Below are 41142 nucleotides of genomic sequence, written 5' to 3' on the forward strand. Positions count from 1 at the left end.
AGATGACGCATAACGTGCCGCGGGTCAACGATGCGCCCGTGCGCGGCCTGCAGCATAAATATGCGCAGACGGTGCTGTTTTTTCCCAGCGCGGGCCAGACCTGCCATGCGTATTGCACTTTCTGTTTTCGCTGGCCCCAGTTCGTCGGCATGGACGACATGAAGTTCGATGCGCGCGAGTCGAACGAGCTGGCCGCCTACCTGAAACTGCATCCGGAAGTGACGGATGTGCTGATCACGGGCGGCGACCCGATGATCATGAACACGCGGCAACTGGCGGCCTACCTGGAGCCGTTGCTGGCGCCGGGCCTGGAACACATCCAGAACATCCGCATCGGCACCAAGGCGGTGGCGTATTGGCCGCAGCGCTTTGTCTCGGACCGCGATGCGGATGATTTGCTGCGCCTGTTCGAGCGCATCGTGAAGGCGGGCAAGAACCTGGCCGTGATGGGCCATTACAGTCATGCCGTCGAGTTGCGCCAGGATATCGCGCAGCAAGCCGTCAAACGCATCGTGTCCACGGGGGCCACCTTGCGTATGCAGGGGCCGCTGATCCGCCACATCAACGAAGACCCGGCGAGCTGGGCCGAGCTGTGGCAGACGGGGACGCGCCTGGGGGCGATTCCGTATTACATGTTTGTGGAGCGGGACACGGGTCCGCGCGGCTATTTCGAGTTGCCGCTGGCGAAGGCGCACGAAATTTTCCAGGCCGCCTACCAGATGGTGTCGGGTCTGTCGCGCACGGTGCGGGGGCCGTCCATGAGCGCCTTTCCCGGCAAGATCGTCATCGACGGCATCGTCACTATTAATGGGGAAAAACTATTTGTCCTGCAATTCTTGCAGGCACGCAACCCGGACTGGGTGCGCCGGCCGTTCTTTGCGAAATTCGACGCGGAAGCGACGTGGATGGACGATTTGAAACCCGCGTTCGGCCACGATAAATTCTTCTTCGAGACGGATGAACCTGTGCCGCAGCTGCCGCATAAAATCATCCGCCTGGCACAGGCTGCCTGAGCATGCACGCGGCCGGTGCGCCCGCCCGCTCCGGCGTGGCCGTGTTTTGCCTGGTGTTCCTGCCATTCGCGCTCGGGCATTACCTGTCGTGCCTGCTGCGCGGCGTCAATGCCGTGCTGACGGCGGAATTGCTGGGCGCCATTGCGCTGACGCCAGCGCAGCTGGGCCTGCTGACCAGCGCCTTTTTTCTCGCTTTTGCGCTGGTGCAATTACCAGTCGGCATGGCGCTGGACCGCTACGGCCCCCGCACGGTGCAACTGTGGCTGCTGGCGCTGGCGGCCCTGGGCGTGTGGCTGTTCAGCCGGGGCCACAGCTTTGCCGATCTTGTGTGGGCGCGCGCCCTGATGGGGGCGGGGCTGGGCGGCTGTTTCATGGCTGCCGTGAAAGCGATCTCGTGCGCCATCGCGCCGTCGCGCCTGCCTTCCGTGCATGGCTATCTGATCGCCGTGGGCGGCCTGGGCGCGGCCACGGCCACCATGCCCGTCAAGCTGGCCCTGCACTACACGGATTGGCGCGGCGTCTTCCTGGGCCTGGCGCTGGCGGCGCTGGCCGTCGGCTTGCTGATCCGCTTGCTGTCGCCGGCCATGCCCGCGCCTGCCGCAGGCATGAACAAGGTGAGCAAGGTCGGCGTCTGGAGCGTGTACCGCGATCCCGGCTTTCGCCGTACCATCGCACTGATCCTGTTGCCGCACACGGTGTTCTTTGGCGTGCAGGGATTGTGGGTGGGGCGCTGGCTGGCCGACGTGGGCGGCTTGTCCGATGACAGCGTGGCGTATTTGCTGTACCTCGGCATGGCGGCCGTCATCTTCGGCGCCATCGGCATGGGCATGCTGACGGAATGGGCTGGGCGGCGCGGCATTGCCCCTATGCAAGTGGCGGCCGCCGGCATCGTCCTGTTTGTTTGCGTGCAAGTGGCGATGGCGTGCAATGTGGTGCCCAGCCTGCCGTTGCTGTCCGTGCTGTTTACCTTGCTGGGCACGGTGACGGGCCTCGACTATGCGATCGTCGCGCAAAGCATGCCCGCCAGCCTGACGGGCAGGGCGGCCACCTGTTTGAATTTGCTTATTTTCACGGGCGCCTTCCTGGTGCAGGCGGGCTTTGGCCTGATCCTCGGCTGCTGGCCCCTGAACAGCCAGCAGCAGTACCCGCCGCAGGCGTACCAGGCGGCGTTTGGCGTGCTGGCGGCCTTGCAACTGCCGGGACTTGCGATGTTTTTCATCAACCGCTACAGGCGTGCCGGGCCATCCGGTAAAATGGCAGCCTGCACAGCGGCAATGATCAACTCCAAGGAAGACTATGAAACTCGTTCGTTATGGACGTCCAGGCAAGGAAAAACCGGGCCTGATCGATGAAGAAGGCAAACTGCGCGACCTGTCCGGCGTGATTGCCGATATTGACGGCGCACAACTGTCCGACAAGGCCTTGCGCAAGCTGGCCAAGCTCGACGAAAAGACCTTGCCCCTGGTGCGCGGCAACCCACGTTTCGGCGTGCCGCTGGCGAAAGTTGGCAAGTTCATCGGCATCGGCCTGAACTACGCGGATCACGCGGCCGAATCGGGCATGCCGATCCCGGCCGAACCTATCGTCTTCATGAAGGCGATCACTTGCCTGAACGGCCCGGACGACAATGTCGTGCTGCCGAAAGGCTCGAAAAAGACGGACTGGGAAGTGGAGCTGGGCGTCGTCATCGGCACGCGCGCGCAGTACGTGAGCGAAGAGGATGCCCTGAAATACGTGGCCGGCTATTGCGTCGTCAACGATATTTCCGAGCGCGCGTTCCAGCTGGAGCGGGGCGGCCAGTGGGATAAAGGCAAGGGCTGCGACACCTTCGGCCCCGTCGGCCCGTGGCTGGTGACGCGCGATGAAGTTATCGACGAGCAAGACCTGGACCTGTACCTGGAAGTCAACGGCAAGCGCATGCAGACTGGCAATACGCAAACCATGATCTTCACGGTGGCGCAGATCGTCAGCTACCTCTCGCAATTCATGACCCTGGAACCGGGCGACATCATCGCCACTGGCACGCCGCCGGGCGTAGGCCAGGGCCGCAAGCCGCAGCGCTTCCTCAAAAAAGGCGACAGCCTGCGCCTGGGCATCGCCGGCCTGGGCGAGCAGCAGCAGGACGTCGTCGCCTGGACTGCCTGATGGCCGGTAGCGATATCGACCGCTTGCCCGCGCTGCCGCTGGACCGGCTCGACCCGCAGCAGCGCGCCGCCGCGCAAGCCATCATCGATGGTCCGCGCGGTGCCCTGTACGGCCCCTTCGTGCCGCTGATCCGCAGCCCCGAGCTGATGGAAACGGCGCAGCGCATGGGCGAGTATTTGCGCTACCGCAGCGCCATCGGCACGCGGCTGTCGGAGCTGGCGATCCTGGTGACGGCGCGCCAGTGGGACCAGCAAGTCGAGTGGGCCATCCACGCGCCGCTGGCCGTGCAGAACGGCATCGCGCAAGCAGCCGTGGACGCCATCGCCGCACGCCGCGCGCCGCCGGCCCTGAAGGAAGATGAGCAAGCCGTGCACGACTTTTGTATCGAGCTGCAGCAGAACAAGCGCGTCAGCGATGCCACGTATGCGCAGGCGCTGGCGCTGTTTGGCGAGCACGGCGTGGTCGACTTGATGGGCATCAATGGCTATTACACCTTCCTGGCCATGGTGATGAATGGCGCGCAGACGGCGGTGCCGGCCTTGGGCGTGCCGCCCATGCCCGCCTGATTAGAGGAGTTCTTCGGGCAAAGATGGACAAAGTGTAATGAAGTTGCAATTATTCAATATATAATTTTGCTTCCCTTCCATTGCCAATTAGCTCAATGAAAACTCGTCCGTGCTTCACCCTGATGGGCCGCGCCTTCCTGGCGCTGGCCCTTTCTTTTTCCCCCTTGATGTCGCTGCGCGCGCTGGCCGCCGAGACCGCCGCTACGGCTGGCGCCAGCGCTTCCGCGCTGGAAAATTCCGTCGTCAAGGTGTTTTCCACCTTGCGCGGGCCGGACCCGTATAAACCCTGGAGCAAGGCCGCGCCGCAAGAGGTGACGGGTTCCGGCGTCGTCATCGAGGGCCGCCGCATCCTCACCAATGCGCACGTGGTCGGCTATGCCAGCCAGGTGCAGATCCAGGCCAATGGCGCGGGCGACAAGATACCGGCGACCGTGCTGGCCATTTCGCGCGGCATGGACCTGGCCTTGCTGAAGATCGACGACGACAGCTTTTTCGCCAGCCATAAGGCGGTGCCGCGCGCGAGCGTCTTGCCGGACGTGCGCGATGCCGTGCTGGCCTACGGCTATCCGACGGGCGGCACCTCGCTGTCGATCACCAAGGGCATCGTCTCGCGCATCGAGTTCGTGCGCTATAACTTCCCTGTTTCCGGCCTGCGCATCCAGATCGATGCGGCCATCAATCCGGGCAATAGCGGCGGCCCCGTGATTGCCGGCGACAAGATGATCGGCCTGGCCTTTGCCGGCATGCTCAATGCGCAAAACATCGGCTACATCATCCCCAACGAGGAAATCGAGCTGTTCCTGCGCGACCAGGAAAGTGGTGCGCCCAAGGGCAAGCCGGTCATGCGCGACGTCACGCAAACCCTGGAAAATCCCGCGTTGCGCACGTATTTGAAACTGGCCAAGGGCGTCGAGGGCGCCGTCGTGATGACGCCGGCCAGCAAGGATGCGGCCTACCCGCTCAAGGAGTGGGATGTCATCACGCATATCGGCGATTTTCCCATCGATAACCAGGGCATGGTCAAGCTGAATGCCAACAGCCGCGTGCGCTTTCAGTACCGGGTGCAGCAGCTGGCGAAAGACGGCGAATTGCCGTTGACGGTGGTGCGCCAGGGCGCGCCCCTGAAAATCAAGGTGCCTGTCTCGGCCGCGCACCCGATGCTCATTGCCAGCTTGCAGGGCAACTACCCATCCTATTTCATCTTCGGCCCGATGGTGTTTTCGCGCGCCACCACGGAATTCATGGCGGCGCCGAACAGCAATCCGGCGACGCTGTTGGGTATGAGTTTTGCCGGCAATCCGCTGATGACGCGGCGCGGCGACGCGCCCGATGCCGAGCGCGAGGAACTGGTGGTGATCGCCGCGCCGTTCTTCCCGCACAAGCTGATGAACGGCTACAGCACGCGTTTCTTCTCGGTCGTCGATTCCGTCAATGGCGTGCGCGTGCGCAGCCTGGCGCACCTGGTGGCCTTGCTGCGCGACCAGACCGATGAGTTGCTGACCTTCCGCTTCCAGCAGCGCGATGCGGAAATGCTCGTCGTGCCCCGCAAGGACATGCTGGCGGCGACGGAATCGGTGTTGACGGACAATGGCATCCGTTCGGAAGCGTCGCCCGACATGCTGAAGATCTGGAATGCAAAAACGCCGGCGAACTGAGCGTTCCCGGCGTTCCGTATGACCACAGGCGCGGCGCATACCGCGCCTGTCTTATTTTATGCCAGCACTTTTTTCAGCCACGCGCCAATGGCGTCGATCTCTTCCTGGCACAGCGAGTGCTGCATCATGTATTCGTGCCATTCCACCTTGTAGCCCATGCCGGTGAGCAAGTCGCGCGACTGCTGCGCGCGGCCGATCGGCACCACGGGGTCGGCCGTGCCGTGTGCCATGAAGATCGGCGTCTGCAGGCTCGCTGGCGTGCGCTCGGCCGCCGTCTTGTCGGCCAGCGGCAGATAGCCGGACAAACACATCAGGCCGGCCAGCGGTTCCGCGTGGCGCAAGCCCGTTTGCAGGGTCATGGCGCAGCCTTGCGAGAAGCCGGCCAGGATGATGCGGCTGGCAGGGATGCCGCGCGCCTTTTCGCGCGCGATCAGCGCTTCGATCTGTGCCTGCGAGGCGCGCAGGCCGCCCTCATCTTCGCGGCGCACGAGGTCGTTCACGAGGATGTCGTACCAGGCGCGCATCACATAGCCGTTGTTGATGGTGACGGGCATGGTGCCGGCGCTGGGGAAAATGAAGCGGATGGCGGGGCAGCCGCGCAGGTCGAGTTCCTTGACCAGGGGCACGAAGTCGTTGCCGTCGGCGCCCAGGCCGTGCATCCAGATGATGGAGACGGTGGGGTTCGGTGCACTGTCGAGTTCTATGGTTTCCAGCAAGGTGCTCATGTATTTTCCTCTGGTAGTGGTTGCGCCGGACGCAGCGCCGATTTGGGACGGAAGGCCTTGCAGATGGCCGGGTCGGTTTCCATATAGGGACCTTTGATCAGGTCGATGCAATATGGCACGGCGGCAAAGATGCCGTTCACCAGTTGCACGCCGTCGGCGTCTTTCAAGCCTTCCAGCGTTTCCTTGATGGCTTTCGGCTGGCCCGGCAAGTTCATGATCAGGCAAGCGCGCTCGGGCGTCTCGCGGATCACGGCCACCTGGCGCGACAGGATGGCCGTCGGCACGAATTGCAGGCTGATCTGGCGCATCTGTTCGCCGAAACCGGGCATTTCCTTGGTGCCCACGCTGAGCGTGGCGTCCGGCGTCACGTCGCGCCGCGCCGGACCCGTGCCGCCCGTCGTCAGGATCAGATGGCAGTGGTTGAGGTCGACCATGTCGATCAGGGTGTTTTCAATTTGCGAGCGCTCGTCCGGGATCAGGCGTTTTTCCAGGCGGAACGGCGTGCGGATGGCGGCGGAGAGCCAGCTTTCCAGGGCGGGGATGCCCAGGTCTTCATACACGCCGCCGCTGGCGCGGTCGGAGATCGACACGAGGCCGATAATCAATTCGTCTTCGAGAGTGGTGGACATCGGTCACCTATAAAGTCTGGAGTGGCATAAAAACAATAAAACCGGGATTGTCCCGGTTTTTTGTCCATCCTTATGTTTCGGACGGCGAATTACTCGTCGTCTTCCGCTTCTGCGCCATCTTCATCGGCATCTTTCTTGCCGCTGTTGTTCTTCTTGGCGATCTCTTTCAAGATCTGGAAGATTTCGCGGTAGGCTTTCGGCGGCTTGTTCTCGGCTTGCTCCTTGCGGGCATTGCGGATCAGGGTGCGCAGGTGCTGCACGTCCAGTTCCGGGTTTTCCGACAGCAAGACGGTCAATGCCTTGTCGTCCGTCAACAGCTTGTCGCGGCGGCGTTCCATCGCGTGCATATTGGCCGTGTCGGCTTTCGACAAGCCTTTCCAGCTATCGATGGTGCGTTGGATGGCGGCAACTTCTTCTTCATCCAGGGTACGCATCTTCTTGCCCACGTATTGCAGCTGGCGGCGGCGGCCTTCGTGATCCTTGATGTTCTGGCATTCGAGAATGGCGTCGCGCACGTCTTCCGGCATCGGGACGCGCTTGACGCGGTCGCGTGCTTCATTGACGAGTTCTTCGCCCAGCTTTTGCAGGACGGTCATCTGGCGCTTGAGTTCCGACTTCGACGGACGTTCATATTCCTGTTCGAATTCGGTGGATTGGAAGCCGCAAGCTCCCCGGTTTGGATTTGGCATGATAAGGCGGGATTGGCCGCGTAGGCCGCACCTGTAAACTGTAAACGACTGCTATGATAACCTTTTTAGCGGCTTTCCGAAGAAAACAGCGCATGAACGACTCCGTATTTACCCATAGTCAAGAGCAATTGCAGCAACTGGCCCGTGATGTGTTGTCTTTTGCGCGGGAAGCGGGCGGCACCGACGCTGCCGTCGAAGTCAGCGAAGGCGGCGGCCTGTCCGTTTCTGTACGAAAAGGCAAGATCGAGACGATCGAGCAAAACAAGGACAAGGGCATGGGCGTGACCGTGTTTGTCGGCAAGAAACGCGGCAATGCCAGCACTTCCGACTTTTCGCCGTCGGCCCTGCGCGCCACGGTCGATGCCGCCTACAACATCGCCCGCTTCACGGCCGAAGACGATTGCGCGGGCCTGGCCGACGCCGACATGCTGGAAATGTCCCCCCGCGATTTGCAACTGTTCTATCCCTGGCGCATTTCGACCGAGGAAGCCGTCGCACTGGCCCAGCGCGCCGAGGCGGCCGCGTTTGCCGTCGATCCGCGCATCACGAACAGCGAGGGCGCCAGCGTGCACGTGCAGCAATCGCACTTTGTGTCCGCCAATTCGCGCGGCTTCATCGGTGGCTACCCGTTTTCGCGCCATACGCTGTCCGTGGCACCCATCGCCGGCAAGGGCGCGAAGATGCAGCGCGACGACTGGTATTCGTCCGTGCGCGACGCCGCCAAGATGTCGAGCCCGGAAGCCATCGGCCGCTATGCCGCCGAGCGCGCGCTGTCGCGCCTGAACGCGCGCAAGCTGGGCACGCGCACCTGTCCCGTGCTGTTCGAGGCGCCGCTGGCGGCCGGTTTGCTCGGTACCTATGTGCAAGCGACCTCGGGTGGCGCCCTGTACCGCAAATCCACCTTCCTGAACGATTCCCTGGGCACGCAAGTGCTGCCGTCGCACGTGCAGATATTTGAAGATCCGCACGTGATCGGCGGCGTCGGTTCCGCGCCGTTCGACGAAGAGGGCGTCAAGACTGTCAGCCGCGACGTCGTCAAGGATGGCGTGGTGCAAGGCTATTTCCTGTCGACCTATACGGCCCGCAAGCTGGGCATGCAGACGACGGGCAACGCGGGCGGTTCGCACAATCTGTACCTGACCTCGAACCTGACGGCCGCCAACGATGATTTTGTTGCCATGCTGAAAAAGCTGGGCACGGGCTTGCTGGTGACGGAACTGATGGGACAAGGAACCAATTACGTGACGGGCGACTATTCGCGCGGCGCCTCCGGTTTCTGGGTGGAAAACGGCGTGATCCAGTATCCGGTGGAAGAAATCACCATCGCCGGCAACATGAAGGACATGCTGCGCAACATCGTCGCCGTGGGCGCCGACGTGCTGCGCCGCGGCACCAAAGAGACGGGTTCCATCCTCATCGAGAGCATGGTGGTGGCGGGCGGCTGAACGCTTGGTGGCTCGCCGCGGCAACGCCGCGCACGCGCCCCCCGCTTTACTGCTGGACTTGATAGCCGTCCGTCAGGGTGGCCAAAAACTTCACCATATCCTCGATCTCGCCCGCCGTCAGCGCCGGCGCCATGCCACGCTTGCGGTCGAATGGCGCTTCGCTGACGTTCACGTTGGCGCGGTACCTGGCAGGTAGGTCATTGAATTTCTGCACTTTCCCTCGTTGGTCGCGCGGATACCATTCTTGCGGATGCGTATCGCGCCGCACATAGAAACGCAGCGCATCCGTCAGGTTGTCGAACACGCCGTTATGGAAAAACACCTGGCGCGTGGCCACATTGCGCAGGCTGGGCACCTTGAAGGCGCCGCATAACTCCGCTTTTTTTGCCAGGTCCGTGCGGTCGGGGCCGCACAAGCCCAGATCGAAATAGGCGGGGTCGGCCGTGGCGGGAATGCGCGTATTGCGCGGCACGCCCAGATTGTCGAAACTGAAGTCCGTAAACAAGGGCGGCGCGCCATGTTCGCCCCGCACGCTGGGGTGGCAAGCGGCGCAATTGCCCTTGCGTTCATCGTTGAACAGGGCCAGGCCACGCAATTCCGCCAGCTCCAGCGGAACCTTGTTGGCCAGGTAGAGGTCATATTTGGAATCGTAGCGGTGGAAGTCCGGCTCTTCCTGCTGGAATTGCTGCAAGGCATAGGTAATGCGGCGAAATGCCTGTTGCGGTTGCGTAAAGATGGCAGCGCCAAAGACGTGCCGGAATGCTTCCGCGTAACTGCCGTTGCGCAGCCGTTCCACCACTTCATCCGTGCTGGCATTGGCCATTTCGTGCGGTGCAAGGAAGGGCCGTTCCGCCTGTTCCGCGAGGCTGGCGGCGCGGCCGTCCCAGTTGATGCCGCCGTTGGGCGCGCCTTCCCCATCAAAGCGGAAGGGCGGAGTGTGTTCCAGGTAGCGCAGCGATGGCGTGGCGCGGTAGCCGTGCGTCTGACCATCGGCGCCCCCCAGTTGCACGGCCAACTTGTTGGCTGGCGCGTAAGCATGGGCCGGGTCATGGCAACTGGCGCACGACTGCTTGCCCGAGGCGGACAGGCTGGCATCATGGAAGATGCGCCGCCCCAGCTGTGCTGCAGGGCTCAGTTCGGCCGCTGTGCCTGGCATGCTGTGAAAACCAAGCAACAAAAATATGCACACGTGTGCAAATCGGGTCGGTGAAAATCGCGCCTCAGCGCGTGGCTGGTCTTTGATGGTCATATGCGGGATGCTTATCGGCAAGGCGAGGGACGAACAATGTTGCACCCAGTATAGGCAGCAATGGACGGCGTGGCAACGATTTGCGATGCTGCGTTGCGCCATGGCTTAGTGCCTATTCCAGTAAGGAGCGTCTTCTGCAGGCAGTTCATCAGGAGCGCGGACAAGGCGTGAGGAGGACGCGTGACGAGCCACGCGACGACGATCAACGCAGTCCCCGCTTCTGAGGGGCGCCAGCAGGGAATGTATTCATTTACCGGGATAGGCTCTTAGTGCCGTTGCCGCCGCGCCAGAGGGCGGCAACGGCGGCTGGCTGCTGCCCGGCCAGATCAGTATTGTTCCCACTCGCCTTCCGCCACCATGGCCGGCGCGGCGCTCTTGCGGCTGGCGGGGGCGTTGGCGACGAGCCGGGGCTGGGCCGCCGTGGCGGCTGCGGGCCATGGTGCCGGCTTTGGCGCCGGCCGTGCTGCTGGCGCTGCTGGCGCCAGCGCCTGTGTGCCGTCGAGCTTGAACACGCTGACGGCTTCGGCCAGGATGCCCGCCTGATCCTGCAGCGCTTCGGATGCGGCGGCCGCCTCTTCCACGAGGGCTGCATTTTGCTGGGTCACGGCGTCCATCTCCGTGATGGCCTGGTTGATCTGTTCAATCCCCGCTTCCTGCTCGTTGCTGGCGGACGTGATCTCGGCCATGATGTCCGTGACGCGCCGCACGCTATTGACGATTTCCTCCATGGTGCTGCCCGCCTGGTTCACGAGGGTGCTGCCAAGACTGACCTGGTGTACGGAATCGTCGATGAGGATCTTGATTTCCTTGGCGGCGGAGGCGGAGCGGTGGGCCAGGTTGCGCACTTCCGTGGCGACCACGGCAAAGCCCCGTCCCTGTTCGCCTGCCCTGGCTGCTTCCACGGCCGCATTCAGCGCCAGGATATTGGTCTGGAAGGCAATCCCGTCGATAACGCTGATGATGTCGACGATTTTCTTCGACGAGGCATTGATGGAATCCATGGTCGTGATCACTTCCGCCACCACCTGACCGCCCTTGCTGGCCACGCTGGAGGCCGATTGCGCCATCTGGTTGGCCTGGCGCGCGTTTTCGCCATTCTGCTTGACGGTCGACGTCAGTTCTTCCATCGACGAGGCCGTTTCTTCCAGCGAGCTGGCTTGCTGTTCTGTGCGCGAAGACAGGTCCATATTGCCGGAGGCGATTTCACGCGAGCCGTGGGCGATGGCGTCCGTGCCATGGCGCACGCGGGCCACGATGCCTTGCAGATTGTCGTTCATCTCTTTCAAGGCGCGCAGCAACTGGCCCGTTTCATCGTTGCCGCGCGCGTCGATGCTGACCGACAAGTCGCCGGCCGCTACCCGTTGCGCCACCTTGACGGCTTCGGCGATGGGCCGGCTGATGGAGCGGCTGATCAGGATAGCCAGCGCGATGGCAATGGCCGCCGCCGCGATGGACAAGGACAGTGTCAGGATGATGGCCATACGCCCGTCGGCGGTGGCTTGCTTGCCTTCGCTTTCCATCAGCGATTCCTGGAAGCTGGCCATGGCCGCCAGTGCCGTCAGGAATTTTTCTTGGGGATAACGCAGCTGCGTCAGCAGGAAGATGCCCGCCGTTTCCGATTTGCCTTCTTGTAATAGCTTGATGTTCGCATCGCGCGTCTTGGCATAGCTTTCGCGGCTGCTCATCACGGCCTGCAGCAGCTCCTGGCCCTTGGGCGTGTTGATCATGGTTTTCAGGCGCGCCAGCAGCTCCGTGTTCTTTTTGATCGAGGTCTGAATCTTGGTCACGGAGCTGCTGACCTCGTCGGCGTCGTTGGCGCCGATGATGGCGATGCTCAGCAGGCGGGCCTGGATATTGACCTCGGACTGTATCGTATTCGACAACATGACCTTGACATAGCGGTCGTTGAGAATTTTTTCCGTCGAGGCATTGATGTTGCGGATGCGGCTGATGGAAACAAATGCCACCATGGCAAGCAGGACAATAATCAAGCCGAAACTGACGGACAGGCGGGTACTAATTTTAAGCTTAGACATAGGTCATTCATCCTCGGCGAAAAGCGGAAAGCGTGCGCTGGGAATCGTCCCGCGGACAGGCTGTGTCCATGCAAGACGATGCTGATGCGGTCAGTTTGCGTTACAGAAAGCTAATTCGGCAGGGACAGGGCCGTGGATGCGTATTGCCGGTGGCCGGGAAGTCGTGGCGACCCGCCCGGCGAGATATTCTTGCGGGGCAGCGCAGCGTGGCGCGGCCCGATTCTGTTGCTTAGTGTAGGACGATAATTTCTGACAGGCAAGATGTTAGGAAAAAAAACCGCTCGGCCAGCAACGCTTGTCGTGCGGTCAAAAAAAAGGCTATGTCACCATCAGATGTGGGAACACTCCCAGCGTTGCCTTCAATAATGTTTCCGGCGAACGGATACGCCCGGCGTCGAGTATCCAGCGCCAGCCCAGATAATTCGGCAGGTAGCGCGTCGCCACGCCGTGAAAGGGGCGTAGCCATGCCCGCAGGCGGCTCTGATATGCATTGACGTTCTGTACATGCGCGGCGCCCTGCACACGGATGCCTGCGCGCAAATTGACGGCCTGGTGGCTGATCCCCGTTTCCTTGGCAAAAGCGCGATAGGCGGCATGGCCATCGGTGACCAGCAAAATGTCCTTGTCGATGAAGCGTGGCAGGCAGGCATGCAGCTGCGCTGTCGTCAGCGCTCCTTTTCCCGTGATGAAATCGAGGGTCTGCCCCGTGCGGTCGCGCGCCACCAATATGCAGACCTGCTCATCGGAAATGCCGCGCTGGCGGGCATGGCCGCCCCGGCGGCGCGCCGGACGCGTCAGATGCCGCGCGCCCTTTTCCGATTCGAGCACATACAGTTCGTCCGCTTCGGCGATGCCATGCAGGCAATGCGGCCGGTCCGTTTTTGCCAACGATAAAAACCGGTGGCGCCAGCGAAAGGTGGTGTTGCGGTGCACGCCCAGCANGCTGCAGTCCATGCGCATGGCCATGCCGGTGCGCATGACTGCTATTGCAGGCAGGACAGTGCAATCGCTGCCGGGCCACGCTTTCGATCAGTGCCGCGGCAGCGCCCTGCGGTGCGCTTGCTCGCAGCAGAGCGATACCCGCCAGGCGTTGACGACGGTTCAGTGCGGCGAACTGGGCAATGAAAGTGTTCCATTGAGCTACCTGCATGAAAAGCTCCCGTTTGTCTGCGATGCACAGTCAGACAGCAGGGACACAGGAAGATTCCCGGATGTCCCCTACTTAGCGGGGACAGAGCCAAAAAAATGCCCCGGCGAGCGGGGCATGGGATCAAGCGGGCCGTGTCGGCCCAGGCGCTCAGGCGCGCAAGGTGGACAGGATAGGTTGCAGCACGGCCGCGCCCAGGGCGGCGCTGCGGGCGCCGCTCCAGCCCGTTTGCGGGTCGGGATCGTTGGCGTTGTCCTTGAACGGCAATTCCAGGGTCAGCGACAGGCAGCCGAAGGCGTGCGTGATGTGGGGCGAGCCCATGGTCAGCACTTCCGGCGTGAACGGGCCGTCTTCATAGCCGTGTTCATCCTGGAAGTCGGGGCTGGCCACCTTGAAGTCGGCGATGAAGCGCTCTTGCTCGGCTTTTTGTGCCGGCGTGAAATTTTCCAGCGCATCGCTGCCGGCCACGAACACGTACGGCAAGCCTTCGTCGCCATGCACGTCGAGGAACAGGTCGCAGCCGATTTCATGCATCTTCTGTTTCACCAGGAACACTTCCGGGCTGCGCTCCATCGTTGGCGTCATCCATTCGCGGTTCAGGTTGGCGCCGGCCGCGTTGGTGCGCAGGTTGCCGTGCACGGACCCGTCCGGGTTCATGTTCGGCACCACATAGAAGACGGCGTCCTGCAGGCACTGGCGCGCAAACGGGTTGGCCTGGTCCAGCAGTGCTTCGAGCATGCCTTCGACAAACCACTCGGCCATCGTTTCACCGGGATGCTGGCGCGCAATGACCCAGACTTTTTTCTCGGCATCGGCGTCGCCGACGACCAGCAGATTCATGTCGCGGCCTTCCACCGTGCTGCCCAGGTCGATCAAGCGCACGAGCGGCGACGCTTGCGCGCTGTCGATCAGGGCCAGGTGGCGGTCCCATGGATACGGCTCGAAATAGGCGTAATACACGCTTTCTTCTTCCGGCGTGTGCTCGATGGTCATCACCGTGCCGTCAAAGCTGGTCGGCACGCGGAACCAGGTTTCGCGGTCGTAGCTGGCCACGGCCTGATAATCTTTCCAGCCGTCCGGGTAGGCCGACTTGCCGGCATTCATGAAGCGGATCGTGCACGCCTCGCCCTGCGCGCCTTGCAGGCGGAAGTAAAACCACTGCGTGATGTCGGCGTGGGAATCCTTGCGGATGTTCAGCTCGATGGATTGGGCATCGTCGGCGCGCAGCACCTCGATCGCACCGGCGTCGAATTGCTGGCTGATTTTAATGGTCATGAGTGTTCCTGATAAAAACGTATGGGTTTTGCATCGTGTGCAATGGCGCGATGATACCCGTTTTAGGCGCGCCTTTGTGCTGGCGCAAACGAGGGCAGACGTGCTTTGCTAACGTGATAGCTCCGACAAAGGGAGACCACCATGGACACCAACGGCAACCACATACGCGAACTGGAAAAGAAAATCAGCGCCCTCAGCGACGCACTGGCGCACCTGGGCAAGGGCACGACCTTGCAGGAATTGCTGCGCATCATACGTTTCCCCGGCTATACGACGCCGGCCGAATTCACCTTCAACGTCGCCATCCTCGACACCATGCTGGTGCAGGCCAATGCGCTGGAAAAACTGGGGCAGGATTTGTTGGCGGGGGCCAAGCAAGTGGTGGTGAAACAGTGAGCCGGCAGTGACTGACAACACCTCACAAAACCGTAGCGAGCGGAAGGGAGTTGTGGTTGAGAAGCGCAACTGTACGAAGGTGCAGTGCGCATCGCAGGCCGCGACCACCGACGCGCAGTAAGTTTTGATAGCTGTTCTTATTTCTGAACGCCTGAAAAATGTTCAGGGCAAGGCGCAGGGCCGCAGGCAGTACGAATGTACGCCAGGCCCTGCAACGCCGCCATGGACGTTTTCTCAGGTGTTCAGGCCGCCGAAACGTTCAAAAAACCATGGCTCCACGTCCGGCGCGTGCTCATCCTCGCGCCGCAGGGTGGCCAGGATGTGCTCCTCGGCCGCCGCATACGTGATGCGGTACAGATCGCGTGCCAGCGCATAGGCTTGCGTGCCGGGCCACGGTTCGGGCAGCAGTTCGACGGGTAGTTGCGGGTCGTGCAGCTGCACGCGGCGGTAGGCGTGCGTCAGCAGCGAGCGGATGACGAACGCTTGCTCGGGATCGAAGGCGGGCGCCTCTTGCAGCAGGGTCAGCAGGGGCTGGAAGCTGGCGATGAATTTTTCGTAGCCAGCCATTACTTCCGACAAGTCCCAGCAGTCGCCCACCATGTCGCGCAGGGGACGCGTGCTGACGCCAGGCAGTTCCGTGGTGTGGCAGACATACAGCTTGCCCTGCACCTCGTTGCGCACGAGGATATCTTCCAGCGCCTCCGTATTGCTGGCCGGGTGGCCAAAGATACCAGGGGAGATCAAGCCGTAGCCCGCCCACAATAATTCCTTGCGCAGCGCGCCCCGTTCGGCGGCGCCGATGCTGCCGGCCGGCCCGATCACCAGGGTCCAGCTGCCATCCCAATGTACGACCAGCGGCGCATAGATGCGGCGGTAGGCACGCTCGAAACGGGCCATGGCGTCCGGACGTATCGTATAGGCGCTGCGGCGGCCATCCCTTTGCGAACTGAGCCAGCCTTCCTGCGCCAGGCGGAAGACGCTGGTGCGCAATAGCCTGTCGTTGACGCCAAACGGCGCGAGCAATTCGATCAGGCTGCCCAGCCAGATGGCGCCGCCGCGCGGCACGATGGCGTCGCCGAATATCGTTATCACCAGGGACTTCGAGCGCGGTGGGTCGCTTTCCAGGAAATCGGCTATCCATGCCGTGCAGCGGGTGTTCTTCATGTGGTTCCGGTCTGGCCGTGTTGCGGTCGGTTCAATAAAAGCAGCAGTTTACTTGGCTGCGCGGGTAGCGCGGCAATAATTTGCCGGGAGGCGGGTAGCATCCCCGATGCTGTTTTCTCATAAGCAATATCATACGCACAAAAAAACCGCACAAGATACGATTTTTTAAAATGATTCACATCAAGTGTATGCAAATCGTTTTTTGTATCGTATTATCTGTTCATCGCACCGCGTTGCTGCGCAAAATCAAAGACATGGGAGACACATCATGTACGCACAAATGGTTGAAACCGGCCTCAAGAACGTCCGCTCCATCGACGACATGGGCCAGGAAGAGCGCGCTTTCCAGGCGCGCATCGACGAAGGCATCAAGATCGAAGCCAAGGACTGGATGCCGGACGCTTACCGCAAGACCTTGATCCGCCAGATTTCGCAGCACGCGCACTCGGAAATCGTCGGCCAATTGCCCGAAGGTAACTGGGTCACGCGTGCCCCGACCCTGAAACGCAAATCGATCCTGCTGGCCAAGATCCAGGACGAAGCGGGCCACGGCCTGTACCTGTATAGCGCCGCGGAAACCCTGGGCGTGTCGCGCGACGACTTGCTCGCTGCCTTGCACTCGGGCAAAGCCAAATATTCGAGCATCTTTAACTATCCCACGCTGTCGTGGGCCGACATGGGCGCCATCGGCTGGCTGGTCGACGGCTCGGCCATCATCAACCAGATTCCCCTGTGCCGCTGCTCCTACGCTCCGTATGCGCGCGCCATGATCCGCGTGTGCAAGGAAGAATCGTTCCATGCGCGCCAGGGTTACGACATCATGATGTCGCTGTGCAAGGGTACGCCCGCACAGAAGGCCATGGCGCAAGATGCCTTGAACCGCTGGTGGTGGCCATCGCTGATGATGTTCGGCCCCTCCGACGCCGCCTCCGTCAACAGCGCCCAGTCGGCGCAATGGCGCATCAAGCTGTTCTCGAACGATGAATTGCGCCAGCGCATGGTCGACCAGACCGTGCCGCAAATCGAATACCTGGGCCTGACCGTGCCCGATCCCGACCTGAAGTTCAACGCGGAGACGGGCCATTATGAATTCGGCGAGATCGACTGGTCCGAGTTCAACAATGTTCTGAAGGGCAATGGCCCGTGCAACCGCGAGCGTTTGCAAACGCGCGTGAAAGCGTATGAAGACGGCGCATGGTTCCGCGATGCCTTGGTCGCCTATGCCGACAAGCAAGCCGCTAGCAAAGCAGCAGCGTAATTACATAAGACAGATAGGGGATAGCAACATGAGCAAAGAATGGCCTTTGTGGGAAGTTTTCATCCGCAGCCAGCACGGCCTGGCGCACAAGCATGTGGGCAGCCTGCACGCTTCCGACGCCGCCATGGCGGTCAACCATGCGCGCGACGTCTATACGCGTCGCAATGAAGGCGTGAGCATCTGGGTGGTGCGCGCGGCCGATATCGTCGCCAGCAGCCCCGGCGACAAGGGCGCCCTGTTCGAGCCGTCGAACAGCAAGGTGTACCGCCATCCCACCTTCTTCCCGATGCCGGAAGAAGTCAAGAACCTGTGATGGGAGCGCCTGTAATGGATGACAAGGTCAACTACCTTTTGCGCCTGGGCGACAATGCCCTGATCCTCAGCCAGCAGCTGTCGCAGCTGTGCGGCAAGGGGCCGGCGCTGGAAGAAGACATGGCGCTGACCAACGTGTCGCTCGACCTGCTGGGCCAGACGCGTTTGTGGTTCAGCTATGCGGCCGAACTGGAAAACGCTGGCCGCGACGAGGACGACATCGCCTTCCTGCGCGACGCCCACGATTTCAAGAATTGCCTGCTGGTGGAACAGCCGAACGGCAATTACGCCGACACCATGATGCGCCAGTTCTTCTTCGACAGCTGGCACTACTTCCAACTGCTGGAGCTGACGAAGTCCAGCGATGCGCGCATCGTCGATGTGGCGCAAAAGTCGATCAAGGAAGTGACGTACCACCTGCGCCGCAGCGGCGACCTGATCGTGCGCCTTGGCGATGGCACGGCGGAAAGCCACGCGAAAACGCAGGCCGCCGCCGACAAGCTGTGGATGTACACGGGAGAGATGTTCACGTACGACGCCGTCGACCAGGCCATGGTCGCCGCCGGCATCGCGCCGCCATCGGACGTGCTGCGCCAGGCCTTCCTCGAACACGTGGCCGAAATCTTCGCCGAAGCCACCTTGACCATGCCGGCGCCCGACGCCTGGATGCAAAAGGGCGGCAAGCAGGGCACGCACACGGAACACCTGGGTTTTATTCTGGCCGAGATGCAGTTCCTGCAGCGCGCCTACCCCGGGGCGGAGTGGTAATGAACACGGCCGGTGGCGCCGCGGCGCTGGACGCGGCCCAGGTCTGGGCCTGGCTGGGCGAGGTGCCGGACCCGGAAATCCCCGTCATTTCGGTGGTGGACCTGGGCATCGTGCGCGCCGTCGAAGTCACGGATGGCGACGCCTGCACCGTGACGATCACGCCCACGTACTCGGGCTGCCCGGCCATGCAGGTGATCGCCGATGCCGTCACCGATGCCTTGCGCAGCCATGGCGTGGCCAGGGTGACCCTGGTGAACCAGCTGGCGCCCGCGTGGACCACGGACTGGATGAGCGAGGAAGGCAAGGCCAAGCTGAAAGGCTACGGCATCGCCCCGCCGCAGCAGCAGGTGATCGACATCAGCGGCCTTGGCAGAGGAACAGCGGGTGGCGTGAAACGGCAACCGATGCCCAAGCTGGACGTCATTTGCCCGAACTGCGGTTCGACGCATACGCAGCTGACCAGCCAGTTCGGCTCCACGCCGTGCAAGGCCCTGTACAAATGCTTGGATTGCCGCGAACCGTTTGACTACTTCAAGTGCCACTAAAAAAATCAGGCACACGTTCCGAAGAAACTGGAGATGAAGCATGAGTAAATTTTATCCGCTGTCCGTGGCCAACGTGCGCAACGAAACGCGCGACACCATCGCCGTCACGTTCGACGTGCCCGCCGAACTGCAGCAGCAGTTCCGCTTCCAGCAGGGGCAGCACCTGACCCTGCGTGCCAATATCAACGCGGAAGACGTGCGCCGTTCGTACTCGATCTGTTCGGCGGTGCAGGACGGCACCCTGCGCGTGGCCATCAAGCGCACGCCCGGCGGCGCCTTCTCCACCTGGGCGAATGACACCCTGAAAGCCGGCGCCACCATCGAGGTGATGCCGCCCATGGGCCACTTCAACGTGCCGCTCGACTGCGTCAACCGCAAGCACTACCTGGCATTCGCGGCCGGCAGCGGCATCACGCCCATCCTCTCCATCATCAAGACGACCCTGCTGGCGGAACCTCTGAGCCGCTTCACCCTGTTCTACGGCAACCGCGCCTCGTCGTCTGTCATCTTCAAGGAAGAATTGACGGATTTGAAGGATGTGTACCTGGAACGTTTGAACCTCGTCTACGTGATGAGCCGCGAGCAGCAGGACATCGAATTGTTCAACGGCCGCATCACGCAGGAAAAATGCGAGCAATTCCTGCAGCACTGGATCAAGGTCGAAGACTACGACAACGCGTTTATTTGCGGCCCGGAAGACATGATGCTCGGCGTCTCCGCTGCCCTGCAGGCGGCCGGCATGCCCAAGCAGAATATCAAGATCGAACTGTTCGCCGCCAGCATTCCGAAAAACGCCCACAAGCCGCGCGCCCAGCTGGCCGCCGATGCCGTGCAGGAAACGCAAGTGACCGTCATCATGGATGGCAACCACACCACCTTCACGATGGACAAGGACAAGGAATCCATCCTCGACGCGGGCCTGCGCCAGGGTATCGACATGCGCTACTCGTGCAAGGGCGGCGTATGTTCGACCTGCCGCTGCAAGATCCTCGATGGCAAGGTCGAGATGGACGTCAACTACGCGCTGGAAGACTACGAAGTGGCGCGTGGCTTCGTGCTGAGCTGCCAGAGTTTTCCGCTGACCGACAAGGTGATTGTCGATTTCGATCAGGCAGAGTAAAAGCAGGGGGGCAGCTCCTGCGGAGTCGTCATTCCCCCCATTGGGGTGAATGACCCCGACGGGGCTGATCCCAGATTTCCGCTGCAGGCCAATAAATAAAAAAGCGAGACGCCATGACCTACCAAAACATCCTTTTCACCATCGAGCAGGGCATCGCCACCTTGACCCTGAACCGTCCCGACAAGCTCAATAGCTTTACGCAAGCCATGCACGAGGAAGTGCGCGACGCGATTGCGAAAGTGAATGCCGACAGCAGCGTGCGCGTCTTCGTGCTGACGGGCGCGGGCCGCGGCTTTTGCGCGGGCCAGGATTTGTCCGACCGCGCCGTGGAACCGGGTTCGAAAGGCGTGGACCTGGGCGAGTCGGTGGAAAAGAACTACGCGCCGCTGGTGCTGGCCTTGAAAGCCCTCGCTATGCCCGTGATCTGCGCCGTCAACGGCGTGGCCGCCGGCGCCGGCGCCAACCTGGCGCTGGCAGCCGACATCGTCATCGCCGGCAAGTCGGCCAGTTTCGTGGAGGTGTTCTGCAAACTGGGCCTGATCCCGGACACGGGCGGCACCTTCTTCCTGCCACGCCTGATCGGTTCGGCGCGCGCCATGGGCCTGGCCATGCTCGGCGAAAAACTGACGGCCGAAAAAGCCGAGGACTGGGGCCTGATCTGGAAATGCGTGGACGACGCGCAGCTGGCGGAAGAGACGCGCAAGCTGGCCGTGCACTTTTCCACGGCGCCGACCAAGGGCCTGGCCTACACCAAGCAGGCGCTGGCCGCCAGCGGTGCCAATACCCTGCCGCAGCAGCTTGCGCTGGAAGCGCGCATGATGAGCGATCTCGGACACAGCGACGATTACCGCGAAGGCGTGGCCGCCTTCATGGAAAAGCGCACACCGCAATTCAAGGGACATTGATATGGCAGCTTTGGACAACAACAGTATCGTCGCCGTCATCGGCAGCGGCGCCATGGGCGCCGGCATCGCGCAGGTAGCGGCAGCGGCCGGCTACAGGGTCAAACTGTACGACACGCGCTTTGACGCCGTGAGCAAGGCCTTGCTTGATATCGGCAAGATGTATGCGAAGCTGGCCGAAAAGGGCCGCATGACGTTTGACGAAGCCGCCGCCGCCACGGCGCGCCTGCAGGCGGCCGGCAGCCTGGCCGAGGTGAGTGACGCCGCATTGGTGGTGGAAGCCATCGTGGAAAACCTCGACGTCAAGCGTGGCCTGTTCGCCGAACTCGAAGCGCTGGTTGGCGACGACTGCATCCTGGCGACGAATACCTCGTCGATCTCCGTCACGGCGATTGCCGCCAAACTGCGCCGCCCGGAACGCCTGGTCGGCATGCATTTCTTTAATCCCGTGCCCCTGATGGCGCTGGTGGAAGTGATCAGTGGCCTGGCCACCAGCGAACAGGTCGCCGCCACCGTCTACGACACCTCTATCGCCTGGGGCAAGAACCCCGTGCATGCGAAATCGACGCCGGGCTTCATCGTCAACCGTGTCGCCCGTCCGTTTTACGCGGAAGGCTGGCGCCTGTTGAACGAGCAGGCGGGCGACCCCGCCACCATCGATGCCGTGCTGCGCGAAGCGGGCGGTTTCCGCATGGGGCCATTCGAGCTGATGGACCTGATCGGCCACGACGTGAATTTCTCCGTCACGCAATCCGTGTTCGGCGCCTACTTCAACGACCCGCGCTTCACGCCGTCCGTGCTGCAGCAGGAAATGGTCAACGCGGGATTCCTTGGCCGCAAATCGGGCCGCGGTTTTTACCTGTACGGCGAAGGCGCCGCTGCCCCTGTCGCGCAGGCGGAAGGCCCGCAGCCGAAGCCGGAATTCGTCGCCCTGTCGGCGGCCATCGGCGGCGATGGCCGTGGCCATAGCGGCATCATCCGCAGCCTGGTGCAGCGGCTCGAGCAGGCGGGCGTCACCGTCAGCCGCCGCGTGACGCAGGAAGGGCAGGCACACGATGAAGCTCCCGCCCTGCATTGCCATGGCGCCGCGATCTATCTGACCGATGGCCGCAGCGCCACCCAGCGCGCGCACGACAACCAGCATCCGGATACGGTGCTGTTCGACCTGGCGCTCGATTACGCCGGTGCCAAACGCATCGCCGTGGCCCGCGCCGACCAGTGCAGCGACGCCGCCTACGCGGCCGTCGTCGGCCTGTTCCAGGCGGCCGGTTTCATCGTCACGCGCCTCGATGACGTGCCTGGCCTGGCCGTCATGCGCACGGTCGCCATGCTGGCCAACGAAGCGGCCGACGCCGTCAACCAGGGCGTATGCACGGCGGCCGCCGTCGATATCGCCATGCAGAAGGGCGTCAATTACCCGCGCGGACCGCTGGCCTGGGCCGATGCCGTCGGCGTTCAACAGATCGTGACCGTATTGCAGCACCTGGCGCTGGGCTATGGCGAAGACCGCTACCGGGTCTCGCCGCTGCTGCGCCGCAAACTCGCCAATGGAGCACCGTTTCATGCCGAATGATATGTCACATAAGGAGCACAACATGACTGCGCAAGCGCTGGCCGAAGCGGCCGCCGCCTCCATGCTGTCGCGCGATAACGCCACTGCCGCCATGGGCATCGCCCTGGCCGACGTGGGCCCTGGCCATGCGCGCATGACGATGACGGTGCGCGCCGACATGCTCAACGGCCACCAGACCTGCCACGGCGGTTTCATCTTCGCCCTGGCCGACAGCGCCTTTGCCTTTGCCTGCAACAGCTACAACATGAACACCGTGGGCGCCGGCTGCACCATCGATTACCTGGCGCCGGGGCGCGAAGGCGACGTGCTGACGGCGCACGCCGTCGAGCAGGCGCTGGCCGGCAAGAGCGGCGTCTATGACGTCAAGGTCAGCAACCAGGAAGGCCGCGCCATCGCGCTCTTCCGAGGCAAGTCGATCCGCGTGGTGGGCGAAGTCATACAAGAGCAGGTTTGAACTGCCGGTACCGATTGAATAGTTAAGGAATTAAACAGGAGACAATGATGGTCCAACGCACCCCTTCCCCGAATGACCTTGAGCCGATCGAGCGCGCCAGCAAGGATGAACTGCAGGCGCTGCAGCTCGAACGCATGAAATGGACGCTCAAGCACGCGTATGACAACGTGCCCCATTACCGTGCCGCTTTTGACGAAGCGGGCGTGCATCCGGATGATCTCAAATCCTTGTCCGACCTGGCCAAATTCCCGTTCACCGATAAAAAAGTCTTGCGCGACAATTATCCGTTCGGCCTGTTCGCCGTGCCGCGCGAGCAGGTGGTGCGCATCCACGCGTCGAGCGGCACCACGGGCAAGGCCACGGTGGTCGGCTACACGCAGAACGACATCGATACCTGGGCCAATGTGGTGGCGCGCTCGATCCGCGCAGGGGGCGGGCGGGCGGGCGACATGGTGCATATCTCGTATGGCTACGGCCTGTTCACGGGCGGCCTGGGTGCGCACTACGGCGCCGAGCGCCTGGGCTGCACGGTCATCCCCATGTCCGGCGGGCAGACGGAAAAGCAGGTGCAGCTGATCCAGGATTTCAAGCCGTCCATCATCATGGTCACGCCATCGTACATGCTCAACATCATCGAGGAATTCACGCGCCAGGGCCTGGACCCGGCCGAATCGTCGCTGAAAGTGGGCATCTTCGGTGCCGAACCGTGGACGGACGCCATGCGTTCGGAAATCGAAGCGCGCGCCGGCATCGACGCCGTCGATATCTACGGCCTGTCCGAAGTGATGGGGCCTGGCGTGGCATCCGAATGCATCGAGAGCAAGGACGGTCCCGTCATCTGGGAAGACCATTTTTATCCCGAGATCATCGACCCGGAAACGGGCGAAGTGCTGCCGGACGGCGCAGAGGGAGAACTGGTGTTTACCTCGCTGTCGAAAGAGGCGCTGCCCATCATCCGCTACCGCACGCGCGACCTGACCCGTTTGCTGCCGCCGACCTCGCGCTCCATGCGCCGCATCGGCAAGATCACGGGCCGCTCCGACGACATGCTGATCATCCGCGGCGTGAACGTCTTCCCCACGCAGATCGAAGAGCTGATCCTCAAGATGCCGAAGCTGGCGCCGCAGTACCAGCTGGTCGTCACGCGCGACGGCCACCTCGACAAGCTCGAAGTCATCGCCGAGCTGCGCATCGATCTCACCGCTACCATCTCGGCCAGCGAAACGGACGCCCTGGCGCGCGAGCTGGAACACCGCATCAAGACGCACGTAGGCGTGAGCACGCGCGTGCGCCTGGTGGCCGCCGCCGGCATCGAACGCACCCTGACGGGCAAGGCCCGCCGCGTGGTCGACCAGCGCCCGAAGATTTTTTCCTGATAGCCCGCCCGAACAAGGAACCCAACATGAACGAAGCCTTTATCTGTGACGCCGTACGCACCCCGTTTGGCCGTTATGGCGGCGCGCTGTCCAGCGTGCGCGCGGACGATCTGGGCGCGCTGCCGATTGCCGCGCTGATCGCCCGCAACCCTTCCGTCGACTGGTCCGCCATCGACGACGTGTTCTACGGCTGCGCCAACCAGGCGGGCGAAGACAACCGCAACGTGGGCCGCATGGCCGCGCTGCTGGCCGGCTTGCCGGCGGCCGTACCGGGCAATACCATCAACCGCCTGTGCGGCTCCAGCCTGGACGCCGTGGGTCTCGCTGCCCGCTCGATCAAGGCGGGCGAGGCGGAACTGATCATCGCCGGCGGCGTGGAAAGCATGACGCGCGCACCGTTCGTGATGGGCAAGGCCGACAGCGCATTTTCGCGCGCGGCGAAAATCGAAGACACGACCCTGGGCTGGCGCTTCGTCAACGGCAAAATGAAGACGCAGTACGGCATTGACACCATGCCGGAAACGGCGGAAAACGTGGCCGTGGAATTTGGCATCAGCCGCGCCGACCAGGACGCGCTGGCCTTGCGCAGCCAGCAGCGCTGGGCCGCCGCCAACGCGGCCGGCGTGTTCGAGCGCGAAATCGTGCCCGTCGCCGTGCCGCAAAAAAAGGGCGAGCCGAAAATGGTGACGATGGATGAACATCCTCGTCCCGACACTTCGCTGGACATGCTGGCAAAGCTCAAGGGCGTGGTGAAAGCGGACGGCACGGTCACGGCCGGCAATGCCTCGGGCTTGAACGACGGCGCCTGCGCGATCTTGCTGGCATCCGCCGCCGCCGTGGATAAATACAAGCTGACGCCGCGCGCAAAGGTGCTGGGCATGGCCACGGCCGGCCTGGCGCCGCGCATCATGGGCTTCGGTCCCTCGCCGGCCTCGCGCAAGGTGCTGGCGCAGACGGGCCTTACCATCGAACAGATGGACGTGATCGAGCTCAATGAAGCATTCGCCGCGCAGGCGCTGGCCGTCACGCGCGACCTGGGCCTGGCTGACGACGCGGCCCACGTGAACCCGAATGGCGGGGCGATTGCCATCGGCCATCCGCTGGGCGCATCGGGCGCGCGCCTGGTGATGGCCGCATTGAACCAGCTGGAGCGCGCGGGCGGGCGCTATGCGCTGTGCACCATGTGCATCGGCGTGGGGCAGGGTATTGCCGTCGTCATTGAACGCGTATAAAAAAGTAAAACAACAAAAAAGGCGCAAGCTTGCAAAAAAGCGCCAACCATAATTGACCGTAGTGCCAACCTGGTGGAGACCACAATGATTGCCAATATCTTCAAGAAAACCCTGATCGCCGGCGTGCTGGCCATGTCCGCCGCCGGCGCGTATGCGGCCGATAACATCAAGATCGGATCCGTGCTGTCCGTCACAGGGCCGGCCGCCTTCCTGGGCGACCCTGAACTGAAAACCCTGCAGCTGTATATCGAGAAGATCAACGCGGCCGGCGGCGTGCTGGGACGCAAGCTGGAACTGGTGCACTACGACGACGGCAGCGATGCGGCCAAGGCCAACGGCTTTACCAAGCGTTTGATCGAGTCGGACAAGGTCGATGTGCTGATCGGCGGTACCACCACCGGCGCGACGATGGCGATGGCGCCGCTGGTGGACCGCGCCAGCATGCCCTTCATTTCGCTGGCCGGCGCCGTGGTGATCATCGATCCGGTCAAGAAATGGGTCTTCAAGACGCCGCATACGGACCGCATGGCGGCCGAGAAGGTGTTCGAGGACATGAAGAAACGCGGCATCAGCAAGGTGGGCCTGCTGTCGGAAACGAGCGGCTTCGGCGCCTCGGGCCGCAAGGAATCGCAGATCGTCGCCTCCAAGTATGGCATCACCCTGGTGGCCGATGAAACCTACGGTCCGAAAGACACGGACATCACGGCGCAGCTGACGCGCATCAAGAATACCAAGGGCGTGCAAGCCGTGTTCGTCTTCGGCCTGGGCCAGGGCCCGGCCGTGGTCACCAAGAACTACGGCCAGCTGGGCATGGCCGCGCTGCCGCTGTACCAGTCGCATGGCGTGGCCTCCGACGAATACCTGAAGCTGTCGGGCAAGGCTGCCGAAGGCGTGCGCTTGCCGACGCCGGCCCTGCTGATCGGCGCCATGCTGCCGGACAGCGACGCGCAAAAGGCCGTCGTCGTCGGCTACGACAAGACGTACAAGGAGCGCTACAAGATCGATCCGTCGACCTTTGGCGGCTATGCGCTCGACGCCCTGAACCTGTCGGTGGACGCCATCAAGCGCGCCGGCGGCACGGACCGCGAAAAAGTGCGCACGGCGCTGGAACAGACCAAGGGTTTTGTGGGCACCACCGGCGTATTCAACATGTCGGCCAAGGACCACATGGGCCTGGACCTGTCGGCTTTCCGCATGGTGGAAGTAAAGAACGGCGAATGGCAATTGTCGAAGTGATGTTCGAAGTGAGGTAGGCCAGAGTACCTGCGCGAGGCCGCCCCCGAAGGCGGCCCGCGCATAGAAGAACATAATGGAGACACCATGGAAGTCGCTCAATTTCTACAATTTCTGTATTCCGGGATGACGGTCGGTTCCGCCTATGCGCTGGCGGCGCTGGGCTTTACCATCATCTACAACACCAGCGGCGTGATCAATTTCGCGCAAGGCGAATTCATCATGCTGGGCGGGATGCTGGCCGCCGTGATGTCGGCCGCCGGCGTGCCGCTGCCGCTGGCCATCATCCTGGCCGTCATCGCCACGGGCATCGTTGGCCTGCTGATGGAAAAAACCGTGATCGAACCGGCGCAAAACGCGCAGGTCATCACCCTGCTGATCATCACCATCGGCGCCTCGCTGGTGCTGCGCGGCCTCGTGCAGATCTGGCTGGGCAAGGATACGCACTCGCTGCCGGCCTTTTCCGGCGACGCGCCGATCGATTTTTTAGGCGCCAGCCTGCTGCCGCAAAGCCTGTGGGTACTGGGCGTGACGGTCGTCATCGTGCTGGTGCTGGGCTGGTTCTTCGGCCGCACCTTGATGGGCAAGGCCATGCTGGCCACCTCGCACAACAAGCTGGCCGCGCAACTGGTGGGCATCAATACGCGCAAGGTGCTGCTGTTCTCGTTCGGCCTGTCAGCCCTGCTGGGCGCGGCCGGCGGCATTCTCGTCGCGCCGATCACCTATACCTCGTATGACGCCGGCATCATGCTGGGCCTGAAAGGCTTTGTCGCCGCCGTACTCGGCGGCCTCGGTGGCGGCGCGGGCGCGATTGCCGGCGGCCTGATCCTCGGCATCGCCGAAGCCATGACGGCCGGTTACATCTCGTCCGCCTACAAGGACGCGGTGCCCTTCGTGCTGATTCTGTTGATCCTGTTCTTCCTGCCGCAAGGCTTGTTTGGCGCTAAAAATTCGGAGCGTGTATGACCACATTTTTCACACGCTCGCGCCACGGCGGCTTGCTGGTGCTGGCCCTGGTGCTGGCCATCCTGCCGCTGTTCCTCAGCAATGCGTTTTATTATGACGTGGTGATCCGCATCGCCCTGAACGCCATCGTCGTCATCGGCCTGAACCTCTTGATGGGCTACACGGGCCAGATCAGCCTCGGTCACGCGGGCTTCTACGGCCTGGGCGCGTATGCGTCGGCCGTGCTGACCACGCACTATGCTTGGCCGCCGCTGGCCGCCTTGGCCGCGGGCGCCGTCGCCACGGGGTTGCTGGCGCTGCTGCTGGCCCGTCCCGTATTGAAACTCAAGGGCCATACCCTGGCCATGGCGACCCTGGGTCTGGGCATCATCATCTCCATCGTCATCAACAACGAGACGCAATGGACGGGCGGCCCGGACGGCATCGGCGTGTCCGCCTTCAGTGTCGCGGGCCTGGACATCGCCGGTGAAAAATCGTGGTACCTGGTGTGCGCCGTGCTGCTGTTGCTGGTCACGTGGCTGGCCCTGAACCTGATCGATTCGCCCGTCGGCCGCGCGCTGCAGGCGATCCACGGTTCGGAAGTGGCGGCCCGCGTGGTCGGTGTCGACACGACGCGCTTCAAGGTGCGCGTGTTCGTGCTGTCGGCCGTCATTGCCAGCATCGCGGGCAGCATCAGCGCCCATTACATCGGTTTCATCACGCCCAACCTGGCCGGCTTCTTCCACTCGATCGAGCTGGTGACGATGGTGGTGGTGGGCGGCATGGCGTCGATCTTCGGTTCCATCATCGGCGCGGCCCTGCTGACGATCTTGCCGCAGCTGCTGTCCAGTTTTGAAGGCTGGGAAACGGTGGTGTTCGGCGTGATCCTGATGGCGACCATGATTTTCATGCCCAAGGGCCTGGTGCCGAGCCTGGCCAGCCGTTCGCGCAAGCGTTCCGCCACGCCGAAAGCACCGCCACAATCTGCGCGGGAGGTGTGAGATGCTGACGATTAACAATCTGAGCAAGAGCTTTGGCGGCGTGCACGCGGTGCAGGACGTGAGCTTTACCGTCAAGGAAGGCAATATCCACTCCGTGATCGGGCCGAACGGCGCCGGCAAGACGACCCTGTTCAACCTGATCACCGGTGTCTACACGCCGACCAGAGGCGAGATCCTGCTCAACGGCGAGAACGTGGCCGCCATGCCGCCCGATGCGCTGGCGCGGCGCGGCATGAGCCGCACCTTCCAGAACCTGCAGGTGTGCATGAACATGACGGCCATCGACAATGTGATGGTGGGCGCGCACCTGCGCCTGAACCAGAACCTGTTCGCCTCCATGCTGCGTTTGCCTTCCGTACGCCGCGCGGACGCGGCCTGCCGCGACGAGGCGGCGGGCCTGATGGAGTTTGTCGGCGTGGGCCGGCATATCGATGACGAGGCGGGGCAGATGTCGTATGGCGCGTTAAAGCGCCTGGAAATCGCCCGCGCGCTGGCGGCCAAGCCGAAGGTGCTGCTGCTCGATGAACCGGCTGCGGGCCTGAACCACACGGAGACGGGCGAGATCGAAGCCCTGATCCGCAAGGTGGCGCAATCGGGCGTGACGGTGGTGCTGGTCGAGCATGACATGAAGCTGGTGATGAATCTGTCGGACCATATCCTGGTGCTCGACTATGGCAAGAAGCTGGCCGAAGGGACCGCCGCCGAAGTGCGCGCCAATCCCGACGTGGTGGCGGCATACCTGGGAGTGGCGGCATGATGAAGATGGAAAAACCTCAAGCGCCGCTGGTGCTCGATATCGCCGGGCTGACCAGCCATTACGGCCGCATCCAGGCCTTGCACGGCATCGACCTGCAGGTGCGCCAGGGCCAGCTGGTGGCGCTGGTGGGCGCCAACGGCGCCGGCAAGACCACCTTGCTGCGGGCGATCTCCGGCGTGCAGCCGGTCAGCGCCGGCAGCATCGTTTTCGCCGGCCAGGACGTCAGCCGCATGAGCGCCGACAAGCGCGTGCGCAGCGGCATTTGCCAGGTGCCGGAAGGGCGGCAAGTGTTCGGCCCCATGACGGTGGAAGACAATCTGCGCCTGGGCGCGTTCACCCGTCCGCCGCAGGACGTGGCCGGCGACATGGAACGCATGTACGGCCTGTTCCCGATTTTGAAGGAAAAGCGCTTGCTGCTGGCCGGGACCTTGTCTGGCGGGCAGCAGCAGATGCTGGCCATGGCGCGCGCGCTGATGGGCCGCCCGCAACTGCTGCTGCTCGATGAACCGAGCATGGGCCTGGCGCCGCTCCTGATCGCGGAAATCTTCCGCATCGTGGCCGAGCTGCGCGACCAGGGCATCACCATCTTCCTCGTCGAGCAGAACGCGCATGCGGCCCTGTCGATCGCCGACGTGGGTTACGTGATCGAGACGGGGGCCATCATCCTGTCCGGCCCCGGCCCCGAATTGCTGCATAACGAGCAGGTACAAAGCGCCTATCTGGGCATGTAAGGAGTCTGTATGGTCAAAGTCTACGAAATCAACGGCGTCATCCCCGTCGTCCACCCCAGCGCCTACGTGCACCCGTCGGCCGTGCTGATCGGCGACGTGATCGTCGGTCCGCGCTGCTATATCGGCCCGCTCGCTTCGATCCGCGGCGACTTCGGCCGCTTGATCCTGGAGGAGGGGGCGAACCTGCAGGATACCTGCGTCATGCACGGCTTTCCCGGCTGCGACACGGTGGTCGAAGTCGACGGCCATATCGGCCACGGCGCCGTGCTGCACGGCTGCCGCATCGGCCGCAATGCGCTTGTCGGCATGAACGCCGTGGTGATGGATAACGCCGTCATCGGCGAGGAATCCATCGTCGCCGCCATGAGTTTCGTCAAGGCGGGCATGGTCGTCGCGCCGCGCAGCATGGTGGTCGGCACGCCCGCCAAGATCATCCGCGCGCTGAGCGACGATGAAATCAAATGGAAAAGCTCGGGCACGGGCCAGTATCACGAACTGGCCGTGCGCTCCATGCAGACGATGCGCGAGGTGGAAGCCCTGACGCAAGTCGAGGCGAACCGCCAGCGCCTGAATTTCGAATCGGCCTTGCCGCTGCACTTGCACAAGAACGCCGCGGCGCAGTAAACCATATGAACGTAGGTCGGATTAGCGGGGCTGCGCCTCGCGTAATCCGACACCACCAACGTCACCAACACCCTCGTTTTACGGAGAAACCACATGGCTCACATATCCACCCTGCAAAGCCTGATCGCCGGCCGCTGGCTGGGCGAAAGCGCCGCCGTGCCCCTGCACAGCGCCTTGAACAACCGCGTCATCTATCACACGCATGCGGAAAAGATCGATTTCGACGAAGCCGTCACGTATGCGCGCAAGACGGGCGTGCCGGGCCTGATGGCGCTCGACTTCCAGCAGCGCGCCGCACGCCTCAAAGCATTGGCCCTGTACCTGGTCGAGCGCAAGGAAGAGCTGTATGCGATTTCGCACCTGTCGGGCGCCACGCGCGCCGACAGCTGGGTCGACATCGAAGGCGGCACGGGCACGCTGTTCGCCTATGCCAGCATGGGCAGCAACGAACTGCCGTCGTCGAACGTGCTGCACGAAGGTCCGGCCATCGCGCTGGGCAAGAAGGGCGGCTTCGCCGGTACCCACATCCTGGTGCCGCGCGGCGGCCTGGCCGTGCACATCAACGCCTTCAACTTCCCCATCTGGGGCTTGCTGGAAAAATTCGCCCCCAGCTTCCTGGCCGCCATGCCCTGCATCGCCAAGCCGGCCACGGCGACGAGCTATCTGACGCAGGCCGTCGTGCGCATGATGCATGAATCGGGCTTGCTGCCGGCCGGCAGCTTGCAACTGGTGATCGGCTCCACGGGCGACTTGTTGGACCGCTTGAATGGCCAGGATTTCGTCACCTTTACGGGATCGGCCGCCACGGCCGCCAAGCTGCGCACGAATCCGAACCTGATCGCCCAGTCCGTGCCGTTCAATGGCGAAGCCGATTCGCTCAATTGCGCCATCCTGGCGCCCGACGTCACGCCCGACGATGTGGAGTTCGACCTGTTCGTCAAGGAAGTCGTGCGCGAGATGACGGGCAAGTCGGGCCAGAAGTGCACGGCGATCCGCCGCATCATCGTGCCCGAGCACCTGATGGACGCCGTCGGAACGCGCCTGCGCGAGCGCCTGGCCAAGGTGGTGGTGGGCGATCCGTCCATCGAAGGCGTGCGCATGGGCGCGCTGGCCTCGAAAGAGCAGCAGAATGACGTGGCGGAAAGAGTCGCCACGCTGTCGCAGGGGAACGAAGTGGTATTTGGCGCGGCTGACGGTTTCAATCCGCTCGGCGATGGCGCGTCGGACGGCAGCTTCTTCTCGCCGACCCTGCTGATGTGCCGCGACGCTTTCGGCAACGATGCCGTGCACGACGTGGAAGCGTTTGGCCCCGTCAGCACCATGATGGGCTACAAGGACATCGATGAAGCGCTGGCGCTGGCCGCGCGCGGCAAGGGCAGCCTGGTGAGCACCCTGGTGACGCGCGATCCGAAGATCGCCGCGCGCGTGGTGCCGCAGGTGGCGGCCACGCATGGCCGCGTGCACGTGCTCGAACGCGTGGCTTCCGTCGATTCGACGGGCCATGGCTCGCCCTTGCCGCAGCTGAAGCACGGCGGCCCTGGCCGCGCGGGCGGCGGCGAAGAGCTGGGCGGCGTGCGCGCCGTGCGCCACTACCTGCAACGCGCGGCCGTGCAAGGTTCGCCGACCATGCTGGCGGCGATCACGGGCGAATACGTGCGCGGCGCGGACGTCAATGAAAGCCCGATCCACCCATTCCGCAAGCACTTCGAGGACTTGGAGACGGGCGACTCGCTGCTCACGCACCGCCGCACCGTCAGCGAAGCGGACATCGTCGCCTTCGGCGGCATCTCGGGCGACTTCTTCTACATGCACTTCGATGAAATCGCGGCCAAGGAATCGCAGTTCGGCAAGCGCATCGCGCACGGCTACTTCGTGCTGTCGGCCGCCGCAGGCCTGTTCGTCTCGCCCGGCGTCGGTCCCGTGCTGGCCAACTATGGCCTGGACAACTTGCGCTTCGTCGCCCCGGTGGCGATTGGCGACACCATCCGCGCGCGCCTGACGTGCAAGCGCAAGGTCGACCGCAACCGCAAGGACGTGTTTGGCGTGGGCCAGGGCGTCGTTGCGTGGGACGTGCAGGTAACGAACCAGAACGAGGAACTGGTGGCCAGCTATGACATCCTGACGCTGGTCTCGAAGCGCGAGTAAGCAATTTTGGCAGGATACGTTTGACCGGCGCCGCCTGCGATCTTTGCGTGGGCGGCGCATTTTTTTGGAGAGACAGCATGAGCAAGCCAGACGACCAACCTTCCCTCGCCGCGCAGGCGCAACTGTCCCTGAGCGCCTGCGATGCCGTGGCCGCCATCGCCAATGGCAGCCTTGGCGCCGCCGACTACATGCGCACCCTGCTGGCGCAGGCGCGCGCGCAGGCCGGCTTGAACAGCCTGGTCACTTTGAATGCGGACACCGCGCTGGAGGCCGCCGCGCAGGTCGACGCGGCGCGCTCGGCGGGCCGCGCCTTGCCGCCGCTGGCCGGACTGCCCATCGTTGTAAAAGACAATATCGACGCGCGCGGCATGCCGACGACGGCCGGCACGCCGGCCTTGCGTGACTGGTATCCGGCGCTGAACGCACCCAGTGTGCAGCGGCTGCTGGACGCGGGCGCCATCATCCTGGGCAAGGCGAACCTGCATGAACTGGCGTTTGGCGCCACCAGCACGAATTTTTCCAGTTTCGCCGGCCACGTGAAAAACCCGTATGACAGCGCGCGCATCCCCGGCGGTTCTTCCGGCGGCACGGCGGCGGCGGTCGCCGCGCGCATCGCGCCGGCAGGCCTGGGCACGGATACGGGCGGCTCGACGCGCGTGCCGGCCGCCCTGTGCGGCATCGTGGGCTTGCGCCCGTCCGTGGGCGATGGCGGTGCCGGGCGCCGCTACGATTCCAGCGGCACGGTACCCATCAGCCACACGCGCGACACGGTGGGCCCGATGGCGCGCACGGTGGCCGACGTGGCCCTGCTCGACAGCGTGCTGTCCGGCCTTCCCGTGCCCTCGCCGGAGCCGCTGGCCGGTTTGCGCTTCGGCGTGCCGGCCGCCTTCTGGCAGCCGCTGGACGCCGACGTGGCGGCCGTGATGGCGCAGGCCAGGGAGACGCTGGCGCAGGCGGGCGTGGTGCTGGTCGATATCGGCATGCAAGACGTGATGGAAGCGAACGGCAAGGTGTCGTTCCCGCTGGCGCTGCACGAGCCGCGCCAGGCGATTCCCGCCTACCTGGCCGCCAGCGGCGCGCAAATCACGCTGGACGATATCGCCGCGCAGGTCGCCAGCCCCGACGTGCGGCACGCGTTTGACGCCATCCTGGGCGACGCCTTCGGTGCCGCGTATCCCGACGCGCTGCAGGTACAGCGGCCCCGTTTGCAGGCGCTGTACCGCGACTATTTTGCGCGCTACCGCCTGGACGCCATCTTTTTTCCCACCACGCCCGTGAGCGCCGTGGCCATCGACGCCGCGCACGGTTCGTCGACCATCGCGGTGGCTGGCGGCGCGGCCGGCGATGCGTTCACCACCCTGATCCGCAATACGGACCCGGCCAGCAACGCGGGCATACCCGGCTTGTCCCTGCCGGCGGGGATGACGGCTGCCGGCTTGCCGGTGGGGATGGAAATCGATGGACCGCTGGGCAGCGACGGCCGTTTGCTGGCCATCGGCCTGTCATTGGAGGCGCTGTTCGGCCCCTTGCCGGCGCCGCCAGCGTGCGCCTGAGGGACTGAGAAACACACTGGCGCGCTTGGCAGGGCGCCAGGATTTTGTACCGGCTGAACTATCCATAAGTGTATGAAAAGTATGGCGAAAGTGTGGTTTTGCACGGCGTGCTATTTAGATAAACCCCTCTAGAAGGCGTGCTTTTTCCTTGAAAATCGGCGAAATCGCGCATTGCCATCAGAAAACTTTCCAAAGCAAAACCTTTTCTCTGTAGCATCTGTTTGACTCACTGGTCACGCCGCCAGACACGCCCGATGTATACCAAGGGCGCTGGCGGCGCGAAAAAACGGACCCGGCCTTTTGCGGCTGGTGAACCCTTGACCGCGAGTTCCATTCCACGTTCACCGCTACGGGTATTTAATTACTATGAATAAACACGTCCTGATTTTCCTGCTGGCCATGCCCCTGGCCATCAGCCATGCCTATGCCGAAGAGGCCACCGGCCCCGCCGTCAAGATCAGCGGTTACGGCACGGCCGCCCTGACCATGGCCGATACCGACAAGGCGCAGTTCGCGCGCCCGAACCAGGCCGCCGGCGCCGGCCGCACCGCCCGCACGGGCGTCGATTCCAACCTGGGCTTGCAGGCCAACGTTACCGTCAACCCGTGGTTGTCGGCCACCGTGCAAGGCCTGGCGCGCAAGGATGGCGAGGACGATGTCGGCGCCGAACTGGCGTGGGCCTTTGCCAAGGCCAAGGTGTCGGACAGCTTCAGCGTGCGCGTCGGCCGCATGGGTCTGCCCGTCTTCATGATTTCCGATTACCGCAACGTCGGCTATGCCAACACCTTGCTGCGCCCGCCCGGCGAAATGTACTCGCAGGTACCGCTGAACAGCATCGACGGCATCGATGGTACCTACCAGTTCAGCGCGGGCGATACCAGCATCACCACGCAGCTGGCGCTGGGCCGCACCAAGGCTACCCTGGCCACGGGTCCCGATTCGACCGTGCAGGTGGAAGGCAAGTCCATCGTCGCCCTCAACGTGGTGGCCGAGCATGGCCCCCTCACCGTGCGCTTTGGCCGTGCCGAAACGAAGCTGACGATCAACGATTCACCGAGCCTGAATACCCTGATGGGCAGCTTGCGCGCGGCCGGCGGCGGCTACAAGATCGCCCAGCTGGGCGCCTTGGCCGATGCGCTGGAGGTCAAGGGCAAGAAGGCATCGTTCACCTCCGTGGGCCTGGGCCTGGACTGGAACAACGTGCTGCTGCAGTCCGAATATGCGAAGCGCAAGACGGACAGCTATGTCAGCGACAGCATCTCGTGGTACGTCATGGGCGGCTACCGCATCGGCGCCTTCCTGCCCTACTACAGCCACGCCAGCCTGAAGGCCGATGGCCGCGTCAACAACACCGTCCCGGCTAGCTGCCCGGCCGGCTACCCGGCCGCCTGCACGCCGACCTTGCGCGCCCTGTCGGCCGGCGTCGACACCCTCGCTTATACGCGCAACCAGCTCGAGCAATCGACGGACAGCATCGGCGTGCGCTGGGACTTCCACCGTTCGGCCGCCCTGAAGGTGCAGATCGACCGCATCAAGCCGAAGAATGGCCCGGGCCTGTTCGTGCAAGCCAAACCGGGCTTCCATGGCCCCGTCACGGTGGCTGCCGCCGCCATCGATTTCGTTTTCTGAGGAGCGCCGCATGAAACCCTACATTTTTGCGGCTGCCTTGCTGGCGCTGTCGACCTGTGTTCCCGCCATGGCCGAAGTGGTCGTGGTGGTCAATGCCAAGAGCGCCGCCGGTGCGATGACGAATGAGCAGGTGGCGCAGTTTTTCCTCGGTAAATCGACGGCCATGACGCCCATCGACCAGCCGGAAAGCGCCCCCGTGCGCGCCGAGTTCTACAAAAAGGTGACGGACAAGGAACCGTCGCAGGCCAAGGCCCTGTGGTCCAAGCTGGTCTTCACGGGCAAGGCGACCTTGCCGAAGGAAGTGGCCAATAGCGCCGACGTCAAAAAGGCCGTGGCCGCCGATCCGAAAGCCATCGGCTATATCGAGAAGAGTGCCGTCGACGCCAGCGTCAAAGTGGTGCTGACGGCGCCATAAAGCCGGTTCGGGCCGCGCGCCATGCGGCGGCCCGATAGACCTACCATCAGGAGACAGCAATGAGCATCAAACGCAAGATATGGGCGCTGCCTGTCGTCTCGGCCGTAATTTTCGGGCTGGGGCTGGCCGTCAGCGCCTATCTGTCCACGGCCACGCTCAATTCCATTCACGCCACCGAAAGCGCCGACTATCCTGTGCTCGACATGGCCAAGTCGCTGACGCTGGACGTGGCCGCCGTCGGCGACGCCCTGCGCGATGCCGTCAGCGAAGGCGACAAGGAGCGCATCGGCCAGGTCGGCGGCCAGGCAGTCAAGCTGCGCGAAAAACTGGCCGCCTTCGCGGCGATTCCCGGCCAGCGCGAGCACGGTGCGCGGCTGGCCAGGGAATTCGATGCCTATTATGCGCCGGCCCTCAGCGCGGCGCGCATCATGCTGGAAATGCAAGAGGGCGACCCGCAAGCGGCCGTGGCGCGCATGCAGGGCGCGCTGGCGGTGCTCAACGCAGACCTGGCAAAGACCAATGAACAGGCGCAGACGCAGTTCAGGCAGGGCATCGAACGCAGCGCGGCCAATGTGCGCAATGCGCTCAATACCAGCATCGCCGTGGCGCTGGCCGTCATCGTCTGCCTGGTGGCCGTGTCGCATTTCGTCGTGCGCGCCATCTGGCAGCAGCTCGGTGGCGAACCCGAATACGCGCGCCAGATCGCGCGCGCCGTGGCCGATGGCGACCTCTCGATGGTGATCGCCACGGAAAGCGGCGACCAGGACAGCCTGCTGGCGGCGTTAAAAGAGATGCGCGGCCGGCTGGCCGGTATGGTATCCGGCATCAAGGCGTCGGCTGAAACCATCCAGGTGGCCAGCGCCGAAATCGCCCAGGGCAATGCGGACCTGGCTGCGCGCACGGAATCGCAGGCGGGCAGCCTGGACCAGACGGCGCGCAGCATGGACAGCCTGACTTCCACCGTGCGCGACAACGCCGCCAACGCGGGCCAGGCGCATGTACTGGTGGTGTCGGCGTCGTCGGTGGCCGTGAAGGGCGGGCAGGTGGTCAGCCAGGTGGTCACCACCATGGGCGAGATCAACGATGCATCGAAACGCATCGTCGACATCATCGGCGTCATCGACGGCATCGCCTTCCAGACGAATATCCTGGCCTTGAATGCGGCCGTGGAAGCGGCCCGCGCCGGCGAGCAGGGACGCGGCTTTGCCGTGGTGGCGTCCGAAGTGCGCAACCTGGCGCAGCGCAGCGCGGCAGCGGCGCGCGAGATCAAGCAACTGATCGGCGACTCGGTGGCCAGGGTGAATGTCGGTTCGAAGCTGGTCGACGAAGCGGGTCTGACCATGGGCCAGATCGTCGATTCCGTGAAAAAGGTGGCCGACATCATGGCCGAGATCAGCGCGGCTAGCCAGGCGCAAAGCGCCGGCATCGGCGATATCGGCGTGGCCATCGGCAGCATGGACCAGATGACGCAGCAAAACTCCGCGCTGGTGGAAGAAGCGTCGGCGGCCGCCGAATCGCTGCAGGAACAGGCCGTGCAGCTGGGCACGGCGCTGGCCGTGTTCAAGCTGGCGCAGGGAAGCGCTGTGTCGGATTACGCGCAGGGCGCTAATCCGACCTACCTGGCATTGCGGTGATACCAGCTTGACCTGCATGGCATGGCGTAGGTTGGATTAGCGCAGCGTAATCCAACACCCGGCCTACGCCTGCAAACCGAACGGATCGTCGATGCTGTGCGCCGGCTGCGTGAACCAGCGCGGACCGTCATCCGTCATGTAAAAATGGTCTTCGTGGCGGATGCCGAATTCGCCGGGGATGCAGATCATCGGTTCGTTCGAGAAGCACATGCCCACGTCGAGCGGCGTCGTGTCGTTGCCCACCAGGTAAGGCCACTCGTGGATATCGAGGCCGATGCCGTGGCCCGTGCGGTGCGGCAGGCCGGGCAGCTTGTAGCCGGGGCCGAAGCCGTCCGCTTCCAGAGACACGCGGGCGGCGCGGTCCACGTCGCCGCAGGGCACGCCCAGTTGGGCGGCCGCGAAGGCGGCAGCCTGCGCCGCCTTTTCGCTGTTCCACACGCTGCGCTGGCGTTCGCTGATGGCGCCAAACACATAGGTGCGCGTGATGTCGGAGATGTAGTTCATCACCTGGCAGCCCGTGTCGATCAGCACCGTGTCGCCCGCTTTTAACGTTTGCACGTAATTGACGCCATGCGGGTAGGCCGTCGCCTCGCCGAACAGCACGATGCAGAAATACGAGCGGGGCGCGCCCACCTTGCGGTGCGCGCGCTGGATGAACTCCTCCACTTCCACCGTCGTGATGCCTTCATACAGCATGCTGGCCGTGGCCACGTGCACGGCCAGGGTCATGTCCATCACGCGCTGCATCAGGGCGATTTCGGCCTGTGATTTTCTGCTGCGGCAGTACGCGGTGACGGCGCGCGCGTTTTCCAGTGCGTAGCCGGGGGCCAGCGGCTTGATGCCGTCATAGATGAAGAAGGCGGCGCTTTCGCAGATGCCCACGCGCGGCGGCTGCTTCGCGTCCTGGGCAATTCCCATGCGCGCCAGCACGTCGACGAACAGCTGGTACGGGCTTTCATGCTCTTCCCAGCAATTGACACGGCCCTCGATCAGCATGAAGCCTTGCAAGGTGCTTTCCTCGAATGCGGGGGCGATGTATTCGATGGCGCCGCTGGCGGGCAAAATGGCGCCCACCATGCGTTCGCTGGCATACCATTTGGTGCCCGTGAAATAGGTGAGGTTGGCGCCCGCGTTCAGGTAGATGGCGGCGATGCCCTGTTCGCGCATGAAGGCTTGCGCCTTGGCGATGCGCTGCGCATGTTCGTCCTTGCCGATGGCGGCCATGCCGCCCGTCATGTCCGACAGCGACGCCAACGCCTGTTCGATGGAAGTGCCACCTATGCTCATGCCTGCTCCTTTGCCCGATGTTGAATATGGAATGCGGGCATGATATCAGTTCGCGCCTTTCGGCTTGAGGCCGGGCGCGCCGCCGGCCGCATCGGGCGTGGCCAGCACCAGGTCGTGCGGATACGTGAAGTGCCAGTCCGCGTAGCGCTGCTTGCGGCGCAGGCTGGCGTCTTCATCGAGAAAATTGTCTTGCTTGATGGGCAGCTGGGGCGACAGCGAATGAATGCCGACGATGCGTCCCTCCTGTCGCAGCACGCCCCATTCCGCCTTGCCCGTGACGGGGTCCGCATACAGGCGGCGCAGATGGCGTCGGGCATTGGCAAAGCGCGGGTCGCGCAGCAGTTCCTGCAGGGTCAAGGGATAGCGCGGCCGCCCGTCGCCTGGCGTGCTGTCGTAGTAGCGGCCCAGCGCGTTGCGGAATTCATGGCCGATGAACAGCAGCTCGCGCTCCTTCTCGCGCCGCGCGGCCGTGGCAAACAGTTCGCTGGCCAGCACCAGGCCCACGCCCATGAAGGCCACCAGCATCAGGGTCCAGATATATGCGAAGCCCCGTGCGCGGCGCCGGAAACTAGAGCTGCTCAAAGGGGATGCCCTCGCGCGTCTTGCCCTTGGCGCCGCTGCGCACGTCGGCCACGCCGCCGATCTCGCCATTCGGCGAAGGGATCAATTGCCAGGTGGCGGCGGACTCCGTGACGGGGTCCAGCGGCACGCTGCGAAAATAATGGTGGGTCACCAGATCGGCCAGCGCGGCCGGGTATTCTCCCTTGTCGGCGTAGTATTTATCCAGGCCGCTCCTGAGCACCTGCAGGTTTTCCTTCAGCGCGACTTCCTTCGACTTTTCCACCGAGCCGAAATAGCGGGGGATGGCGATGGTCAGCAGCAGCGAGATGATCGCCAGCACCACCAGCAGCTCGACCAAGGTAAAGCCGCGGCGTATGGTCGTCGTATGCATGGCGGTCACCATTGATTGAGCGGCACGCCGTTCAGGCCCACCTTGGTCGAGCGCGAGGCGACGTCGAACACGTCTTCGCCTTCGCTGGGATTGTCGGGCGGCGAGGCATAGGCGCGCTTGCTCCAGCTGTCGGCCGCGCTGCCGGCTTCCCGGGGCTGGAACGGGTCGCGCGGCAGGCGGCGCAGGAAATAGATGTTCTGCTTGGAGGGGCTGCGCTGGTCGGGCACGCCCTCGACCAGTTCCTCGAGTTTTTTCGGATAGCCGGATGCGCCCAGCGACAGCTTGATGCGGCCATTGTCCGAAGCGCGCTTGTAGGCATCGATGGCTTCGCGCATCTCGATCAGGGCGCTGCGCAATTCCTGCTCCTTCGTCCGTTGCTGCGCCACTTGCGCCATGGGCACGGCCACCGTGGCCAGGGTCGCCATGATGGCCAGGGTGATCATCAGTTCGATGAAGGTAAAGCCCTTGTGCCTCATTGGCCGCCTTTGCCGGTCTTGTCGCCGGCGGCTGGCGCCTCTTCGCCGCCCGTCATGGGCGAGCCGGCGCGCGGCGGGGCCTGCTC

Annotated in this window: 39 protein-coding genes and 1 pseudogene (1 of these 40 only partly in view); 28 read left to right on the forward strand and 12 right to left on the reverse strand. The window is 63.5% G+C overall.

The annotated features are described in order from the left end of the window. The 5 genes from CBW66_RS20400 to CBW66_RS20420 form a co-directional block, all read left to right on the forward strand. On the forward strand, positions 1-1013 hold the 3' portion of the coding sequence (locus CBW66_RS20400; RefSeq protein ID WP_170932837.1) for a KamA family radical SAM protein. 358 nt of this gene lie to the left of the window's left edge; only the last 1013 of its 1371 coding nucleotides appear in the window; its start codon lies off the left edge, out of view; it ends in the stop codon at positions 1011-1013. Between the two features lie 2 nt (positions 1014-1015). Continuing rightward, positions 1016-2365: a nitrate/nitrite transporter gene (locus CBW66_RS20405; protein WP_170932836.1), complete on the forward strand. Its 1350-nt coding sequence runs from the start codon at positions 1016-1018 to the stop codon at positions 2363-2365. After that, a complete protein-coding gene (locus CBW66_RS20410) occupies positions 2310-3158 on the forward strand; it encodes a fumarylacetoacetate hydrolase family protein (RefSeq protein ID WP_086137179.1) in 849 nt (282 codons plus the stop codon). The genes CBW66_RS20405 and CBW66_RS20410 overlap by 56 nt, the downstream gene beginning before the upstream one ends. Next, positions 3158-3724, forward strand: a complete 567-nt coding sequence (locus CBW66_RS20415; protein WP_086137178.1) for a carboxymuconolactone decarboxylase family protein — start codon at positions 3158-3160, stop codon at positions 3722-3724. Before CBW66_RS20410 ends, CBW66_RS20415 begins: the two co-directional genes overlap by 1 nt. Before the next feature lie 95 nt (positions 3725-3819). Beyond that, entirely contained in the window at positions 3820-5379 is a 1560-nt protein-coding gene (locus tag CBW66_RS20420; RefSeq protein ID WP_230492092.1) for a S1C family serine protease, read from the forward strand. A 56-nt stretch (positions 5380-5435) separates the two neighbouring features. Here the strand turns inward: CBW66_RS20420 and CBW66_RS20425 are convergent, their stop codons facing one another. The 3 genes from CBW66_RS20425 to yjgA all read right to left on the reverse strand — a co-directional run bounded on the left by CBW66_RS20425 (position 5436) and on the right by yjgA (position 7422). Next, on the reverse strand, positions 5436-6104 hold the full coding sequence (locus tag CBW66_RS20425; RefSeq protein WP_086137176.1) for an alpha/beta hydrolase: 669 nt from the start codon (positions 6102-6104) through the stop codon (positions 5436-5438). Next, positions 6101-6733 carry a molybdopterin adenylyltransferase gene (gene mog, locus CBW66_RS20430; protein ID WP_086137175.1) on the reverse strand — a complete coding sequence of 211 codons (633 nt, stop codon included), beginning with the start codon at positions 6731-6733 and terminating at the stop codon, positions 6101-6103. Before mog ends, CBW66_RS20425 begins: the two co-directional genes overlap by 4 nt. An 89-nt stretch (positions 6734-6822) precedes the next feature. After that, positions 6823-7422: a ribosome biogenesis factor YjgA gene (gene yjgA, locus CBW66_RS20435; RefSeq protein ID WP_086137174.1), complete on the reverse strand. Its 600-nt coding sequence runs from the start codon at positions 7420-7422 to the stop codon at positions 6823-6825. Positions 7423-7514: 92 nt separating this feature from the next. On the opposite strand from yjgA, the gene pmbA reads away from it, so the two are divergent. Further along, a complete protein-coding gene (gene pmbA, locus CBW66_RS20440) occupies positions 7515-8867 on the forward strand; it encodes a metalloprotease PmbA (protein ID WP_086137173.1) in 1353 nt (450 codons plus the stop codon). A 46-nt stretch (positions 8868-8913) separates the two neighbouring features. Here the strand turns inward: pmbA and CBW66_RS20445 are convergent, their stop codons facing one another. The 4 genes and pseudogenes from CBW66_RS20445 to CBW66_RS20460 all read right to left on the reverse strand — a co-directional run bounded on the left by CBW66_RS20445 (position 8914) and on the right by CBW66_RS20460 (position 14574). Next, a complete protein-coding gene (locus CBW66_RS20445) occupies positions 8914-10023 on the reverse strand; it encodes a cytochrome-c peroxidase (protein ID WP_230492093.1) in 1110 nt (369 codons plus the stop codon). A 419-nt stretch (positions 10024-10442) separates the two neighbouring features. Beyond that, positions 10443-12152 carry a methyl-accepting chemotaxis protein gene (locus tag CBW66_RS20450; protein ID WP_086137171.1) on the reverse strand — a complete coding sequence of 570 codons (1710 nt, stop codon included), beginning with the start codon at positions 12150-12152 and terminating at the stop codon, positions 10443-10445. 318 nt (positions 12153-12470) lie between these two features. Further along, positions 12471-13302: pseudogene (locus CBW66_RS20455) on the reverse strand (IS1595 family transposase). 147 nt (positions 13303-13449) lie between these two features. Further along, complete coding sequence (locus CBW66_RS20460) at positions 13450-14574, reverse strand: M14-type cytosolic carboxypeptidase (protein WP_086137170.1); 1125 nt, start codon at positions 14572-14574, stop codon at positions 13450-13452. A gap of 141 nt (positions 14575-14715) precedes the next feature. On the opposite strand from CBW66_RS20460, the gene CBW66_RS20465 reads away from it, so the two are divergent. Next, on the forward strand, positions 14716-14970 hold the full coding sequence (locus CBW66_RS20465) for a hypothetical protein (RefSeq protein ID WP_086137169.1): 255 nt from the start codon (positions 14716-14718) through the stop codon (positions 14968-14970). 234 nt (positions 14971-15204) lie between these two features. Here CBW66_RS20465 and paaX read toward each other — a convergent pair whose 3' ends face one another. Then, positions 15205-16134: a phenylacetic acid degradation operon negative regulatory protein PaaX gene (gene paaX, locus CBW66_RS20470; protein WP_086137168.1), complete on the reverse strand. Its 930-nt coding sequence runs from the start codon at positions 16132-16134 to the stop codon at positions 15205-15207. 268 nt (positions 16135-16402) lie between these two features. Here paaX and paaA point away from each other — a divergent pair, with 268 nt between their 5' ends. The 21 genes from paaA (at position 16403) to CBW66_RS20575 (ending at position 38341) form a co-directional block, all read left to right on the forward strand. Continuing rightward, the gene (gene paaA / locus CBW66_RS20475) at positions 16403-17392 is read left to right on the forward strand and encodes a 1,2-phenylacetyl-CoA epoxidase subunit PaaA (RefSeq protein WP_086137167.1); all 990 of its coding nucleotides are present in this window, start codon (positions 16403-16405) and stop codon (positions 17390-17392) included. 28 nt (positions 17393-17420) lie between these two features. Then, entirely contained in the window at positions 17421-17705 is a 285-nt protein-coding gene (paaB, locus tag CBW66_RS20480; RefSeq protein ID WP_070224239.1) for a 1,2-phenylacetyl-CoA epoxidase subunit PaaB, read from the forward strand. 14 nt (positions 17706-17719) lie between these two features. Then, positions 17720-18472: a 1,2-phenylacetyl-CoA epoxidase subunit PaaC gene (paaC, locus tag CBW66_RS20485; protein WP_086137166.1), complete on the forward strand. Its 753-nt coding sequence runs from the start codon at positions 17720-17722 to the stop codon at positions 18470-18472. Continuing rightward, positions 18472-19017, forward strand: a complete 546-nt coding sequence (gene paaD / locus CBW66_RS20490) for a 1,2-phenylacetyl-CoA epoxidase subunit PaaD (RefSeq protein WP_086137165.1) — start codon at positions 18472-18474, stop codon at positions 19015-19017. Before paaC ends, paaD begins: the two co-directional genes overlap by 1 nt. A gap of 40 nt (positions 19018-19057) precedes the next feature. After that, positions 19058-20137: a 1,2-phenylacetyl-CoA epoxidase subunit PaaE gene (gene paaE, locus CBW66_RS20495; protein ID WP_086137164.1), complete on the forward strand. Its 1080-nt coding sequence runs from the start codon at positions 19058-19060 to the stop codon at positions 20135-20137. A gap of 113 nt (positions 20138-20250) precedes the next feature. Further along, positions 20251-21042, forward strand: a complete 792-nt coding sequence (paaG, locus tag CBW66_RS20500) for a 2-(1,2-epoxy-1,2-dihydrophenyl)acetyl-CoA isomerase PaaG (protein WP_086137163.1) — start codon at positions 20251-20253, stop codon at positions 21040-21042. Position 21043: 1 nt separating this feature from the next. After that, positions 21044-22612 carry a 3-hydroxyacyl-CoA dehydrogenase PaaH gene (paaH, locus tag CBW66_RS20505; protein WP_086137162.1) on the forward strand — a complete coding sequence of 523 codons (1569 nt, stop codon included), beginning with the start codon at positions 21044-21046 and terminating at the stop codon, positions 22610-22612. 1 nt (position 22613) lies between these two features. Then, positions 22614-23066 carry a hydroxyphenylacetyl-CoA thioesterase PaaI gene (paaI, locus tag CBW66_RS20510; RefSeq protein ID WP_086137231.1) on the forward strand — a complete coding sequence of 151 codons (453 nt, stop codon included), beginning with the start codon at positions 22614-22616 and terminating at the stop codon, positions 23064-23066. A 47-nt stretch (positions 23067-23113) separates the two neighbouring features. Further along, a complete protein-coding gene (gene paaK, locus CBW66_RS20515) occupies positions 23114-24442 on the forward strand; it encodes a phenylacetate--CoA ligase PaaK (RefSeq protein WP_086137161.1) in 1329 nt (442 codons plus the stop codon). 26 nt (positions 24443-24468) lie between these two features. Then, on the forward strand, positions 24469-25674 hold the full coding sequence (gene pcaF / locus CBW66_RS20520; RefSeq protein WP_086137160.1) for a 3-oxoadipyl-CoA thiolase: 1206 nt from the start codon (positions 24469-24471) through the stop codon (positions 25672-25674). 84 nt (positions 25675-25758) lie between these two features. After that, positions 25759-26910: an ABC transporter substrate-binding protein gene (locus CBW66_RS20525; RefSeq protein WP_086137159.1), complete on the forward strand. Its 1152-nt coding sequence runs from the start codon at positions 25759-25761 to the stop codon at positions 26908-26910. A gap of 84 nt (positions 26911-26994) precedes the next feature. After that, positions 26995-27873: a branched-chain amino acid ABC transporter permease gene (locus tag CBW66_RS20530; protein ID WP_086137158.1), complete on the forward strand. Its 879-nt coding sequence runs from the start codon at positions 26995-26997 to the stop codon at positions 27871-27873. Beyond that, complete coding sequence (locus CBW66_RS20535) at positions 27870-28853, forward strand: branched-chain amino acid ABC transporter permease (protein WP_086137157.1); 984 nt, start codon at positions 27870-27872, stop codon at positions 28851-28853. Before CBW66_RS20530 ends, CBW66_RS20535 begins: the two co-directional genes overlap by 4 nt. A 1-nt stretch (position 28854) precedes the next feature. Beyond that, on the forward strand, positions 28855-29610 hold the full coding sequence (locus tag CBW66_RS20540) for an ABC transporter ATP-binding protein (RefSeq protein WP_086137156.1): 756 nt from the start codon (positions 28855-28857) through the stop codon (positions 29608-29610). Beyond that, positions 29610-30341 carry an ABC transporter ATP-binding protein gene (locus CBW66_RS20545; protein WP_086137155.1) on the forward strand — a complete coding sequence of 244 codons (732 nt, stop codon included), beginning with the start codon at positions 29610-29612 and terminating at the stop codon, positions 30339-30341. Before CBW66_RS20540 ends, CBW66_RS20545 begins: the two co-directional genes overlap by 1 nt. Positions 30342-30350: 9 nt before the next feature. Beyond that, on the forward strand, positions 30351-30965 hold the full coding sequence (gene paaY / locus CBW66_RS20550; protein ID WP_086137154.1) for a phenylacetic acid degradation protein PaaY: 615 nt from the start codon (positions 30351-30353) through the stop codon (positions 30963-30965). A 93-nt stretch (positions 30966-31058) separates the two neighbouring features. Continuing rightward, entirely contained in the window at positions 31059-33110 is a 2052-nt protein-coding gene (paaZ, locus tag CBW66_RS20555; protein ID WP_086137153.1) for a phenylacetic acid degradation bifunctional protein PaaZ, read from the forward strand. A 77-nt stretch (positions 33111-33187) separates the two neighbouring features. Next, positions 33188-34663: an indoleacetamide hydrolase gene (gene iaaH, locus CBW66_RS20560; protein WP_086137152.1), complete on the forward strand. Its 1476-nt coding sequence runs from the start codon at positions 33188-33190 to the stop codon at positions 34661-34663. Between the two features lie 366 nt (positions 34664-35029). Beyond that, positions 35030-36292 carry a hypothetical protein gene (locus CBW66_RS20565; RefSeq protein ID WP_086137151.1) on the forward strand — a complete coding sequence of 421 codons (1263 nt, stop codon included), beginning with the start codon at positions 35030-35032 and terminating at the stop codon, positions 36290-36292. Between the two features lie 10 nt (positions 36293-36302). Next, complete coding sequence (locus tag CBW66_RS20570; protein WP_086137150.1) at positions 36303-36707, forward strand: hypothetical protein; 405 nt, start codon at positions 36303-36305, stop codon at positions 36705-36707. Positions 36708-36766: 59 nt separating this feature from the next. Then, a complete protein-coding gene (locus CBW66_RS20575; RefSeq protein ID WP_086137149.1) occupies positions 36767-38341 on the forward strand; it encodes a methyl-accepting chemotaxis protein in 1575 nt (524 codons plus the stop codon). 63 nt (positions 38342-38404) lie between these two features. On the opposite strand, the gene CBW66_RS20580 is transcribed toward CBW66_RS20575, so the two are convergent. Genes CBW66_RS20580 through CBW66_RS20595 form a run of 4 tightly spaced genes read right to left on the reverse strand, consistent with a single transcriptional unit; the run spans position 38405 to position 41056 of the window. Then, complete coding sequence (locus tag CBW66_RS20580) at positions 38405-39628, reverse strand: Xaa-Pro peptidase family protein (RefSeq protein ID WP_086137148.1); 1224 nt, start codon at positions 39626-39628, stop codon at positions 38405-38407. A 45-nt stretch (positions 39629-39673) separates the two neighbouring features. Next, positions 39674-40210 (reverse strand): type II secretion system protein, encoded by a 537-nt coding sequence (locus CBW66_RS20585; protein ID WP_230492095.1) that lies wholly within the window; start codon positions 40208-40210, stop codon positions 39674-39676. Further along, on the reverse strand, positions 40197-40580 hold the full coding sequence (locus tag CBW66_RS20590; RefSeq protein WP_230492096.1) for a type IV pilin protein: 384 nt from the start codon (positions 40578-40580) through the stop codon (positions 40197-40199). The genes CBW66_RS20585 and CBW66_RS20590 overlap by 14 nt, the downstream gene beginning before the upstream one ends. 5 nt (positions 40581-40585) lie before the next feature. After that, a complete protein-coding gene (locus CBW66_RS20595; protein WP_086137145.1) occupies positions 40586-41056 on the reverse strand; it encodes a type II secretion system protein in 471 nt (156 codons plus the stop codon). Positions 41057-41142 lie beyond the last annotated feature (86 nt).

The organism is Janthinobacterium sp. GW456P (assembly GCF_002127655.1).
In the GTDB taxonomy this organism is placed as follows: Bacteria; Pseudomonadota; Gammaproteobacteria; order Burkholderiales; family Burkholderiaceae_D; genus Janthinobacterium.

Coding starts and splice junctions, on each gene's coding strand:
- CBW66_RS20425 (WP_086137176.1), bottom strand. CDS start 6,104: ATGAGCACCTTGCTGGAAACCATAGAACTCGACAGTGCACCGAACCCC.
- paaH (WP_086137162.1), top strand. CDS start 21,044: ATGGCAGCTTTGGACAACAACAGTATCGTCGCCGTCATCGGCAGCGGC.
- paaY (WP_086137154.1), top strand. CDS start 30,351: ATGGTCAAAGTCTACGAAATCAACGGCGTCATCCCCGTCGTCCACCCC.
- paaC (WP_086137166.1), top strand. CDS start 17,720: ATGGATGACAAGGTCAACTACCTTTTGCGCCTGGGCGACAATGCCCTG.
- CBW66_RS20530 (WP_086137158.1), top strand. CDS start 26,995: ATGGAAGTCGCTCAATTTCTACAATTTCTGTATTCCGGGATGACGGTC.
- paaX (WP_086137168.1), bottom strand. CDS start 16,134: ATGAAGAACACCCGCTGCACGGCATGGATAGCCGATTTCCTGGAAAGC.
- CBW66_RS20565 (WP_086137151.1), top strand. CDS start 35,030: ATGAATAAACACGTCCTGATTTTCCTGCTGGCCATGCCCCTGGCCATC.
- pmbA (WP_086137173.1), top strand. CDS start 7,515: ATGAACGACTCCGTATTTACCCATAGTCAAGAGCAATTGCAGCAACTG.
- CBW66_RS20540 (WP_086137156.1), top strand. CDS start 28,855: ATGCTGACGATTAACAATCTGAGCAAGAGCTTTGGCGGCGTGCACGCG.
- CBW66_RS20415 (WP_086137178.1), top strand. CDS start 3,158: ATGGCCGGTAGCGATATCGACCGCTTGCCCGCGCTGCCGCTGGACCGG.
- yjgA (WP_086137174.1), bottom strand. CDS start 7,422: ATGCCAAATCCAAACCGGGGAGCTTGCGGCTTCCAATCCACCGAATTC.
- CBW66_RS20525 (WP_086137159.1), top strand. CDS start 25,759: ATGATTGCCAATATCTTCAAGAAAACCCTGATCGCCGGCGTGCTGGCC.
- iaaH (WP_086137152.1), top strand. CDS start 33,188: ATGAGCAAGCCAGACGACCAACCTTCCCTCGCCGCGCAGGCGCAACTG.
- paaD (WP_086137165.1), top strand. CDS start 18,472: ATGAACACGGCCGGTGGCGCCGCGGCGCTGGACGCGGCCCAGGTCTGG.
- paaB (WP_070224239.1), top strand. CDS start 17,421: ATGAGCAAAGAATGGCCTTTGTGGGAAGTTTTCATCCGCAGCCAGCAC.
- CBW66_RS20545 (WP_086137155.1), top strand. CDS start 29,610: ATGAAGATGGAAAAACCTCAAGCGCCGCTGGTGCTCGATATCGCCGGG.
- mog (WP_086137175.1), bottom strand. CDS start 6,733: ATGTCCACCACTCTCGAAGACGAATTGATTATCGGCCTCGTGTCGATC.
- pcaF (WP_086137160.1), top strand. CDS start 24,469: ATGAACGAAGCCTTTATCTGTGACGCCGTACGCACCCCGTTTGGCCGT.
- CBW66_RS20570 (WP_086137150.1), top strand. CDS start 36,303: ATGAAACCCTACATTTTTGCGGCTGCCTTGCTGGCGCTGTCGACCTGT.
- CBW66_RS20590 (WP_230492096.1), bottom strand. CDS start 40,580: ATGCATACGACGACCATACGCCGCGGCTTTACCTTGGTCGAGCTGCTG.
- CBW66_RS20460 (WP_086137170.1), bottom strand. CDS start 14,574: ATGACCATTAAAATCAGCCAGCAATTCGACGCCGGTGCGATCGAGGTG.
- CBW66_RS20595 (WP_086137145.1), bottom strand. CDS start 41,056: ATGAGGCACAAGGGCTTTACCTTCATCGAACTGATGATCACCCTGGCC.
- paaI (WP_086137231.1), top strand. CDS start 22,614: ATGTCACATAAGGAGCACAACATGACTGCGCAAGCGCTGGCCGAAGCG.
- CBW66_RS20465 (WP_086137169.1), top strand. CDS start 14,716: ATGGACACCAACGGCAACCACATACGCGAACTGGAAAAGAAAATCAGC.
- CBW66_RS20580 (WP_086137148.1), bottom strand. CDS start 39,628: ATGAGCATAGGTGGCACTTCCATCGAACAGGCGTTGGCGTCGCTGTCG.
- CBW66_RS20405 (WP_170932836.1), top strand. CDS start 1,016: ATGCACGCGGCCGGTGCGCCCGCCCGCTCCGGCGTGGCCGTGTTTTGC.
- paaA (WP_086137167.1), top strand. CDS start 16,403: ATGTACGCACAAATGGTTGAAACCGGCCTCAAGAACGTCCGCTCCATC.
- CBW66_RS20445 (WP_230492093.1), bottom strand. CDS start 10,023: ATGCCAGGCACAGCGGCCGAACTGAGCCCTGCAGCACAGCTGGGGCGG.
- paaK (WP_086137161.1), top strand. CDS start 23,114: ATGGTCCAACGCACCCCTTCCCCGAATGACCTTGAGCCGATCGAGCGC.
- CBW66_RS20420 (WP_230492092.1), top strand. CDS start 3,820: ATGAAAACTCGTCCGTGCTTCACCCTGATGGGCCGCGCCTTCCTGGCG.
- paaE (WP_086137164.1), top strand. CDS start 19,058: ATGAGTAAATTTTATCCGCTGTCCGTGGCCAACGTGCGCAACGAAACG.
- CBW66_RS20535 (WP_086137157.1), top strand. CDS start 27,870: ATGACCACATTTTTCACACGCTCGCGCCACGGCGGCTTGCTGGTGCTG.
- CBW66_RS20575 (WP_086137149.1), top strand. CDS start 36,767: ATGAGCATCAAACGCAAGATATGGGCGCTGCCTGTCGTCTCGGCCGTA.
- paaZ (WP_086137153.1), top strand. CDS start 31,059: ATGGCTCACATATCCACCCTGCAAAGCCTGATCGCCGGCCGCTGGCTG.
- CBW66_RS20450 (WP_086137171.1), bottom strand. CDS start 12,152: ATGTCTAAGCTTAAAATTAGTACCCGCCTGTCCGTCAGTTTCGGCTTG.
- CBW66_RS20410 (WP_086137179.1), top strand. CDS start 2,310: ATGAAACTCGTTCGTTATGGACGTCCAGGCAAGGAAAAACCGGGCCTG.
- paaG (WP_086137163.1), top strand. CDS start 20,251: ATGACCTACCAAAACATCCTTTTCACCATCGAGCAGGGCATCGCCACC.